53 protein-coding genes and 1 riboswitch (2 of these 54 only partly in view) are annotated in these 57,671 nt (G+C 29.5%); of the genes, 27 read left to right on the forward strand and 26 right to left on the reverse strand.

From position 1 onward, the window contains the following. The 3 genes in view from MED152_RS07075 to MED152_RS07085 are tightly spaced (at most 51 nt apart) and all read left to right on the forward strand, a layout consistent with a single transcriptional unit that may run on beyond the window. Positions 1-231, forward strand: the final stretch of a protein-coding gene (locus MED152_RS07075; protein WP_015481176.1) for a hypothetical protein. 1,137 nt of this gene lie to the left of the window's left edge; the window shows 231 of its 1,368 coding nt (coding positions 1,138-1,368); the start codon falls outside the window, past its left edge; it ends in the stop codon at positions 229-231. A gap of 51 nt (positions 232-282) precedes the next feature. Beyond that, entirely contained in the window at positions 283-1,299 is a 1,017-nt protein-coding gene (locus MED152_RS07080) for a LacI family DNA-binding transcriptional regulator (RefSeq protein WP_015481177.1), read from the forward strand. Next, positions 1,299-2,108 (forward strand): Cof-type HAD-IIB family hydrolase, encoded by an 810-nt coding sequence (locus MED152_RS07085; RefSeq protein ID WP_015481178.1) that lies wholly within the window; start codon positions 1,299-1,301, stop codon positions 2,106-2,108. The genes MED152_RS07080 and MED152_RS07085 overlap by 1 nt, the downstream gene beginning before the upstream one ends. Here MED152_RS07085 and MED152_RS07090 read toward each other — a convergent pair. Together MED152_RS07090 and MED152_RS07095 are read right to left on the reverse strand one after the other, a co-directional pair. Then, complete coding sequence (locus tag MED152_RS07090) at positions 2,105-3,058, reverse strand: carbon-nitrogen hydrolase family protein (RefSeq protein WP_015481179.1); 954 nt, start codon at positions 3,056-3,058, stop codon at positions 2,105-2,107. The genes MED152_RS07085 and MED152_RS07090 overlap by 4 nt on opposite strands. 3 nt (positions 3,059-3,061) lie before the next feature. Next, positions 3,062-3,853: a DUF2797 domain-containing protein gene (locus tag MED152_RS07095; RefSeq protein WP_015481180.1), complete on the reverse strand. Its 792-nt coding sequence runs from the start codon at positions 3,851-3,853 to the stop codon at positions 3,062-3,064. A 59-nt stretch (positions 3,854-3,912) separates the two neighbouring features. On the opposite strand from MED152_RS07095, the gene MED152_RS07100 reads away from it, so the two are divergent. Next, entirely contained in the window at positions 3,913-5,421 is a 1,509-nt protein-coding gene (locus MED152_RS07100) for a GH3 auxin-responsive promoter family protein (protein ID WP_015481181.1), read from the forward strand. Between the two features lies 1 nt (position 5,422). Here the strand turns inward: MED152_RS07100 and MED152_RS07105 are convergent, their stop codons facing one another. From MED152_RS07105 to MED152_RS07120, 4 genes are all read right to left on the reverse strand, one after another. Beyond that, a complete protein-coding gene (locus MED152_RS07105; RefSeq protein WP_015481182.1) occupies positions 5,423-6,400 on the reverse strand; it encodes a polyprenyl synthetase family protein in 978 nt (325 codons plus the stop codon). A gap of 93 nt (positions 6,401-6,493) precedes the next feature. After that, positions 6,494-7,531, reverse strand: coding sequence for a 23S rRNA (adenine(2503)-C(2))-methyltransferase RlmN (rlmN, locus tag MED152_RS07110; RefSeq protein ID WP_015481183.1), 1,038 nt, complete (start codon positions 7,529-7,531; stop codon positions 6,494-6,496). A gap of 266 nt (positions 7,532-7,797) precedes the next feature. Then, positions 7,798-8,847, reverse strand: coding sequence for a tRNA preQ1(34) S-adenosylmethionine ribosyltransferase-isomerase QueA (queA, locus tag MED152_RS07115; RefSeq protein WP_015481184.1), 1,050 nt, complete (start codon positions 8,845-8,847; stop codon positions 7,798-7,800). Between the two features lie 73 nt (positions 8,848-8,920). Further along, the gene (locus MED152_RS07120) at positions 8,921-10,150 is read right to left on the reverse strand and encodes a 3-phosphoshikimate 1-carboxyvinyltransferase (RefSeq protein WP_015481185.1); all 1,230 of its coding nucleotides are present in this window, start codon (positions 10,148-10,150) and stop codon (positions 8,921-8,923) included. A gap of 55 nt (positions 10,151-10,205) precedes the next feature. On the opposite strand from MED152_RS07120, the gene MED152_RS07125 reads away from it, so the two are divergent. Next, the gene (locus MED152_RS07125) at positions 10,206-13,313 is read left to right on the forward strand and encodes a glycosyl hydrolase (RefSeq protein WP_015481186.1); all 3,108 of its coding nucleotides are present in this window, start codon (positions 10,206-10,208) and stop codon (positions 13,311-13,313) included. Between the two features lie 49 nt (positions 13,314-13,362). Here MED152_RS07125 and MED152_RS07130 read toward each other — a convergent pair whose 3' ends face one another. Beyond that, positions 13,363-13,611 (reverse strand): hypothetical protein, encoded by a 249-nt coding sequence (locus MED152_RS07130; RefSeq protein WP_015481187.1) that lies wholly within the window; start codon positions 13,609-13,611, stop codon positions 13,363-13,365. Positions 13,612-13,816: 205 nt separating this feature from the next. On the opposite strand from MED152_RS07130, the gene MED152_RS07135 reads away from it, so the two are divergent. Then, positions 13,817-14,287, forward strand: a complete 471-nt coding sequence (locus MED152_RS07135) for a hypothetical protein (RefSeq protein ID WP_015481188.1) — start codon at positions 13,817-13,819, stop codon at positions 14,285-14,287. Positions 14,288-14,439: 152 nt separating this feature from the next. Then, entirely contained in the window at positions 14,440-15,063 is a 624-nt protein-coding gene (locus MED152_RS07140; RefSeq protein ID WP_015481189.1) for a type IV pili methyl-accepting chemotaxis transducer N-terminal domain-containing protein, read from the forward strand. Between the two features lie 24 nt (positions 15,064-15,087). Here MED152_RS07140 and MED152_RS07145 read toward each other — a convergent pair whose 3' ends face one another. From MED152_RS07145 to MED152_RS07155, 3 genes are read right to left on the reverse strand one after another with little or no spacing between them, the layout of a single operon-like run. After that, positions 15,088-15,414 carry a nucleotide pyrophosphohydrolase gene (locus tag MED152_RS07145; protein WP_015481190.1) on the reverse strand — a complete coding sequence of 109 codons (327 nt, stop codon included), beginning with the start codon at positions 15,412-15,414 and terminating at the stop codon, positions 15,088-15,090. A gap of 26 nt (positions 15,415-15,440) precedes the next feature. After that, positions 15,441-16,205, reverse strand: a complete 765-nt coding sequence (locus MED152_RS07150; RefSeq protein ID WP_015481191.1) for an alpha/beta fold hydrolase — start codon at positions 16,203-16,205, stop codon at positions 15,441-15,443. After that, complete coding sequence (locus tag MED152_RS07155) at positions 16,205-16,918, reverse strand: pyridoxine 5'-phosphate synthase (RefSeq protein ID WP_015481192.1); 714 nt, start codon at positions 16,916-16,918, stop codon at positions 16,205-16,207. Before MED152_RS07155 ends, MED152_RS07150 begins: the two co-directional genes overlap by 1 nt. A 60-nt stretch (positions 16,919-16,978) precedes the next feature. Here MED152_RS07155 and MED152_RS07160 point away from each other — a divergent pair, with 60 nt between their 5' ends. From MED152_RS07160 to murI, 8 genes are all read left to right on the forward strand, one after another. Beyond that, positions 16,979-17,638, forward strand: a complete 660-nt coding sequence (locus MED152_RS07160; RefSeq protein ID WP_015481193.1) for a CBS domain-containing protein — start codon at positions 16,979-16,981, stop codon at positions 17,636-17,638. Between the two features lie 32 nt (positions 17,639-17,670). Then, positions 17,671-18,570: an NAD kinase gene (locus MED152_RS07165; protein WP_015481194.1), complete on the forward strand. Its 900-nt coding sequence runs from the start codon at positions 17,671-17,673 to the stop codon at positions 18,568-18,570. A 106-nt stretch (positions 18,571-18,676) separates the two neighbouring features. Then, positions 18,677-19,354, forward strand: a complete 678-nt coding sequence (locus MED152_RS07170) for a DUF6089 family protein (protein ID WP_015481195.1) — start codon at positions 18,677-18,679, stop codon at positions 19,352-19,354. Positions 19,355-19,357: 3 nt separating this feature from the next. After that, positions 19,358-20,101 carry an isoprenyl transferase gene (locus MED152_RS07175; RefSeq protein WP_015481196.1) on the forward strand — a complete coding sequence of 248 codons (744 nt, stop codon included), beginning with the start codon at positions 19,358-19,360 and terminating at the stop codon, positions 20,099-20,101. After that, positions 20,070-22,640 carry an outer membrane protein assembly factor BamA gene (bamA, locus tag MED152_RS07180; RefSeq protein ID WP_015481197.1) on the forward strand — a complete coding sequence of 857 codons (2,571 nt, stop codon included), beginning with the start codon at positions 20,070-20,072 and terminating at the stop codon, positions 22,638-22,640. Before MED152_RS07175 ends, bamA begins: the two co-directional genes overlap by 32 nt. Positions 22,641-22,705: 65 nt before the next feature. Next, positions 22,706-23,530: an OmpH family outer membrane protein gene (locus MED152_RS07185; protein WP_015481198.1), complete on the forward strand. Its 825-nt coding sequence runs from the start codon at positions 22,706-22,708 to the stop codon at positions 23,528-23,530. 38 nt (positions 23,531-23,568) lie between these two features. After that, positions 23,569-24,075, forward strand: a complete 507-nt coding sequence (locus MED152_RS07190; protein WP_015481199.1) for an OmpH family outer membrane protein — start codon at positions 23,569-23,571, stop codon at positions 24,073-24,075. A gap of 66 nt (positions 24,076-24,141) precedes the next feature. Further along, complete coding sequence (gene murI, locus MED152_RS07195; protein ID WP_015481200.1) at positions 24,142-24,933, forward strand: glutamate racemase; 792 nt, start codon at positions 24,142-24,144, stop codon at positions 24,931-24,933. On the opposite strand, the gene MED152_RS07200 is transcribed toward murI, so the two are convergent. Continuing rightward, positions 24,930-25,913: a type IX secretion system membrane protein PorP/SprF gene (locus tag MED152_RS07200; protein ID WP_015481201.1), complete on the reverse strand. Its 984-nt coding sequence runs from the start codon at positions 25,911-25,913 to the stop codon at positions 24,930-24,932. The genes murI and MED152_RS07200 overlap by 4 nt on opposite strands. A 176-nt stretch (positions 25,914-26,089) precedes the next feature. Beyond that, entirely contained in the window at positions 26,090-26,866 is a 777-nt protein-coding gene (locus MED152_RS07205; protein ID WP_015481202.1) for an XRE family transcriptional regulator, read from the reverse strand. Positions 26,867-26,918: 52 nt separating this feature from the next. On the opposite strand from MED152_RS07205, the gene dinB reads away from it, so the two are divergent. From dinB to MED152_RS07245, 8 genes are all read left to right on the forward strand, one after another. Further along, the gene (gene dinB / locus MED152_RS07210) at positions 26,919-28,133 is read left to right on the forward strand and encodes a DNA polymerase IV (RefSeq protein ID WP_015481203.1); all 1,215 of its coding nucleotides are present in this window, start codon (positions 26,919-26,921) and stop codon (positions 28,131-28,133) included. 3 nt (positions 28,134-28,136) lie between these two features. Continuing rightward, positions 28,137-31,160, forward strand: a complete 3,024-nt coding sequence (locus MED152_RS07215; RefSeq protein ID WP_015481204.1) for a DNA polymerase III subunit alpha — start codon at positions 28,137-28,139, stop codon at positions 31,158-31,160. Positions 31,161-31,238: 78 nt separating this feature from the next. Next, a complete protein-coding gene (locus MED152_RS07220) occupies positions 31,239-31,703 on the forward strand; it encodes a hypothetical protein (protein ID WP_015481205.1) in 465 nt (154 codons plus the stop codon). Positions 31,704-31,847: 144 nt separating this feature from the next. Beyond that, complete coding sequence (locus tag MED152_RS07225; protein WP_015481206.1) at positions 31,848-32,462, forward strand: YiiX/YebB-like N1pC/P60 family cysteine hydrolase; 615 nt, start codon at positions 31,848-31,850, stop codon at positions 32,460-32,462. Further along, positions 32,449-33,552 carry a serine hydrolase gene (locus tag MED152_RS07230; protein ID WP_187288756.1) on the forward strand — a complete coding sequence of 368 codons (1,104 nt, stop codon included), beginning with the start codon at positions 32,449-32,451 and terminating at the stop codon, positions 33,550-33,552. Before MED152_RS07225 ends, MED152_RS07230 begins: the two co-directional genes overlap by 14 nt. A 354-nt stretch (positions 33,553-33,906) precedes the next feature. Continuing rightward, on the forward strand, positions 33,907-34,341 hold the full coding sequence (locus tag MED152_RS07235) for a cupin domain-containing protein (protein ID WP_015481208.1): 435 nt from the start codon (positions 33,907-33,909) through the stop codon (positions 34,339-34,341). A gap of 413 nt (positions 34,342-34,754) precedes the next feature. Next, positions 34,755-35,786, forward strand: a complete 1,032-nt coding sequence (locus tag MED152_RS07240) for an HNH endonuclease domain-containing protein (RefSeq protein WP_015481209.1) — start codon at positions 34,755-34,757, stop codon at positions 35,784-35,786. Continuing rightward, entirely contained in the window at positions 35,783-36,148 is a 366-nt protein-coding gene (locus MED152_RS07245; RefSeq protein WP_015481210.1) for an HIT family protein, read from the forward strand. Before MED152_RS07240 ends, MED152_RS07245 begins: the two co-directional genes overlap by 4 nt. A 369-nt stretch (positions 36,149-36,517) precedes the next feature. On the opposite strand, the gene MED152_RS07250 is transcribed toward MED152_RS07245, so the two are convergent. The 7 genes from MED152_RS07250 to MED152_RS07280 all read right to left on the reverse strand — a co-directional run bounded on the left by MED152_RS07250 (position 36,518) and on the right by MED152_RS07280 (position 43,826). Next, positions 36,518-38,296, reverse strand: a complete 1,779-nt coding sequence (locus MED152_RS07250) for a hypothetical protein (protein WP_015481211.1) — start codon at positions 38,294-38,296, stop codon at positions 36,518-36,520. Positions 38,297-38,308: 12 nt separating this feature from the next. Next, positions 38,309-39,439, reverse strand: a complete 1,131-nt coding sequence (locus tag MED152_RS07255) for an AAA family ATPase (RefSeq protein WP_015481212.1) — start codon at positions 39,437-39,439, stop codon at positions 38,309-38,311. Between the two features lie 4 nt (positions 39,440-39,443). Beyond that, on the reverse strand, positions 39,444-41,801 hold the full coding sequence (locus tag MED152_RS07260) for an Hsp70 family protein (protein WP_015481213.1): 2,358 nt from the start codon (positions 41,799-41,801) through the stop codon (positions 39,444-39,446). Between the two features lie 25 nt (positions 41,802-41,826). Further along, positions 41,827-42,084, reverse strand: coding sequence for a hypothetical protein (locus tag MED152_RS07265; RefSeq protein WP_015481214.1), 258 nt, complete (start codon positions 42,082-42,084; stop codon positions 41,827-41,829). 93 nt (positions 42,085-42,177) lie between these two features. Continuing rightward, on the reverse strand, positions 42,178-43,002 hold the full coding sequence (locus MED152_RS07270; protein ID WP_015481215.1) for a hypothetical protein: 825 nt from the start codon (positions 43,000-43,002) through the stop codon (positions 42,178-42,180). After that, complete coding sequence (locus MED152_RS07275; protein WP_015481216.1) at positions 43,002-43,544, reverse strand: YcjF family protein; 543 nt, start codon at positions 43,542-43,544, stop codon at positions 43,002-43,004. Before MED152_RS07275 ends, MED152_RS07270 begins: the two co-directional genes overlap by 1 nt. Positions 43,545-43,595: 51 nt before the next feature. Further along, positions 43,596-43,826 carry a WYL domain-containing protein gene (locus tag MED152_RS07280; protein WP_015481217.1) on the reverse strand — a complete coding sequence of 77 codons (231 nt, stop codon included), beginning with the start codon at positions 43,824-43,826 and terminating at the stop codon, positions 43,596-43,598. Between the two features lie 938 nt (positions 43,827-44,764). Further along, a riboswitch (SAM-I-IV-variant riboswitch) is annotated at positions 44,765-44,859 on the forward strand. 48 nt (positions 44,860-44,907) lie between these two features. On the opposite strand from MED152_RS07280, the gene MED152_RS07285 reads away from it, so the two are divergent. The 4 genes from MED152_RS07285 (at position 44,908) to MED152_RS07305 (ending at position 47,243) form a co-directional block, all read left to right on the forward strand. Then, positions 44,908-45,561 (forward strand): hypothetical protein, encoded by a 654-nt coding sequence (locus MED152_RS07285; RefSeq protein WP_148284804.1) that lies wholly within the window; start codon positions 44,908-44,910, stop codon positions 45,559-45,561. Between the two features lie 220 nt (positions 45,562-45,781). After that, positions 45,782-46,135: a hypothetical protein gene (locus MED152_RS07295; protein WP_015481219.1), complete on the forward strand. Its 354-nt coding sequence runs from the start codon at positions 45,782-45,784 to the stop codon at positions 46,133-46,135. A gap of 120 nt (positions 46,136-46,255) precedes the next feature. After that, complete coding sequence (locus MED152_RS07300; protein WP_015481220.1) at positions 46,256-46,648, forward strand: hypothetical protein; 393 nt, start codon at positions 46,256-46,258, stop codon at positions 46,646-46,648. 4 nt (positions 46,649-46,652) lie between these two features. Further along, positions 46,653-47,243 carry a hypothetical protein gene (locus tag MED152_RS07305; RefSeq protein ID WP_015481221.1) on the forward strand — a complete coding sequence of 197 codons (591 nt, stop codon included), beginning with the start codon at positions 46,653-46,655 and terminating at the stop codon, positions 47,241-47,243. A gap of 271 nt (positions 47,244-47,514) precedes the next feature. Here MED152_RS07305 and MED152_RS07310 read toward each other — a convergent pair whose 3' ends face one another. The 7 genes from MED152_RS07310 to MED152_RS07335 form a co-directional block, all read right to left on the reverse strand. After that, complete coding sequence (locus tag MED152_RS07310) at positions 47,515-48,735, reverse strand: hypothetical protein (RefSeq protein WP_015481222.1); 1,221 nt, start codon at positions 48,733-48,735, stop codon at positions 47,515-47,517. Positions 48,736-48,843: 108 nt separating this feature from the next. Continuing rightward, the gene (locus tag MED152_RS07315; RefSeq protein ID WP_015481223.1) at positions 48,844-49,695 is read right to left on the reverse strand and encodes a hypothetical protein; all 852 of its coding nucleotides are present in this window, start codon (positions 49,693-49,695) and stop codon (positions 48,844-48,846) included. 3 nt (positions 49,696-49,698) lie between these two features. After that, entirely contained in the window at positions 49,699-51,912 is a 2,214-nt protein-coding gene (locus tag MED152_RS07320) for a hypothetical protein (protein ID WP_015481224.1), read from the reverse strand. After that, positions 51,912-52,079: a hypothetical protein gene (locus tag MED152_RS13730; RefSeq protein ID WP_015481225.1), complete on the reverse strand. Its 168-nt coding sequence runs from the start codon at positions 52,077-52,079 to the stop codon at positions 51,912-51,914. The genes MED152_RS07320 and MED152_RS13730 overlap by 1 nt, the downstream gene beginning before the upstream one ends. Before the next feature lie 11 nt (positions 52,080-52,090). Next, positions 52,091-53,122, reverse strand: a complete 1,032-nt coding sequence (locus MED152_RS07325; RefSeq protein WP_015481226.1) for a hypothetical protein — start codon at positions 53,120-53,122, stop codon at positions 52,091-52,093. Between the two features lie 11 nt (positions 53,123-53,133). Next, the gene (drmB, locus tag MED152_RS07330; protein WP_015481227.1) at positions 53,134-55,212 is read right to left on the reverse strand and encodes a DrmB family protein; all 2,079 of its coding nucleotides are present in this window, start codon (positions 55,210-55,212) and stop codon (positions 53,134-53,136) included. A gap of 6 nt (positions 55,213-55,218) precedes the next feature. Further along, on the reverse strand, positions 55,219-57,671 hold the 3' portion of the coding sequence (locus MED152_RS07335; protein ID WP_015481228.1) for a helicase-related protein. It continues 1,840 nt past the right edge of the window; the window shows 2,453 of its 4,293 coding nt (coding positions 1,841-4,293); its start codon lies beyond the right edge, outside the window — the gene reads right to left on this strand; it ends in the stop codon at positions 55,219-55,221.

Raw genomic sequence — 57,671 nt, forward strand, 5'->3', positions numbered from 1 at the left:
ACCACCATACATCCTTGGTATTTGGCAACCCCATTGTTAATTAGCGTATTTACCAAATATCGTTTTCCAGTTTTTTGGACCTTAGTCATTATTTTAAGTTATCAAGCCTATGCCAATACTCCTTGGCAAGAGAATTTATGGTTTGTTGCTGCAGAATATGTATTGCTATTTGCATTTATGATTATCGAATTTAAATCTCATAGGAGAAAAGACTCGATAATTTCTGCTTAATTTTTACACCATCGTTTATATTTTTATATCTTCGTAACTAAACGTTTTTAGATGAAAAAGCTAACCATAAAAGATATTGCCAAAGAATTTAAAGTTTCTATTTCTACAGTATCAAAAGCTTTGAATGATAGTTACGAAATTAGCCAAAGCACCAAAGAAAAAATTCAGAAATACGCAAAAGAAAACAACTACAAGCCTAACTTTAATGCGTTAAGTTTAAAAAATAGAAGTACAAAAACCATAGGGGTAATTATACCAACTATGTTAAACTATTTCTTTGCTCAGGTATTTAAAGGTATCGAAAAAACAGCCTTAGAAAAAGGGTATAAAGTAATTACCTGTATCTCTAATCAATCTTATGACAAAGAAGTAGAAATTATAGAAATGCTTTCTAATGGAAGTATAGATGGCTTTTTACTTTCTATGGCTAAAGAAACTGAACTAAGTAATAAATTTGATCATTTTAAAGAATCTATAGAAAACGGAACTCCGATTGTTATGTTTGATAGAGTTGCGCAATCGATTTCTTGTGATAAAGTGATTACAGATGATTTAGAAGGAGCCACAAAAACAGTGGAGTTTTTATACAAAAAAGGACATAAAAATATTGCTTTTGTTTCTACCATGAGTGATTTGCATATTGGTAAGCAACGTTTTGAAGGCTATAAGCAAGGTCTAAAAAATGTAGGTTTATCTTTAGATGAAAACCTAGTACTTAATATTGTTGAAAGAGATTATAAGAAATACAAAAACATTGTTAGGCCATTTATTAAGGCCAATAAAATAGATGCAGTAATTACTACAGGCGAATCTGTTGCTGTTTCTGTGATGAAAGCTGTAAAAAAGAACGATCAAAAAATACCAAAAGACGTTGCTGTAATTGCATTTTCTAACGGAATTTTATCAAGACACTCTAGCCCAAAAATGACAACAATTAGTCAGCATGGTGAAAAAATGGGTTCTGCTGCTGCAGCCATTTTAATTGATAAGTTAGAAAACAAAACCAAAGAAATTACTACAAAAGTGATTCAAACAGACCTTGTAATTAGAGATTCTACTCGTAAATAATGAAAGACTTTGCTCAAGTAAAACTGGTAGTTTCTGATATGGATGGTACACTCTTAAACTCTAAAGGAGCAGTGAGTGATGAGTTCTTTACCCTATTTGAACAACTAAAAAAAAAGAATATTACTTTTTGTGCAGCAAGTGGCAGACAGCACAATAGTATTGTATCTAAGCTCGATGCTATAAAAGATGAAATTTATGTTATTGCAGAAAATGGTGGCGTTGCAAAAAAGGGCACAGAAGTTTTACTCTCTAACTTTTTAGCTACTGATAAAATTTTGCAGCTAATACCAATTCTAAGAACTATTGCAGGTGCAAATATGGTATTATGTTGTGATGGTGAAGCGTTTATAGAAAGCAAAGATCCACGTTTTATTAAGCATTTTCAAGAATACTATCATAGCTTTCAGCAAGTAGAAGACCTAATAGCTATAGCAAAAAACAAACCTGCTTACAAAATAGCTGTGTACCATTTTGATTCTTCTGAAGAATTTATTTACCCAGTAATTGAACATTTAAAAGAAGAAGTACTACTTAAGGTTTCAGGAAAAAACTGGCTAGATATTTCTGACGAGAAAGCCAATAAAGGGCGTGCTTTAAAGCATTTACAAAAAGTACTTGATGTAAGTAAAGAAGAAACTCTTGTTTTTGGTGATTATCATAATGACATAGAAATGATGCAAGAAGCCAAGTATAGTTTTGCAATGGCAAATGCGCATGAAGATATTAAAGAGCTTGCTAAATATGGTACAGCAAGTAATGATAATAATGGTGTGGAAAAAGTAATTAAAGAGTTACTAGAAGTACTTTAATTTTTAAACTCAACAGTACTTTGTCTCTCTCTGTTTACCTGTAACTTGGTAACATCTGGTCTTGAATAATGCCCAACTACATCAAAGTTTTGACGCTCTTCTAAAACACGATTAAAATCTAAAGTTTCTATAATTAAACCTTCTTTTTCCAAGACTGGTTCTATAATCCATTCACCATCAGGCCCTGCAATACAAGAACCACCATTTGCCAATATTTCTGGGGCGTCCTTTACTATTTTATCATAATGAGGCACATCTTTAGGAAAATCTGTTTTTGCCATTAAACTAGAAACAGAAATTACAAAAGAGCGTGATTCTCTTGCTATAAAACGTGTAATATCTTTGGTATTATGATCAGAACCAGGCCAAACTGCTATGTGTAAATTTTCGCCCAAACCATACAAGGCTGTTCTAGGTAAAGGCATCCAGTTTTCCCAACAATTTAAACCACCTACTGTAAAGTCTTTTAAAGGATGTACCTGTAAACCATTACCATCTCCAGGTGCCCAAGTTAAGCGCTCATCGAAAGTAGGTTGTAATTTACGATGTACAGATTTAATTTCTCCAGTTTCATTTATATACACCAAACTTGCATAAATGCTATGTCCTCCTCTATTTGCTGCACGTTCCATAATACCTAAATAGATTGCTATTTTATGCTTTTTGGCTAAAGCACAAACTGCATTTAATTCGCCTTTTTCAATGGTAATAGAATTGCGAATGTAATGAGCGTGAATTTCTTTTTGTGTAGTTGAGTTCCAAGCAGCACCATTGGTTAAGGCAATCCAAAAAGGGTAGCCAGGTAATAACGCCTCACCAAAAACAATCAGCTCACAATTTTCTTGAGCTGCGTTTACAATTGATTGTTCTATTTTCTCCAGCGTCTTTTCTTTGTTTAACCAAACAGGCGCTATTTGAGCTAAGGCAACTTTTAATAGATTGTCGTTCATCATTTAAATTTCGATATTCACTACTAAACCTTCATTAGATCTTACATTAAAAACAGTTTCGTCTTCAAAAATTAAATACTGACCTTTTATACCCACTAATTTACCTGTATAAGTGGGTGTTTTAATTAGGTTTAAACTTTTAGGTTTTGCAGGGTATTGCGTAACTGGAAAGTTAATATTGGTTTCTGTATTGCTTTCAATAAAATAAGCACTGGCTTCCTCTGGAATGTATTGTTTTAACTTTTCTCTCCATTCTACTAAGTCTACATCTTCAATATCATTTTTTAGCATTTTACGCCAATTGGTTTTATCTGCTACATGTTCTTTTAAAGCTACCTCTGTAATTCCTGCTAAATATCTGTTGGGTACTTCTACAATTTCTATGGCTTCATGTGCACCTTGATCAATCCATCTTGTAGGCACTTGCTGCTTTCTTGTAACCCCTACTTTTACATTGCTAGAATTTGCTAAATAAACAATATGTGGTTGTAATTGCACACGCTTTTCATAGGCTAAATCTCTGTCCTCTTCATCTAAATGTGCCTTACTAAGTTCGGGCCTCATAATCCAATCTGCAGCTTGTGGAATATCAAAAAAACAAGATTGGCAATACCCTTGCCTGTATATTTTTTTTTCTAGATGACAGTTTAAACATTCGTAGGTAACAAAAGAAAGTTTTATTTCTTTAGATATCAGCTGATTCATGTTTAGAAAATCGGTTTTCATATCTAAATAATATTGAACCTCATCTCCAATTTCGGTCATCATTTTTCTTAATACTCCTTGATACTGCATAAATAAATTTTGTTATTTTTAGCTTATCAACAAACTTACAAAAAAAACGAATTTCATTTATGCCTTATCCTATTGTTAATTCAATTATTTCTTGGTTTTTAAAGAAAAGAATTCATCAAATAGAATTGTTTTTAAAATACCCAACAGATGTGCAAAATGAACTTTTATTGAAGTTAACAAGTGCTTCAAAACGCACAGAATTTGGTAAAAAACACAATTTTTCATCCATAAAAAGTTATACCGATTTTGCAATGCAAGTGCCTATTCAGAAATATGAAAGTATAGAGCCACTGATAGAGCGTTGTAGAAAGGGCGAACAAAATTTATTTTGGCATACACCTATTAAGTGGTTTGCGAAAAGTAGTGGTACTACCAATGCAAAAAGTAAGTTTATACCTGTTAGTGATGAGGCTTTAGAATATTGCCACATGAAAGCTGGTAAAGATATGTTGTGCTTGTACATACACAATAATGAAGAGACTAAATTATTTACAGGTAAGGGTTTAAAATTAGGTGGAAGCTCAGATATTTACGAAGACAATAACTCGTATTTTGGAGATTTATCTGCAATTATTACAGAGAATTTACCTTTTTGGGCAGATTACAGTTCTGCACCAAGTCAAGAAGTTTCGATGATGTCTGAATGGGAAACCAAGATGGAAGCCATTATTGATGAAACCATAAATGAAAATATTACGAGTTTGGTGGGTGTACCTAGTTGGATGCTGGTTTTATTGAATCGTGTTTTAGAACGTACAGGAAAAAATCATATTCTAGAAGTTTGGCCTAATTTGGAAGTATACTTTCATGGAGGAGTAAACTTTAATCCCTACAGAGAGCAATACAAAAAGCTTATTCCTAAGCAAGATTTTCAATATTATGAAACTTACAATGCCTCTGAGGGCTTTTTTGCAATTCAGGATGAAAATGGTTCTAAGGAATTGTTACTCATGCTAGACTATGGAATTTTTTATGAGTTTATAGACATGAAAAATTACAAAGGTGAAAGCTCAGAAACCATTCCGCTTTCTGAAGTAGAAAAGAATGTTGATTATGCTTTAGTTATTACAACCAATAGTGGTTTATGGCGTTATTTAATTGGAGATACCATTCGTTTTACTTCTTTGCAACCTTATCGCATTAAAATTACAGGAAGAACTAAACATTACATCAATGTGTTTGGAGAAGAGTTAAATATAGAGAATGTAGAAGATGCTCTAAAACTAACCTGCGAAAAAACAGATGCTTTAATTAAAGAATACACTGCTGGCCCAATTTTTATGAAAGATAAAAAAAGTGGTGGTCATGAATGGGTCATTGAGTTTACCAAAAAGCCAGAAAGTATGGATTATTTTACAGAAATATTAGACAATTCATTAAAAGCAATTAACTCTGATTACGAAGCAAAACGTTACAACTCTATGACGTTAGCCATGCCAAAAATTCATGTAGCTAAAGAAGGTTTATTTTATGAATGGCTAAAAAAGAAAGACAAATTAGGAGGGCAACATAAAGTACCAAGGTTGTCTAACTCAAGAGATTTTGTAGAGGAGTTGTTAGAATTGTAGCCTAAATTTTACGCTCTACAACATAATCAATCATTTGAAGTAAAGAGGCTTTGTAGGGCGATTCTGAATAGTTATTTAATATAGCGATGGCTTTGCTTTTATAGGCATTCATTTGTGAAATGGTATAATCTATACCACCATTCTCTTTTACAAAAGCAATCAATTCTTTTACACGAACTTTGTTTTTATTATGCTTTTTAACGGTATTAATAATCCAAGCTTTTTCTTTTGCAGAGCAATTATTTAGCGTGTGTATTAAAGGCAAAGTCATTTTTTGTTCTTTAATATCTATGCCTGTTGGTTTCCCTATTTTTTCATCTGAATAATCAAACAAGTCATCTTTTATTTGAAAAGCGATACCAATATATTCTCCAAACTTTCGCATTTGTTGCACAGTATCTTGGTTTGCACCAACAGAGGCAGCTCCAATACCACAACAAGCAGCAATTAATGTGGCTGTTTTTTGACGAATAATATCAAAATAAATGTCTTCTGTAATGTCTAACTTTCTAGCTTTTTCAATTTGCAACAATTCGCCTTCACTCATTTCACGAACAGCAATCGAAATCAATTTCAGTAAATCAAAATCTTCATTATCTATAGAAAGTAACAATCCTTTAGAAAGTAGAAAATCGCCTACTAAAACTGCAATCTTATTTTTCCAAAGGGCATTTATAGAGAAAAAACCACGTCTTCTGTTGGAATCGTCTACAACATCATCATGCACCAAAGTTGCAGTATGAATTAACTCGACTACGGATGCTCCTCTATACGTACGTTCATCAAAACCACCATTAGAAACCATTTTTGCAACTAGAAAAACAAACATTGGTCTCATTTGTTTACCTTTTCTACGTACAATATAATAGGTAATTCTGTTTAATAAAGGCACTTTAGAAAGCATGGAATCTTTGAACTTTTTTTCGAAAAGTTCCATTTCTTTCTTAATAGGCAATTTTATAAGTTCTACTGGTTTCATGTAACGTGAACTAAATACAGAATTTGACTGCAAAAATACGAAATATAAACAAGAAGAAGGGTTGTTGGTAAAGCAAGAGTTCTTACTAAAATATTAAGCTTTATTTGCTAATTGGCCACAAGCTGCATCTATATCTTTACCTCTACTTCTTCTTACATTTACAGTAATATCATGCATTTCTAAATTAGAGATGTAATTGTTTAAGGCTGCATTACTAGCTTGTTGAAATTGACCATCGTCTATTGGATTGTATTCAATTAAGTTTACTTTGCAGGGCACATATTTACAGAATTGTACCAAAGCTGCAATGTCTTCTTTTTTATCATTAATACCTTCCCAAACCACATACTCATACGTAATTGCTCTTTTGGTTTTTTCATACCAATATTCTAAAGATTCTTTTAAATCTTTTAAAGGAAAAGTAGTGTTAAAAGGCATTATTGATGTTCTAACCTCATCTATTGCAGAATGTAGAGAAACCGCTAAATTAAATTTTACTTCTTCATCTGCCATTTTTTTAATCATTTTTGGCACACCAGAAGTAGACACTGTAATTCTTTTTGATGACATTCCTAATCCTTCTGGAGAGGTAATCATCTCTATAGATTTTAATACGTTTTTATAGTTCATTAAGGGCTCACCCATTCCCATAAAAACAATATTGGTTAATTTATGATTGTGATATAACCTGCTTTGTTTATCGATTACAACAACTTGATCGTAAATTTCATCTGGATTTAAATTACGCATTCTTTTTAAACGAGCAGTTGCACAGAACTTGCAATCTAGACTACAACCAACTTGACTAGAAACACATGCTGTTGTTCTTTTTGGTGTAGGAATCAATACAGACTCTACTACTAAGCCATCATGTAATTTAATTCCGTTTTTTATAGTACCATCTGCACTTTTTTGCATAGAATCTACTTTGATATGGTTGATAACAAAGTGCTCTTCTAACATCTCTCTTGTTTTTTTAGAGATATTTGTCATGTCTTCGAAAGTGTGCAAAGACTTGCTCCATAACCATTCATATACCTGATTTCCACGAAAAGCCTTGTCGCCATTTTCTACGAAAAAATCACGCAATTGTTCTTTGGTTAAAGCTCTTATGTCTTTCTTTTTAATCAATGGTTCTTATTTTTTAAATGCTATTATTCTGATTGCAAAAATACACTAATATTTTAAGGTAAACTTTAAGTTTTGTCTTTGGTTGTTTTTGTGATTAGGCTTACTAATTTTTTCTATTGACTTCTATGTTATCCAACCTTTTCTGTCATGCTAATTCTTGAGTTAAAAAAGATAAACAATTGAGCACCGTCAATAATAAATATCTAAAAGAAAAAACTGATAATTCTATGCAGAATTATCAGTTTTAAAAATGATTTATTTCTTTATTAGATGATGATCATCGCATCTCCATAAGTAGAGAATTTATAACCTTCTTTTACTGCTGTTTTATACGCTTCCATTAAAAAATCATAACCCGCGAATGCTGCAGCTTGCATCATTAACGTAGATTTTGGAGGATGAAAGTTTGTAATCATTGAATTTGCAATGCTAAATTCGTAAGGAGGAAAAATGAATTTGTTCGTCCAACCTTCAAAAGGATTTAATTGTGCATTAGAAGAAACCGAAGATTCTACAGTTCTCATAACTGTTGTACCTACTGCACAAACTCTTCTTTTTTCTGCTTTTGCTTTGTTAATTTTATCTGCTGCATTTGCAGGAATCACAATTTGCTCAGAATCCATTTTATGCTTAGATAAATCTTCTACCTCAACAGGACTAAAAGTTCCTAAACCAACATGTAATGTCATTTCTGCAAAATCTACTCCTTTAATTTCCAAACGCTTCAATAAGTGTTTAGAAAAGTGCAAACCTGCAGTTGGTGCAGCCACAGCCCCTTCGTTTTTAGCAAAAATAGTTTGGTAACGTTCTTCATCTAACTCTTCAACTTCTCTGTTTACAGATCTTGGTAAAGGTGTTTCACCTAGTTCTAATAATTTCTCTCTAAAAGCTTCGTAACTACCATCAAATAAGAAACGTAAAGTTCTACCTCTAGATGTAGTATTGTCTATTACTTCTGCAACTAAACTATCATCTTCTCCAAAAAATAATTTGTTTCCAATTCTTATTTTTCTTGCAGGATCTACTAAAACATCCCACAATCTATTTTCTGCATTTAGTTCTCTTAATAAGAAAACCTCAATTCTTGCTCCTGTTTTTTCTTTATTTCCATACATTCTTGCAGGAAATACTTTGGTATTGTTTAGCATTAAAACATCGCCTTCATCGAAATAATTAATTACATCTTTAAAGGTTTTGTGCTCTATGGTTTGCTCTTTTCTGTTTAATACCATTAAACGAGACTCATCTCTATGTTCTGCAGGATATTTTGCCAACAATTCTTCTGGCAATTCAAAATCGAAGTTTGATAATTTCATAAGTGTATTTTACTATAAAGATGCAAATATACGATATGAGAATAGGCGTTGTCAAGTGTTTGACACTTTATCTTTACAAACGAGTAATATTAATACCAATCTGCTCAATATCATTCCAGAATTTTTGGTAAGATTTTGTAACTACTTCAGCATCATTTATTTTAATAGAAACCTTTAAAGCCAAAGGCGCAAAAGCCATTGCCATTCTATGATCATTATAGGTATCAATAGCTACATTGCTGTTGATTGAAGTAGCAGTTTCTACTTGTAACGTTTCGTTTGTAATAATTACTTTTGCTCCAAGCTTCGTTAACTCATCATGCAAGGCAACTAATCTATCAGTCTCTTTAATTTTTAAGGTATGTAAACCAGACAAGTTACAAGCAATACCTTCTGCAAAACAAGTAACAGCAATAGTCTGTGCAATATCTGGAGCGTCTTTTAAGTTTCTAACTAAAGTTTCTCTTTTGGTGTTTTTCTCTTTAGTGAGCGTAATACAATCTTCGCCAAAAGTAGTTGCAACTCCGAAATGTTTGTAAATTTCTGCCAAGCAAGAATCACCTTGAAGGCTTTCTTTTTTATAAGCAGACAATTTTACAGATGAACCCAATTCAGATAAAGCTACAATTGAGTAAAAATAACTTGCTGATGACCAATCTGACTCTACAACAACAGTTTGCGTTTCTATAGATTCTTTAGGAAATACTTTAATGATATTATCTTCAAAACTACTTTCTATGCCAATTTGAGAAAGCAAGCTTAATGTCATATTGATATAAGGAACCGAAGTTATTTTACCTGTCAATTCTATTTCTAAACCATTATCTAGTTTAGAAGCAATTAATAATAATGATGAAATATATTGGCTACTTACATTACCATTAATTTGTACTTTATCTTTAGTTAGTTCTTTACCTTTAATTTTTAATGGAGGATAACCTTCTTTTACAGCATAGGTAATATCTGCACCTAAATCTCTAAGTGCATTTACCAAAATTTCAATAGGTCTGTTTTGCATGCGCTCAGAACCTGTTAAAAAAACCTCTCTACCTCTGTTTACTGCAAAGTAAGAAGTTAAAAAACGCATTGCAGTACCTGCATGACCAATGTCTACCAATAAATCTTCTGTGGTTAAGGCATGATGCATGTGTACAGAATCATCTGAATCTGATAAATTATCAATAGTAATTTCAGGAAAAAGCTTTTGTAGAATTAGTAATCTATTCGACTCGCTTTTAGAACCAGAGATTGTTATTTCTTCTTGTATTCTTCTATCCTCTAAAACATTTAACAATATGTCCATTCTAAAAACTGATTTAATTTCTTACTTTTAAATTCTAAATTTACAACTAACCAACATGAAAAAAATACTTTTTCTGGCTGTTTGCATCTTCTTTTCTGCAAATGCCAAAGTTAATGCACAAAAAAAAGTTACCCAAGTTTCTAACGATAATTTTAGCGCTGTAAAATGGAGAAATATTGGTCCCTTTAGAGGTGGTAGAAGTGCTGCTGTAACAGGAGTTGCTGATAAAGCCAATCTTTTTTATATGGGTTCTACAGGAGGTGGAGTTTGGAAAACAACAGATGCTGGAGGTACTTGGCAAAATATTTCAGACGGATTTTTTGGAGGTTCTGTAGGTGCTGTAGCTGTTTCTGAATCAGACAATAACGTAATGTATGTTGGAATGGGAGAAAAAACCGTTCGTGGAAACGTATCTTCTGGAGATGGTGTTTGGAAATCTGAAAATGCTGGTAAAACATGGAGACATGTGGGATTAAGCAACTCAAGACATATACCTAGAATGCGCATTCATCCTAAAAATTCTGATATTGTTTTTGCAGGAGTTATGGGTGATTTATACAAACCAACACAAGACAGAGGAGTTTACAAAACAACAGATGGAGGTGAAACTTGGCGCAAAGTTTTGTTCTCTAATGAAAATGCTGGTGTAGTAGATTTAATAATCGATCCAAACAACCCAAGAGTTTTGTATGCCACAACTTGGAATGTAAGAAGAACACCTTATAGTTTATCTTCTGGGGGAGATGGTTCTGCTCTTTGGAAAAGTACAGACGAAGGTGAAACTTGGACAAACATTTCTACCAACAAAGGTTTACCTGGTGGTATTTGGGGTATTGCAGGCGTAACAGTTTCACCTGTAAATTCTGATATTGTTTATGCTTTAATTGAAAACAAAAAAGGAGGCGTTTACAAATCTACAGATGCAGGAGAAACATGGAGATTAATTAACGCTGAAAGAAAATTAAGACAAAGAGCTTGGTATTACACACGTTTGTATGCAGATACGCAAGATGAAGATATTTTATACGTTTTAAATGTTCGTTATCATAAATCTACAGATGGTGGTAGAACTTACAAAACCTATAATGCACCTCATGGAGATCATCATGATTTATGGATAGCACCAGAAGACAACCAAAGAATGATTATTGGTGATGATGGTGGAGCACAAATTTCTTTTGATGCTGGTGAGAATTGGAGTACTTATATGAATCAGCCAACCTCTCAGTTTTACAGAGTAACTACAGACAATCATTTTCCTTACCGAATTTTAGCTGCACAGCAAGACAATTCTACTGTTCGAATTTCTCATAGAACAGATGGTCGTTTTATAACTGAATCTGATTGGTCTTCTACAGCTGGTGGAGAAAGTGCGCATATTGCTGTAGATCCTTTAAATGATGACATTGTTTATGGAGGTAGTTATGGTGGATTTTTAACAAGAGTAAATCATAAAACTGGAGATACTAGAGCTATTAATGTTTGGCCAGATGACCCAATGGGTCATGGTGCTGAAGATTTTAAATATCGTTTTCAATGGAATTTCCCAATCTTCTTTTCACCTAATAATAAAAAGCGTTTATATGCAGCTTCTAATCATTTACATGCTACTGATAATGAAGGACAAAGTTGGAAATTAATTAGTCCTGATTTAACTAGAAATGATCCTAAAACACTAGGTCCTTCAGGTGGGCCAATTACCAAAGATAATACTGGAGTAGAATATTATGGAACTATTTTCGCTGCTACAGAATCTGCTTACGAACCTGGTTTAATTTACACTGGTTCTGATGATGGTTTAGTGCATGTTACCAAAAATAATGGCGAAACTTGGGAGAATATTACTCCTAAAAAAATGCCTGAATGGATGATGATTAACTGCATAGAAGTTGATCCTTTTACCAAAGGAGGTGCCTATATTGTTGGTACAAAATACAAATCTGGAGATTACAAACCTTACATCTACAAAACAGAAAATTATGGTAAATCTTGGGAGTTAATTGTAAACGGAATTGGCAATGAAGATTTTACACGTGCACTAAGAGCAGACCCAAAACGTAAAGGTTTATTATATGCAGGTACAGAAAGAGGTATGTACATGTCTTTTGACGATGGTAAAAACTGGCAAAGCATGCAATTGAATTTACCTATTGTACCTATTACAGATTTAGCCATTAAAGAAGATAATTTAATTGCGGCTACTCAAGGACGTTCTCTTTGGATTATTGATGATTTAACTGTATTTCATCAATTAGATAAATATGTAGCCAAAAAAGAGATGTTCTTATACAAGCCAAAAGATGCCTATAATTTATCTGGTGGTAGAGGAAGAACTTCTAGAACTGCAGGTACAAACCATTCTGGAGGTGTAAACATGTATTATTACCTAAAAGATTTAGAGGATAAAGATGTGGTTTCAATTACCATTTCTGATGCTAATGACAATGTAATTAAAACCTTTTCTACCAAACCAAATAAAGATTTAAAAGAAGGCAAATTAAACGCTAAAGAAGGCAATAATATATTTAATTGGAACATGATGTACGATGGTGCTGAATCTGTGAAAGGCATGATTTTATGGTGGGCTTCTTTATCTGGGCCAATGGCATTGCCTGGCACTTACAAAGCCACTTTAAAATTAAACGATGCACAACAATCTCAGCAATTTACTATTTTGAAAAATCCGGTTTCTGAAGCCACTGAAAGTGATATGAAAGCACAGTTTGACTTTATTAATGACATTAATACTAAAATGACTGAAATTCATAAAGCATTAAAAAATGTAAAGAAAGTAAGAAGTCAGGTTGGTCTGCTAAAAAAATCTATTGCTGATAAAGAAGCTAACAAAGATTTGATAGATTTTGCAGATAAATTAGTAAAAGATATGACCACCATTGAAGAAACTTTGTATCAAACAAAATCGAAAAGTGGTCAAGATCCGTTAAACTTTCCCATACGTTTAAACAACAAATTGGCACATTTAAACTCATTGACAAGGGTGGGTAATTATGCACCAACAGATCAAGCAATAGCCTTTAAAAATGAAATTACAGCTACTATAGATGTAGAATTGGCAAAACTATATCAATTGTTTGATAATGAAGTAAAAACCTTAAATCAAAAAGTAAAAGAAAGTAACATCAATTTAATTCAAATCGATTAAACTTATATTTTACAGCATAAAAAAAGCGACTTTAAAAAGTCGCTTTTTTTTATTTCATATTCTTATTGGTTATCCACAAACCGTAAATAATACTTATTACAATTTTCATACCCCAAAACGCAGCCCATTTTCCGTTTGTAAAATTTTGTTCTGCAATTGCCATAAAATCACCAGAAATTATTGCACTCCAACTATTAATGAATAGAGAAATAATAGTTACGAAAAAGAAAAAAGGAATGGCAACTTTTAAAAAGTTAGACCAAAATAAAGGGTTATTAATATTTTTTTTGAATGACATATTACTAGTTTTTAATACTTTACAAAATAAATTAAGAGATTTTAACTATATTTAAACATACTTTCTTTAGCCCTCAAATCTATGAAAAGAAAAATTAGTTTATTCTTTTATTACCTTATTTATATTATTATACATTAATAAATACCTTTTATTTACAGATGTAAAACATCAAGACAATAATGTAAAAGTTGTAAATATTGCTGGTATGCAAAGAATGTACGTGCAAAAAATTACAAAGCTGGCTTTGTACTATGAGTTGCATAGTACTCCAGAATTGGTAAACATTAGTGGTTTACAAGAAACGTATGATTTATTTGAAGATAACCACAATAATTTAAAAACAAACTACATTACAAATTACAATGATTTTGTTTTAGAAGAATTATTTAATGAGTTAGAGCCTTATCAAACCAAAATAGAAAATAGCTCTAAAGGATTAATTGCTAATTTTAAAAACTACAACACTGCTAAAGAATTTGTTACCATTATAAAAAATAACGAATCTAAATTCTTAAAAATAATGAATGCTATTGTATTAAGATATGAGGAATTAGCACAGCAAAGAATTGACGAAGTAAAAACTAGAGAAATTACTTTCAACACCTCTTATGCTCTGATATTCATATACATACTACTCTTCATTTTTATCCCTTTTCAAAAAGTTCGTGTTAAATAAAAATGTTAAAAAAATAGTTTTGCCGCTTTTTTTTACTAAATTGAAGCAGTTTTCCCCAACATAATTTCTATCATTTTACTATAACAACTAAAGTAGATTATATTTTTAGTTTTTATAGTAAACCATTAATTGTATCACTAATACAGAATGATATGAAAGTAAGGTTAATATATGGCTTGGTTATCTTTATTATCGTTTATTCTATTGAACGCTATATAGATCATCAAAACCGAGAAAAACTGTTTACAAATATTGAGCTGGTAAATATTGCTGGTAAACAACGTATGTACAGTCAGAAAATTACCAAATTAGCACTCTATGCTAATGAAAGTCCGTTTAAATTACTGGTAATTAACAAGGAGTTAGAAGACGCTTATCATCAATTTTCGACAACTCATAATAAGCTTAGTGAACAAAGGAAAAAGGGCAAAAGCGATGTTTACTTAGATGAATTGTTCACGAATCTGGAATCTTATTATCAAGAAATAATGATTAATACCATTGTTTTAATAGAAAACACTAGAAATGGCGTTAGTTCCAATAATGAGAGAACAGAAGAAGCAATTGAAACCATTAAAAAGAACGAAAATCAGTTTTTACATTTAATGGATAAAATTGTAAATCAATATGAGAAAGAAGGTAAAGCAATCATTGAGGTAAGTGCTGCAAGAGAATCTACTTTTAATATTATTTTTATTGCACTTTTAGCTTACATTGTGTTTTTTGTATTATTACCCGATCACAGTAAAAAAGGGGGTAATGTATTTAATTTTTAGAGTAAACAATAAAAGTAAAACTTATTATTTCAGTTTTTGATTGTTGTGATGACGATCATGATCTCTTTTTGTTTTGATGTCTAACTTTTTTTCAAAAGCATTTTGCAAATCTATTCCTGTTTGATTCGCCAAACACAAAACCACAAATAATACATCTGCTAGCTCTTCACCTAAGTCTTTGTTTTTATCGGATTCTTTTTCACTTTGCTCTCCATATCTTCTTGCAATAATTCTTGCAACCTCACCAACCTCTTCTGTTAATTGCGCCATATTTGTTAGTTCATTAAAATAACGAACTCCATGATTTTTAATCCAATCATCAACCTGTTTCTGTGCGTTTTCTATGTTCATAGTTCTTGTTTTATGGCTCCTCAATGTTATTGTAAAAATTCACAAACTTCTTTGTAAAAATCTTTCGGATTTTCAGCATGTAACCAATGCCCAGCATTTTTTATGGTTACAACTTTATGATTTGGAAAATGATTGTTGATAATCATTTGTTCTTCAGGAATAATATAACCCGATTTTTCTCCTCTTAAAAACAACGTCGGTTTAGAAAAAGTAGCGTTTGCAGGCAAAGCTTTACCTACTTCTGGGTTATTTTCTGTTAACGATTGTAAATTAAATCTAAAGTCTAACACTCCTTTTTCTTTCCAATAAACATTCTTTAGTAAAAATTGTCTAACTCCGAATTCTGGAATGTATTCAGACAATTGTTTATCTACTTTACCTCTTGTATTTTGCAGAGTAAAATCAATAGAATTTAAACCCGCTAAAATTGCATTATGATGAGGATCGTAAGCTTTTGGTGAAATATCTACAATAATTAATTTGGCTACCAATTCTGGATATTTAGAGGCGAATAACATCGCTGTTTTTCCGCCCATAGAATGCCCAATTAAATACACATCATCTAACTGATGAAAATCTATGTAATTGTAAATATCTTCTGCCAACAAATCATAATTAAAAGCAGCTGTATGAAAGCTTCTACCATGATTTCTTTGATCTATTAAATGCACTTGAAAGTCCTCAGAAAATTGATTACCCAAAGTTTTCCAGTTATCAGACATTCCGAAATAACCATGTAAAACCAGTAATGGTTTCCCTTCTCCTAGAATCTGTGAGTGTAAAATATCCATTATTGCAACCTATGTAAATACATATTTACCACATTTTCTAGGCCCAAGTATAAACTTTCTGCTATTAAGGCATGCCCTATTGAAACCTCTGCTAAATTAGGAATGTTTTGCTTAAAAAACTGAATGTTGTCTAAACTTAAATCGTGCCCAGCATTAATTCCTAAACCTAAATCATGAGCTAAAATAGCTGCTTCAGTATAAGGTTTTACAGCATCTTTATTACCTTTATCAAATTGGCTTGCAAACTCTTCTGTGTACAATTCAATTCTGTCTGTTCCTGTTTTTGCAGCAGCTTCAATAAGCTTTGCATCAGTATCAATAAAAATAGAAGTTCTTATTCCATTTTGTTGAAACTCGGCTATCACTTCCTTTAAAAAAGATTGATGTGTAATGGTATCCCAACCAGCATTAGACGTAATTGCATCTACAGCATCTGGCACTAAAGTAACTTGCGTTGGCTTTGTTTCTAAAACCAAATCCATAAAAGATTGTATAGGATTGCCCTCTATATTGAATTCTGTAGTTACAACACCCTTTAAATCTCTTGCATCTTGATAACGAATATGTCTTTCATCTGGTCTTGGATGAATGGTAATACCCTGTGCACCAAAACCTTCAATATCTGTGGCTACTTTTAATAAATTTGGCACATTACCACCTCTAGAATTACGTAAAGTTGCTATTTTGTTAATATTTACACTTAACTTTGTCATGGTCTAAAATTAGACTACAAAGATAATTTATTAAATCATTTTATCCTATATTCGTAAAGCATGAATATTAACGATTACATCTTAAAAGAAATAAAAGCGTTTCATTTAAAAGACACTGTAAAAAAGGCGCAAAGACTCTTTAAAAATTACCCTATAACACATTTTCCAGTGGTAGAAAATAATAAATTGTTGGGTTCTTTTTCAGAAGATGATATTCAAACTTTAGAAAACAAAGAAGAAGAATTAGTTGCACATTCTTATCTACTAAATTCGTTTTTTGCAGATGAAAAAGCCACAGTTTTAGAGTTATTAAAGATTTTTGCAGACAATAACACTACTATAATTCCTGTTTTGAATAAGGATAAAAATTACATGGGTTATTATGATTTGTGTGATGTGTTAGACGTGTTTTCTACAAGCCCTTTTATGATTGAAGAAAGCGAAACCTTAATTGTAGAAAAACTAGAGATGGATTATTCTATGGGTGAAGTTTCTCAAATTGTAGAAGCGAATGGTGGTAAGCTACTTGGTGTTTATATTTCAGAAAAATCGAACGATTTTGTGCAAGTTACCTTAAAATTTGTTTCAGATGAAATTAACGAAATCATACAAACGTTTAGAAGGTATGACTATAAAATAGTTTCGAATCATGAAAATGATATTTATTTAGAAGACCTGAAAAACAGATCTGATTATTTACAGAAATATCTAGAAATGTAAATTTTATATTTAAAATTTTAAAACAAACTAAAGTGAAAAAAGTTGCTATTTACGGTCAATCTTACTCCATTTCTGCAGAGAAAGAGATTCAGATTTTATTAAAAGTATTGCAACAACACAACATTGTATCTTTTATAGAAAAAAAGTTTTATGATTTACTAGTTCAAGGAAATATCTTAGATAAAAAATACCCAACATTTTCTCACTTTTCCGATTTAAACTCATCTTTTGATGTACTATTTACTTTAGGTGGAGATGGAACAATTTTAAGAGCAGTAACTTATATTAGAGATTTAGACATTCCTATTTTAGGAATTAATACAGGTAGATTGGGCTTTTTAGCAACCATAAATAAAACTGCCATTGAAGAAAGTGTCAACCTAATATTAAATGGAGATTATTCTATTCAAGAAAGAACTTTATTAAGCGTAAAAACGAGTCCAGAAACAACCACTTTTTCCGAATTAAATTTTGCCTTGAATGAAGTAACTATTGCTAGGAAAAACACGACTTCTATGATTGGTGTAAAAACCTGTTTAAATGAAGAATACCTTACCAATTATTGGGCAGATGGTTTAATAATAGCAACACCTACAGGCTCTACAGGCTATTCATTAAGTTGTAATGGCCCTGTAATTTCGCCAGATTCTAAAAACCTGGTAATTACACCTATTGCACCTCATAATTTAAATGCAAGGCCCATGGTTATTGCAGATGATACTCAAATTAAATTAACGATAGATTCAAGAGAAAAAGACTTTTTAATATCTTTAGATTCACGCATAACAACAGTAGCAAAAAACACTGTAGTTTATATAGAAAAAGCATCTTTTACCATAAAAAGTATCATCCCTAAAAATCAATCTTTTTTACAAACTTTGAGAACTAAATTACTTTGGGGAGAAGATACCAGGAACGAAACCAATCTTTAACCCTTTAGCAACAATAAATTACTTAATTTTTAGTTATTCAGAAAAGACTGAATATTAACTTTATTAAGCAAATTGAAATCCCTATATTTGCTCGCTATTTTTACGGATGAAAAAAAGTATATTATTAATCATTTTTGTAAGCCTGTCTAATGTTTTAGTAAGTCAGGTATATGAAGCAGGAGTATTTATTGGTGGTTCCAACTATGTTGGAGACATTGGAAGAACCAACTACATTTACCCCAATAAAATTGCAGGAGCTGCATTTTTTAAGTACAATTGGAATCCTAAAATAGCACTAAGAGCAACCTATAGTTATTTGCCTATTGAAGCAGATGATTTAGATGCAGATACAGATTTTAAAAGAGATAGAGGGTTAAGTTTTTCTAATACCATACATGAGTTAGCCATTGGTTTAGAATACAATTTTTACGAGTATGATTTATCATCATCAGATAAAACTTGGACACCTTACATCTTGTTAGAATTAGCTGGTTTTAATTACCAATATGTAGTATCTGAACCAAGACCACAAGAATTTATTTTTGATTCTAAAAACGGTTTTGCAGTTCCTTTTGGAGTTGGTTTTAAATCTAAATTAGTTGGTGATTTAGCATTTGCTGTAGAAGCAAAATTTAGATATACTTTTGATGATGATATCGATTATACTTCATCAAACGTACCTAGATTAGATATTGGAGATAATAATAGTGATTGGTATATGTTTACAGGAATTTCTTTAACCTATACCTTTGGAAGACCAGCTTGTTATAAAAACGGACTGTAAAATATGGATAAAAAACTACACATTGATTTACTGAAAACACCAAAGCATGTTGCCATAATTATGGATGGTAATGGACGTTGGGCAAAAGGTAAAGGAATGAATAGAATTTTTGGTCATAGAAATGCATTAACTGCTGTAAGAGAATCTGTAAAAGCAGCCTCACAAGTTAATGTAGAAGCCATTACTTTATACGCATTTTCTACAGAAAACTGGAACAGACCCAAACTAGAAGTAGATGCTTTAATGAGTTTATTAATAAACTCATTAAAAAAAGAACTACCCGAATTTATGAAACAAGGAGTTAAAGTTAACTCAATTGGTTCTATAGATAATTTACCCAGTAAGGCACAAAAAGTTTTAAAAGATGTTATTTTTGAAACCAGAAATAACACAGATATTGTATTAACCTTTGCACTAAGCTATGGCTCTAGAGAAGAAATTGTTAATGCAATCAAAAACATATCTAAAAAAGTTGTTAATAAAGAACTTAATTTAGAAAAAATAGATGAAAATACTATAAATAATCATTTATATACATTTAATTTGCCCGATGTTGATTTAATGATAAGAACTAGTGGAGAACAACGCATTAGTAACTTTTTATTATGGCAAATGGCATATGCTGAACTATATTTTACAAATGTACTTTGGCCAGATTTTAGACAAGAACATTTCTATGATGCCATCATAGAATATCAGAACAGAGAAAGACGATTTGGAAAAACAAGCGAACAAATTACAGAGTAAATTTTACACAAAATTATTTTCTGTTGCACTAGTGCTATTTGCACTATTTTTTGGTTTTAGTGCTAATGCACAAACACAAAATGATTCTATAGCTAAGAATAATACTGCCTTTGAAAAAGGTAAAGAATATATTTTAGGAGGCATTTCTGTAACTGGCCTAGTTAAATTTAGCGAAGAAACTGTAAAAGTATTTACAGGTTTAAGAAATGGCCAAACCATTAAGTTACCAGGAGACAAACTTACAAGTGCCATTAAAAAACTTTACGAAAGTAAACAGTTTAGCAATGTAGATGTTTACTTGGCAAAATTAGATGGCAATACAGTTTATTTACAGTTTGATGTACAAGAACTACCAATGCTTAAAGATGTTTCTATTGTTGGTGTAAAAAAATCTAAAGCCAAAGAATTATTAAAAGAAGCTGAATTAAAAGAAGGTGCCATGGTTACAGACAACCTTGTGGTAACCACAAAAAACTACTTCACTAAAAAATATACAGATAAAGGATTTTTAAAAACCAAAGTAACTTTAGATACCAGAAAAGACTCTTCAGACATTAATGTGGTAAACATGAATGTTTTTATTGATAAAGGCTCTAAAATCAAAATTAAAGACATCAACTTTACTGGAAACGAAGCTTTATCAGATAAAAAATTAAAAAAGGCCATGAGCAATACCAAAGAGAAATTTTTGGGTCGTTTTTGGAAAGGATCTAAGTATATAGAAGATGAATATCAAGAAGACTTAGAAAGCATTTTAGACAGATACAGCAGATTAGGATATAGAGATGCCAGAATTTTAAGTGAAGGTATTTCTTGGAACGATGACAACACTATAGATATTAATATTGAGTTAGAAGAAGGTAAACAATACAGATTCTCAGAAATTGTTTTTGTTGGTAACAAAGAATATACTGATGATGAATTGATGAAAGTGCTAAGAATTGACAAAGGTGATGTTTACAATGGTGCTGTTTTAAAAGAAAGAGTAAAAGGTGATGGTTCACCAACATCAGAAGATCTATCTACACTTTACCAAGATAGTGGTTTTCTTTTCTCTCAAGTAAATGCTGTTGAAACCAAAGTAGAAAACGATTCTATTACAGTAGAAATTAGAATTCGTGAAGATGAAAAAGCACGTATTCGAAAGGTTACAGTTTCTGGAAATGACAAAACAAACGATCATGTTATCTTTAGAGAGCTAAGAGTAAAACCAGGCGATTTATTTAGTAGAAGTAACATTATACGTTCTATTCGTGAAATTGGTCAGTTAGGTTTCTTTGACCAAAATGTAACTCCAGATGTTGTTCCAGATTACACTAATAAAACTGCAGATATTAACTTTAACGTAGTAGAAAAAGGTGGTAGCCAAATTGAATTGCAAGGTGGTTATGGTGGTGGTTCCTTTATAGGTACTTTAGGGTTATCATTCAACAATTTCTCCATTAAAAATATCTTTAAAAAAGAAGCATACACTCCTTTACCAATGGGAGATGGTCAAAGCTTATCTTTACGTTTACAATCAAGTAGAACGTTTAATACTTATAGTTTCTCATTTACAGAACCTTGGTTAGGTGGTAGAAAACCAAAATCATTATCATTCTCTGTTTATTCATCAAATCAATTTCAATTAGATCCTCAAACTTTTCAAGTTGATAGAGATCGTAGTTTAGGGATTATTGGTGCATCTATTGGTTTAGGACAACGTTTAAAATGGCCAGATGATTATTTTCAACTTTCACAAACCATCAGTTACCAAAGTTTTAACTTAGATAACTACGGCTTTAGAGTTGGTGCTAATGTACTAGATAATGGTACTTTAAATAACTTATCTTATAGTGCAACCATATCTAGAAACTCTGCAGGACCAAGTTTAATTTTCCCAACTTATGGATCTGAATTCTCTTTTGGTGTAAAAGCAACTTTTCCTTACTCATTAGTAAATAATAAAGATTATTCTATTGATAGTGGGTTGAGCCAAGAAGAAACAAATGCACAAATTGCAGAAAAATACAAGTGGTTAGAATACTATAAATTAAGTGCTAAAGGTAAATGGTACACTTCATTTACAGACAAATTAGTGTTAATGACAAATGCAGAAATGGGCTTCCTAGGTTACTATAATTCTGATGTAGGTTTATCACCATTTGAAAGATACTTTGTGGGTGGAGATGGTATTGCCGTTTTTCAATTAGATGGTAGAGAAGTTGTAGGTTTAAGAGGTTATGAAAACAACCAATTATCTCCATTAGAAGGTGGTTCTATTTATAACAAATTTCAATTAGAATTAAGATATTCTATAACAGATGCACCTTCTGCCTCTATTTATACTTTAGGATTTGTAGAAGCTGGTAATTCTTACGACAATTTTCAGTCATTTAATCCGTTTGAATTAAAACGTTCAGCAGGAGTTGGTATAAGAATCTTTATGCCTGCCTTTGGTCTATTAGGTATAGACTTTGCGCATGGATTTGATCCTTTACCAGGTTTTACAGAAAAATCGGGCTGGCAAACGCATTTTATCATTGGAAGACAATTCTAAGAAAACAGTACATTTGTAATGTCGAAAGTTTTTTTGGCACGGTTTTTTCTAAATACATTATACAAATGAAAAAAATATTTTTATTAGTCGTTCTTTTATTTAGTGTCTCTTCAATCTGGTCACAAAGAAATCAAATTATTGCTTATATGGATATGGAATACATTCTAGAAAATGTTCCAGAATACATTCAAGCGCAAAATACTTTAGATGCCAAAGTTGCCAAATGGAGAAAAAAATTAGATGATCAGGCAAGACATATAGAAGTATTAAAATCTGATTTGGCAAATGAAAAAGCCATTTTAACCAAAGAGTTAATTGAAGAAAAGGAAGAAGAAATTTCAATTAAGCAAGTAGAATTAAGAAGGTTAGAATCGCTTTATTTCGGTCCAAATGGAGATTTATTTCTTGTAAGAAAACAATTGGTTAAGCCAATACAAGACCAAGTTTACAATGCTGTACAGAGTATTGCTAAGAGAAAAAACTACGATTTTGTTTTTGAAAAATCTAGTGATTTAGTAATGCTATATTCGAATAAAAAATACGATATTAGCGAACTTGTTTTATCTACCATAGACAGAACAAGATTACAGGAGCAGAAAAAAGAAGAAAGAAACAAGAAAAAAGCTGCGCCTAAGAAAGAAGTAACCAAAGTTCAACAAGAAAAAATAGAACAAAAAGAAGCGTTACAAAACAAAAAAATTGAAGCTGTAGCTAAGAAAATAGCAGAACAAGAAGCTAAGAAAAAAGAAATAGCAGACAAGAGAAAAGCTTTAATGAAACAAAGAGAAGAAAAAAGAAAACTCTTAAGACAGAAAAAAGAAGAAGCTAGAAAAAAGAAAGAAGAGGAAAAAAAGGAAAAAGAGAAAGAGAAGAACAAAGAAGATAATTAATAACAAGAGACAAGAATAATAATTAAATTAAAACAAGAATGAAAAATTTTAAATCGTTACTATTAATTGCTGTATTTACATTAGGGTTTGGTGGTGTTGCAAATGCACAAAAGATGGGTCATATAGACTTTGAAAAATTAGTAGCTGAAATGCCTGCAACAAAAAAATTAAAATCAGATATTGAAAAGTTAGGTAAAACTTATCAAGACGAAGTTGAAGGTATGGCTAAGAAATTGGATGCTAAAATGAAAAAATACACCCAAGAGCAAAATACACAGACTAAAGAAATAAACGAAATTAGAGCAAAAGAAGTTCAGCAAGAAAACCAAAGATATGAGCAGTTAAGACAAACTGCATATCAAGACATGCAACAAAAGCAAGCTGATGGTTTAAAACCAATTATTGAGAAAGCTCAAAAAGCAATTGAACTTGTAGCTTCTGAAAAAGGTATTTCTTATGTATTTGATGCATCTATGGGTAAAGGACTTTTAGTAAAGAAAGGTGAAGACTTATATGCTGCTGTAAAAGCAAAATTAGGTTTCTAAACATATACCTTATTAAATTATTAAAAAACCTACTTTTAAAGTAGGTTTTTTTATTTTTACAGTAGTATGAAAGCAAATCAAAATCCTATTGGTTTTTTTGACTCTGGTATTGGTGGCACCTCTATTTGGAAAGAAGTCACAGCACTCTTACCTAATGAAAGTACCATTTATTTATCAGACAGTAAAAACGCACCTTATGGCACTAAAAATAAAGATTCCATTCTTGATTTAGCTATCAAAAACACCGAATTTTTGCTTAATAAAAATTGCAAACTAATTGTGGTTGCTTGTAACACTGCAACTACAAATGCTATTGATTATCTAAGAGCAAATTATAAGATACCATTTATTGGTATAGAGCCAGCCATAAAACCTGCTGCTCTTAAAACAAAAACTAAGAGAATTGGTATACTTGCTACAAAAGGCACTTTAAATAGTGCTTTATTTGAGAAAACAGCAAGCACAATAGATCAACAGATTATTGTTAAGGAAACTATTGGTACTGGATTGGTAGAACTCATAGAAGAAGGGAAAATAGCTTCTAAAGAAATGGAGCAACTTTTAGCAAGTTACATAAATCCTTTAGTAAAGGAAAATATAGATTGTTTGGTTTTAGGTTGCACACACTACCCCTATTTAATTCCTGCTATTCAAAAAATTACAGGCAATCAATTAGAAATTATAGATTCTGGCCAAGCAGTAGCCAAGCAAACCAAGGCCATTTTACAACAACATGATTTAATGCATAATGGTTCAGCTTCTGCAAAGCATGAGTTTTACATCAATAAAGATAAAAGTGTTTTAGAAAGAATACTTAGCTCAGTGACTTCAAAAACTATCACAGAAACAGATTTTTAAAATCCGCCAAAAGCAGCATTAATGTTCGGACATGCTGCAGCTCTAGGCTCTCTCGTCCATAAATTTACACCTACAGAAATTTGATGAAAACCAGTGTTTGTTAAAACAGTTTCGTTCATTTGATTCGTGTATGTATATGAGAATAAAAAGTTCTGATAATTGATACCTACGATTGGCGATAAAAACTGAGCATTTTCTATAGCATTTGCATCAAAACCTCTTCTGTAAGAAAGTGCTGCCCAAAATTGAGTTTTTGAAAAGTTCTTGTAAGCTTTTAAATTAAAATCTGCAATTCGTTGACCTGTACCTTCTCTAAATTGTAACATGACAGATGGTTCAAACTGTACAAATAAATCTTGGCCAAAATAATATCCTGCAGAAAATATGTAGTTTCTTAAATCTAAAGGTTCTTGAACATTTAGATTGTTCTTAGCTGTAAGTAATAAATTTTTTACGGTAAAATACGATGAAAAACCTCCATAATGATAAGCAACACCAAAATCTGCATTGTAGTAACTAGTGCTTTCTACAATAGCAGCAACTGCAGCATCTCCAGTAAAAGTAGTTTGATCTGATTGATTTTGAACAAACGTAAAAGACAATCCAAATGAAAGCTGATTAAAAAGCCTATCATTACTCATTGGCAAATGGTAGGCATAAGTTGCCTGCACTCCTTTTTGAGAGTGAAAACCATTCTTATCATTAAACAGAACCAAACCATAGCCAGCATTAGAATACTCGCCAAATTTAGTGTGAAAACTTAACGTTTGTAATGAAGGTGCATTAGGTATACCTGCCCATTGTTGTCTTGCAGTTAATCTTAATTTACTTGAATTACCAATTCCTGCAGCAGATGGATGAACCAAATACACATTATCAGATAAATAGTCTTGATAAATTGGTAAAGTTTCTTGAGCATTCCCTTTTAATGAGAAAATAAATGCTACCAAAAAGAGAATCCTAAAAGAGAGTAACTTCATTAAAAGCTAAATTATTTTTTTTGAATTTCAAATATATTCAATTTAATAAGAATATTTTCTTTATCTACAAAAGTTTAACACAATATAAAACTCTTAAGAAAGGCTTTTATTATAATTTGCTATAAAATGATTTTTCTTACAACCTATTTGTATAAATGATAAATAAAACTAACCTTCTATTTTAAGTATTGCTTTTTTAAAGACGATAACTCTACTCCTAAGTCTTGAAACATATTTATAATACTGCTAATTTTTAATTCGTGCTCTTCATATTCTTGTGTATTAATGCTACAAGTAAACTTCCATAACTCTAAAACCTCAGAAATTGGTACTTGATATGATTGGTAAGAAGGATTGTCTGGCTTTAACAAAAAACACCCCTTTTCTTCAATAAGGTTTTCTATTCTTTTATAAGTCATACCATCATTTTTAGTTACAATGATATACGAATACCCGCTTTTTGCATTTTTAATATCTTCTACAAATTCAGCTACTACATAAGAACCATCTTTCATGGGTAACATAGAATCACCCTTAATAGGAAAAGCCCTATGTTTTCCTGTAGGTAAAAAAGGCAATTTAATTTTTTCTAACTGCTCAATGTATTCAGGATCATCATAACCTAACAAATACCCAGCAGAAGCTTTTGCTGGTATTACTTCTATAAGATTTTCATTTTCACTATCTACAGTTATTGGAAACAAAACACGCTTATTACCAACCTCTATAAAAGACACATCATTGGCTTTTGTTAAATCGTTTTTTATGATAATGTCAATAGGAATTTTAAAATATTTAGAAAAATCTATCAAAAATTCTATGGTTGGAGATGACCTATTTTCTTCATAAGAGCTTATTCTAGATCTTGTTACAGATAATTCTTCTGCCAAAGCTTCTTGTGTTAACTTTTTAAGATTTCTTAAATGCTTAATGTTTTTTGATAAAATATTCATAATGCTACAATATTGAGCAACAAATGTATGAATTTGTAGCTAATTTTGTAGTGTGAATAAACATATTTTACATCTTGATTTAGATACTTTTTTCGTTTCCTGTGAACGATTGATAGATAGTAGGCTTAAAAAAAAACCGCTTTTAGTTGGTGGTACAGGAGACAGAGGTGTTGTAGCTGCTTGCAGTTATGAAACTAGAGCTTTTGGCATACATTCTGGCATGTCTATGAAAATTGCCAGAAAACTTTGTCCTGAAGCAGCTGTTATTAGAGGTAATACAGGTATTTATTCTAAATACTCAAACCTTGTTACAGAAATTATTAGTGATAAAGTTCCTGTGTTTGAAAAAGCAAGTATTGATGAGTTTTATGCAGATTTATCTGGAATGGATGCCTTTTTTGGGAGCTACAAATATGCATCAGAATTACGCCAGAAAATTATAAAAGAAAGTGGTTTACCTATTTCTTTTGGCTTATCTCAAAATAAAATTGTTTCTAAGGTTGCTACTGGAGAAGCAAAACCCAACAACCAACTTTTAATAAATAAGGGTTTTGAAAAAGACTTTTTGGCTCCTTTATCTATTAAAAAAATTCCTTCTGTTGGTCAAAAAACTTATGAAGTTTTAAGAAATCTAGGGGTAGATAAAGTAAAAGTAATACAAGAAATGCCTTTAGAAATGATGATAAGCGTTTTAGGCAAAAATGGTAAAACCATTTGGAAACGTGCTAATGGTTTAGACAATCCACCAATTGTAACTTATCATGAACGTAAATCATTATCTACTGAAAGAACTTATAATAAAGACACTATAGATGTAAAAAAGCTAAAAGAAACCATTTTTGCAATGGCAGAAAACTTAGCCTATCAACTTAGAAAAGGTAATAAACTAGCCTCTGTTTTTAGTGTAAAAATCAGATATTCAGACTTTAACACATACAGCAAACAAATAAAAATACCTTATACAAGTGCAGATCATATTATAATACCAACCGTTTTAGATTTGTTTCAAAAACTGTATCAAAGACGTTTATTAATACGTTTAGTAGGCGTAAAAGTATCAGATATTGTAAACGGAAATTATCAAATTAATTTATTTGATGATACTCAGCAAATGCTAAACCTATACAATGCTATGGATACTGTTCGTGACAAATATGGTGAGTTAAGTATTATGAGAGCTTCTGCAATGGGTGCAAAAACAATAGGCAGATTTAGCAACCCTTTTAATGGAGAACCTCCATTAGTTTTAGCCCACAGAAAACAATAATGTATGTATTTAAACTGCCATACATATTACTCCTTACGTTTTGGAACCTTTTCTGAAACAGAACTTTTACAACTTGCTGTAAAAAATAATATCAACTGTATTGCACTTACAGATATTAACAACACCTCTGCTTGCATGAACTTTGTACAACAGGCAAGAAAAACAACTATTAAGCCTGTAATTGGTGTAGATTTTAGAAATGGAAATTCGCAACAATTTGTGGCTATTGCTAAAAACAACAAAGGTTTTCAGCAAATTAACGCTTACCTATCTTCTTTTTTAGAGTCGAAAACCAATTTTCCAAACAAGCCAAAATATTTAGCTGATGTTTTTATTGTGTATCCTTTTGAGAAAGCTCTAGAACTTAATTTAACCTCGTTTAAAAAGAATGAATTTGTAGGTGTTTCTGTAGCCGAAATTAACAAGCTTCGTTTTTCTTATTTAAACAATTACAAAGATAAAATTGTAATTCAGCAACAAGTTACTGTTCGTAATAAAAAGGATTTTAATGCACATCGTTTACTAAGAGCCATCGATAAAAATATTCTACTAAGTAAATTACCCAAAACCGAAGAATGTTTAGAAACTGATATTATGTTTGCGTATCAAGACTTAAAAAATCATTTTAAAGATTTTGAGAACGTAATACAAAATACAGAAAACCTACTAAACCAGTGTACCATTAACTTTGGCTTTAATGAAAATAGAACCAATCAAAACCTAGAAGTATACACCAATTCTTTTGATGAAGATTGCCAACTATTAAAAAAACTATGTGCAGAAAATTTAAAAAAGAGGTATGCAAATCCTACAGAAAAAGTATATAATCGTCTTGAAAAAGAACTTAAGGTAATTATAGACTTAAAGTTTGTATCCTTCTTTTTAATTAATTATGATATTATTTCTTTTGCCAAAAGAAACAACTTTTTTCATGTTGGTAGAGGAAGTGGAGCCAATAGTATTGTTGCCTATATTATTGGCATAACAGATGTAGATCCTATAGAATTAGATTTGTATTTTGAACGTTTTATAAATCCTTTTAGAGCATCTCCTCCAGATTTTGATATCGATTTTTCGTGGAAAGATAGAGACATAGTTACCAATTATATTTTTAATCGTTTTAAAAATGTAGCACTTTTGGCCACCTATGTTACTTTTAAATATAGAGCTGTTGTAAGAGAACTTGGTAAGGTGTTTGGTTTGCCAAAAGAAGAAATAGATAAATTAAGCAAAGGGGTTTCTACGCTTGGTAATTATTCTAGATCTCAAAAACTAGCAAATACTACAAATAACTTAAATAAAGAAAATAAGAGTCAGTTTGATTCTATGGCTCATCTCGTTTTAAAATACGGAAAGTTAATAGAAGGTTTTCCAAATTACGTGAGTGTACATTCTGCAGGAATTTTAATTTTAGACAAACCCATTCATTATTTTTCTGCAACAAGTTTGCCACCAAAAAATTTTCCAACAGTGCAGTTTGATATGAATATTGCAGACGATGTTGGTATTTTTAAATTCGATATTCTTGGTCAGCGTGGTTTGGCAAAAATAAAGGATGCCTTAATTTTAATTAAAGAAAATAACCCTAATGATCCTGAAATAGATATTACAGATATTGAACGTTTTAAGAATGATAATAACATAAATAACCTCTTAAAAACAGGAGGTGCAATTGGAGCTTATTATGTAGAGTCGCCTGCAATGCGTGGTTTAATGCAAAAACTACAAACAGAAGATTATTTAGGTTTGGTTGCTGCAAGCTCTATCATAAGGCCAGGTGTTTCTAGTTCTGGAATGAAAGATGAGTTTATTAAAAGACACAGATACCCTGAACATCGAAAAAATGCAAACCCTATTCTACTTAAAATAATGCCAGAAACATATGGAGTGATGGTTTATCAAGAAGATGTAATGAAGGTTGCCAATCAGTTTGCAGATTTAACGTTGGGTGAAGCAGATGTTTTACGAAGAGGCATGAGTGGTAAGTACAGATCTGTATCAGAATTTAAAGCCGTAGAAAATAAATTTATAGAAAATTGCAGAAAAAAAGGATTTAAAGACGAACTGATTTTTGAGGTTTGGAACCAAATTAAAAGTTTTGCTGGTTATGCTTTTGCTAAAGGGCATTCTGCATCTTATGCTGTAGAAAGTTATCAAAGTTTATTTTTAAAATGCTACTACCCTATTGAGTTTATGACTGCAGTTTTAAATAATGGTGGTGGATTTTACTCTACAGAACATTACATTCACGAAGCAAAAATGCGTGGAGCCACAATTGAATTGCCTTGTATAAATACTAGCGATCATCCAAACATTGTAAAAGGTAAAACAATCTATTTGGGTTTTGGTTATCTTAAAAATTTAGAACATCTTCTAATAGAGCGTATTTTAAGTAATCGTCAAACTGAAGGTTTATTTAATTCTTTAGATGATTTTTTAGACAGGGTATCTATATCTATAGAACAACTAACCATTTTAATAAGAATAAATGCTTTTAGGTTTACAAAAAAACCAAAAACAACTTTGTTATGGGAAGCCACCTTTAGAATTAATGGTACTAAAAAAAACGAGCTGTTGAGTCAAGTAAAACTATTTGCAGTTCAACATCAAAAATTTAAAATACCAAAATTAGAAAATCATTGGTTAGAAGATGTTTACGACCAATTAGAATTGTTAGATTTTACAACATATAATTATTTTTCTTTGGTTGTAGAAGCATATCATAAACATATAAAGGCAAAAGAAATGCATAAATACGCAGATAAGAATGTACTTCTTTATGGCAAACTTGTAACTACAAGATATAATAAAACGAGTAAGGGTAAATTAATGAGATTAAGTACCTTTATAGATGCAGATGGTAACTATTTTGATGCTGTTCATTTTACAAATGTGGTACACTTATACCCAATAAATGGTATGGGTATTTATGCTTGTTATGGTAAAATTACCAACAGATTTGGCTTTTGTAGTATGAATATTATTAAGTCTAAAAAAATGAGTATTGCTCTAAATCCTCGTTCTTAATATCAATTTTATCATCTCAAATTTTATTCATAAAATTTTTTAACCTATTATGAGTTTACAGTATAGTAAATCAATAAAATGAACAGAAACCTTAATACAAATAAAGCCTTATACTTTGGTCTATTTTTTATGGTAGCCACTTTTTTTAGCTGTAGTATTCCAACCAATTTTTACATTCAAAACTTAACGAATAAAACTCAGAAAATTAAAATTTATCACGGCTTAAAAAGCGGGTCAAATTTAGATGATGTACTATTAAATTCGTTCACACTTTACTACAGGAATGAAATTGTAAATCCTAAAAAATTCAAAGAAATTCAAAATGATTTAACCTTAAATTTTACACAACCTACAGATTCTACATTGGTTGTTTATTTAAAACCAAAGTCTACCACACAAATTGTAAAAACTAATAATTATAGATGGGTAAATTGGTTTATTAAAAGTGTAACTATAGCAGATAAAAACATAAACGTTTCGCAACTAAGAGCAGCTTCTAAGAAAATGAAACATGATTATGTTTATATAATTGAAGAACCTTAAGCCAATCATAAAATACTTTAATTTTAGACCAATTCATTAAGGTATTATTTCATAAATTCGATGTTCAAATAACTCATTTAAACCAAAAAAGTGACTAAATTTTCTTTACCCAAACTCCTTTTAATTACTATTAGTGTCCTGTTTATGCATTGTACAAATAACAAGCAATTTCAATTAAATGAAGGAGATTTACTTTTTCAAAATACTGGTACAGACGAAATAGATAATGCCATTAAAGATGTTACAGCTACTGCAATTGCTAAAAACTATTCTCATGTTGGCATTGCAATGCAAGAAAACAACCAATGGTTTGTGGTAGAAGCCATACCTAAAAAAGGCGTTCGTAAAACTCCATTGAATGAATTTTTAGCAAGGAATAAAAATAAAGACAATAGATCTCAAACCACAGTAGCTAGATTAACCAATTACTATGCACCTTATATTTCTAGAGCAATTCAGTATGGTTTAGAAAGGGTAAACACACCTTATGATGAAATTTTTCTTTGGGATGATAATTCTTACTACTGCTCTGAATTGGTGTATAAAATGTTCTCATCACAAAACCTCCCTAAAGATTCAGTTCCATTTCTTACACACCCAATGACCTTTAATGATAAATCTGGCAAACCTATGTCTAGTTGGGTTAAATACTATAAAGAACGTAACCATGTAATTCCTGAAGGAATTGAGGGTACAAACCCCAACTTAATGGCCAGTAGTCCTCACCTAACGTTTGTTCATGACTATGAAAAAGAATAGAAAAACAATACTATTTTTCATCCTAAGTTGTGTCTATTTAGCAAGTTACGCTCAACAAAAATATACATATAAACAGCCAATAGAACTGAATGATGGTTGGAAAACTAACAGCATCATTTCTCAAAAAACAGATACTACTTTAATACACAAAGCATTTACACAGTTATTAAATCGTGAAAATGATATTCATAGTATTTTAGTTATTAAAAACAATGAGCTAATTATCGAAGAATATTACAAAGGTTTTTCGATTAATAAACCTCATGATTTAAGGTCTGTTACTAAAAGTATTGTATCAATTTTACTAGGTATTGCCATTGACAAAAAAATTATTGATTCAGTTGATGATCCAATATCAAAGTACCTCAAAAAACCAATTCCTCAAAAAAATATTGACAGCAGAAAAGATGAAATTAGCATAAAACATTTAATAACGATGTCTAGTGGTTTAGATTGCAATGATTGGGACAAAATCTCTAAAGGACAAGAAGATAAAGTCTATAAAAAAAGAGATTGGCTACAATACACTTTAGATTTACCTATAATTAATGACCCAGGTACAACAGCAACCTACTGCACAATGGGTGTAATTTTAACAGCAGAATTAATTAGTCAGGCCTCTGGCTTAACCATTGATGAATTTGCAAAACAATATTTATTTAACCCGTTAAAAATTGATGATTTTTACTGGAGTCATACTTCTAAAAAGCAAGTTATTTCGTCAGCAAAAAGGGTTCATTTAACCTCTAGAGATTTAGCTAAAATTGGTCAATTGGTATTAAATAAAGGGGCTTGGAATGGCAAGCAAATCGTATCTAAAGATTGGATTGAAGCATCAACCACACCAAAAACCAAAATAACAAGTTTAGATTATGGTTATTTATGGTGGAACATTCCATTTAAAATTAATAACGAAGTTTTACATGCAAAAATAGCCACAGGAAATGGTGGTCAGTACATTATGGCTTTGCCCTCACTAAATATCGTTGCAATTTTTACTGGTGGAGCTTACAATTCTCAAAACGATAAATTACCATTTGCTATTTTGAATGATATCATTATACCTACTTTTTATCAAGCAAAAGAATAAATTTTAAGTTGGTAAGCGCTATAAAGTTTTCAGAATTACCTATAATCTTATTATCTTTTTAAGTAAATTTGACTGTAAATCAAGCATTTATTCTATATTTTTATTAAAACAAAACAATAAAAAAGTTCAATTTGTTCTGCTTACCAATATTTTGAAGAAGATGCAAAAGCAATTTCAGAAGAAAGTAAATTGATAGATTTTGTAATTTTAGATAAAAAATCCGCTTAAAGTTAATCGAGAAAATATTAAAGATATCATTGATTTAGAAACCAACAAAGAAAGTAAAAGCTAAAAATTAAATATTATTTAAACCTTAAGGCTTAACTATAAAACATGGATTTAAAGAAAATATAAATGAAAGAACAAGAAATAATTAGAAAAGGTGAAGGAAACAGCTACGATTATTCTCAAGATCATTGTTTTGTTAAACTAGCTTCAACCGAAACAAATGGTGAGCTATGCATAGTTGAAGATACATTAAAACCAGGTTTTTACCTTCCTAGACATCATCATAAAATAATGACGGAAGTCTTTTACTTTTTAGTAGGTGAGGTAAAATTGATATTCGATGATGAGACAATAACATGTAAACCAGGAGATACTATTACTGTTCCTCCAAATATTTGGCATGCAGCAAGCTGCGAAAAAGGAGGTAAAATGTTAACTATTTTCAAAAATGGTCAATTTGATTTATATCTAGAAAAACTATCAAAAATGACAGCGAAAGAATTCGCAGATGCTGAATTAATGAAAGCTATTTCTGCAGAATTTGATATTTATGAAGAATAAAAAGGAATTACAAACTAAATCTTAAAAACCAAAAAACGGATTGTACGTAAACAATCCGTTCTATTATTGACTTTAAAAGTAGTAGCGGGAACTGGACTCGAACCAGTGACCTTCGGGTTATGAGTTTAACGAAAACCCTTATTTTATAGGCGTTTCAGCGATATTTTGATTAAATCGTGTACGAAATCGTGTACTCTAATTTTTAATAAATTTCTCCTCAAATATAAGTAAAAAAGTTGCAGTAATTTTCAAATTTATTGAGCGTTATTTTATATGTTTCATCTCAGAGATAAAATAAGTTGAATCTAAAATTCATCGTTAAAAAAAATAAGAAACCTATATTATACGAATTAACGATTTAATTTATATTGATAATTTTTAATAATAAGTCTGTACTTTCGATATTTGAAACTATGAACCTCCCTTTTGACAAAAACATCTCAGTATCTAAGCTAGTTTCTATCTTTAGAAGTACGAGTGCTACTTATAAGTTTTACTGGTTTTGGGCTATTCTTGAAGCTATAGAATCAGGTAAAAAAAGAATTACAAAAAGAGAAATATTTGCTAGAATGATTTCTTTGTCTTGGTATACAGTCAATTATTTTAAAGTTTCATTTGGTAAACAAGATGTAATACAAAGTGCTGTAGAGCAAATTAAAGAATTAGAAAGTTTAAGTATTGATTCTTCTCAGGAACATATACTTTCTACTTTATTAATTACTAAAAATAAAGAAACAGTATCACTACTAAATCATTTTGATAATAATGTACCCCATAAGTTTTTAAGTCCTTGGTTAGGCTCAGGTAGTAAGTCTGAAATTTATGATAAATCAAATGATAAATTTGAATCTGTTCCATATAGATTAGAAAAAGAATACATTAAAATTTCTGATAAATGGTTGCCTTATTTTAAGGTTCACATTGCACTCTTAAAAACTTATTGTTATTGGAATCTAACCCTTTTTCTACAATCAAGAAACCCAAATGTACCAGACATACCTAACAAAATCAATAGACCTATTCAAAGAGGTAGTTTGAGCACCCATAAAACAAGATTTTGGGATTTAGTAATCACTGAAATTGGAGCGGTTAATTGTATTTATACTAATAAAACTTTAAAAAAGGGAGGATATGCTGTAGAGCACTTTATACCCTATCAATTTGTTGCTCATGATTTAATGTGGAATTTAATTCCTGCTGATAGTAGTTTTAACTCAAAAAAAAGTGATAAGCTTCCTAAATTTGATGATTATTTTGATTCCTTTTATGAAATACAAAAAATGGGGTTTGAGATTGTAAAAACAATAAGACCAAAAAATAAATTTTTAGAACACTACCTTCCTTTATTTCCTAATCAAATATTTGACAAAAATAAATTTGAAGATCACATAAAACCTATGTTAAGTATAGCTCATAATAATGGGTTTCAATATTTAGAAATATGATTGATTTTAACCAAATTCCTAAGGAGAGAATTATTTTTAATAATGAATTATTCTTTATTATTAAAGATAAATTCCCAGTTTCTCCAGGTCATCTTTTGATAATTTCTAAGGGAATCAAAAAGGATTTCTTTGAATTATCTTTAGAAGAAAAAGAGAAACTTCCTAAAATGATAGATAAAGCAAAACAGCTAATAAAACAAGAATATAATCCTGACGGCTATAATATTGGTATGAATTGTGGAGATTCTGCAGGGCAAACTGTATTTCATTTTCATTGCCATATTATTCCAAGGTATAAAGGTGATATGGATAATCCACGTGGAGGTGTAAGAGGTGTAATACCTTCAAAAAGGAAGTATTAGCCAAATAATTTAAAAAGTATAGTTCTAGCCAACATTCTTAAACAATAACTTTAAAAAAATTATAAAATTAACGGCCTTTCAGCAATTTTTTCATTAAAATGCGTACAAAACATATATTCTAATTTTTAACAAAGCTCTTTCATAAAATAAGTTAAAAAGTTATGGTAATTTGGAAATTATAAGAATGAAATTTAACCGAATAGTCCCCGTATTTTAAATAATATAAGGTAAATAATCAAATCCAAAACTAAATAAAGCCGAATGTTTTTGTTTGAAACTTTTTTAAGGATATGAAATTTCTCTTTATACTCATTATTTTATTTAATTTAATTCTTTATTAAAAAAACAAGTTTAATATCATAAAATCTGTTAATTTAAAACATAATGATAATTACTATTTTTATTTTCAATTAAATATTCAGTATTACTTTCCAATAACCAACTAGCCTTTTCATTGTCAAAGTTTTCATCAATTACCTCCATTTGATTTATTTTATAACTTTCTAAAATATTCTTCAAATTTCTTTTAATTTCGGCATCGTTAATTGTTTGGTCATTTTTTATGATTAAGTCAACTTCAATATTAAACAATCTAGCCAAATCATTTTTTTGAGTCTTAATAAAGGTAGCAAACTTCATTGATTGAATTTCTTCAACATCTAAATCTACCAGAAGTATAAAAACTACCCTATCACACTTCTCTTTTATTTCATCCTTTAGAAATGATGAATAAAGATTGCACAAGTTAGGAACCTCATCCAACCTAATAAACCCAATTAATATTTTTTTAGAGGTATTTAAAAGTTTTTTTACTGGCTTTGTCTTTATTTTTAATTGTTTTAATTTATTGGTAGCTAAAGAGTTTTCATTAATATAAAAGACAAGGTCATTTGCATCTATGTTTGCATTAAGGTGAAGATGAAATTGTTTTTTAGAAAACCAACAAGAATTTTGGATTCTAATATTTTTATCATATTGAGAATTTAAATCAAAACCAATTTTAGTAAGTTCTTCTTTAAAAAAGTTATTCTTAAAAACGTTTCTCGCCTGAGTAATTTTAATTAAAGTAGGTTTTTGATTATTAACTCCATGTTTTAGTTCTAGGAATTCTGAAAGTAAACAACTTTCTTCTAAATTTATGATGTTAAAATCATAAACACTATCCATTGAAATTTCTAAATTATTAGTAGATAGCTCAAAAGCAAGTTTCTCAATTTTAAAAGATTCCTCTTTCAGAGCTTTTACAAAATATATAGCTTGCTCATTTTCTTTAAATATTGATGTAAAAAAGGATACCCAAGATAATACCTCATCTTTATTCTCGTAATGTATTAAGTTATACAAATCATCAAAAAAATTGTTTTCTGAATTAAACGATTCTTTGTAAAATGCTGCTAAATAATACCCTAATAAAAAATCAATTTCTGCTTTTAGCTCTTCAGGAATAGTATTTATATTTTTATTTAAATTATCAAAATCATTAAATTCTAAGAAACCTCTTAACCACTTTCTAATAGAGATAACATCCTTTTCATCTTTAATATTAAGTTTTGGTATGTAATTCTCAACTATGAACTTCCCCCACCAAGTTACCCTAAAAAAATTATCAGTAACAAACTTATCTACTTTTACAGTTAATATTGGAAACTTTGACTCTTTTATTAATTCATGTAATAATTTCTTCTTTAATTCAGATAAAAAATTAAACTCTTTGAAAGTATTCATTAAGGATTGTCTAAGCTGATTGTTAGAAATATTCTCATAGACCTTATGCATCATAGAAAATAACCCATTTCTTAATTGAACATACCCATCAAAATTATATACATAATCATCTATAGCCATTTCGTTTTTAGAAACATCTCTAACTTTTCTTCCACTTGTTTTAAGCAACCCTAAAGGAATTCGGTAATGATTTATAAAAAGATTCTTATCGTTTTCTGGAACCTCAAAATAGTTTATTGCTGAGAATAAAATCAATTTATTAACTCCATGGTTAGACAACATATTGCCATTTAAATATAAACTTATACCAAGTAATCCCTGAGCTCTTTTTACATCAAATCTATCTTCTCTTACTATTAGACAACTATTAAATATTAATTCTTCTGCTTCTTTTAACGATATGTAAACCTTTATTTCATTCATAATTTATTAACTTTAAAAAATGTCATCTAAAGATATTTCTGAAGTTTTCATTTCATTTTCTATTTTTAAATCTTTTAATTCTTTAACTGTATTGTTGGTTCTTAAAATATAAAGGTATGAATTCGTTCTTGTTATACTCACATAAATTACATCACTTAATTTATTTTCTGCTTTTAACCTAGAAACAATTCCACTTGAATTATCAAAACCAAATAAAATTACATGTTCAAACTCTAAACCTTTTGAGCTAAAACTTGATACAAGTAATGGGGTTGTAGAGGTAAAATCGTGGGTTCTTAAATCTCTATTTGATATATAATGTTGATGGTCAATATTATTTGATTGCAAATAATTTGAAAGTTCTTGCAACCTATTATTATCTGGGCAAATTATACCAATTCTTTTTTTGTAAACTTTTATCTCTTTTAAAATTTCAATTATTTTTCGAAATTCTTCATTTACATTTACATCTATAAGTTTTGGTTGTGTTTGTGAATCGTTATTTACTTTTCTTACTAAATCGTCTTTTTTTCTAGAAAATATTTTAGCAAGTTTTGCTATGTTTTTATGAAACCTAAAAATTACCGACAATGCCTCAAAAATTCCATAATTTTTAACACTTGCTCTAGTTAGTTTTGTTTTGTACAATCCTTGGTCAAAATCACCAAGAGTTAGAACTCTACTTGACATTTTCCTGATTAAATCCCATTCTTCAGGAATCAAATCTTGCACCTCATCTACGATAGTTATTCCGTATTCTTTGTGTATAGTTCTTTTATTAAGCTCCCTTAATAAAAAATCGTATTTTTCTTGATATGGTGCATTATAGTCTAAAGGTCTAATGTCATATTGCTTTGCTAAATCCCAAAAAAACTTATCTTTTGTAACTATTGTTAAATTATCGCTAATTCCTAATTCATTTAAAGCGGAAGATAGATAACCATAAAGACTATGATTATACATCATTAAAAGAGGTTTAACATTTGTTGATTCGACTATATCTCTTAATGTATATAGACTTATTAGAGTTTTCCCTGATCCAGGAGGGCCTTCAACAAATAAATTTCCTCTTTCTCGAGAAATTCTTCTAATTACCCCTTTTTGTTCGGGAGACAATCGATTATATGGAATTAATATTGACATAATTTTAGAAAGGTAAGTTGTTGGTATCTAAATAATTTTTTTGGTCAGAAATCTTCTTTTGAACTTTAGGGTCGACATATGCATAAGGTTCTTCTACAATCTCAAATATGCTTGATAGAAGATGTCTTTTGCTAAATTTTGTAAAGTCGCCTGGTTTATTCTTATAGTGATGTACTAAATCTTTTGCCTCTGAATTTACATCTTGACCTAAATCATTTTTCAATTTAACTATTCTGCAAGTTATCTCAATATCACTCTTAACATGTTCATTTAAGCCCTCTAAATAGTTTAGAGCTTCTTGTTTATCGTTTTCTCCAATGAGTAATGATTTATTGTAATGTAAATAAGGTGCGTTTGGGTTTAATAATAAAGCTTTTTCTAATGCTTTTTTTGCCGCTTTTAATCGACCTAAATTTTTATTACCTATGTAAAGCATATTCAAAACAGACTCGTCTTGGTCATCAAATCGTTTTAAATATGCCTCGGCAGTTTCCACAACACCTCTATAGTTGTTTACATCAGAGAATTTCCAGATTAATCTTCTCAGGAGATATTTTTCACTTTTTAAATCTTTTGATAATTTAGCGGTATTAATTTCTTTTTTTAAATTGAAAACTTCTAATTCCTCTTCTGATAATTTACCAATTCCATAAGGGTTTTCAAACTCTACATTTCCGATTAAATCATCATCAGCAAAAACTTTCATCTTAAAAACCTTATCAATAGTTACTTCCGCTTCAATCTTAACAATTGTATCTTGATTATAAAAGTTTCCCAATGTTGTCCTTATTTCGCCAATAGGAAAATCAACGCCATTAATACATACTGGTATAATTACGTGTTGATTTAAGTTACTCTGTAATTTGAAGTTAGGAATAGAAACTTTTTTTGGTAAAGACTCACCTCTTTCTAAAATTGGGTAAAACCTTTTATTCTTTAACACTACTCCAATTGTTTCACTAGTGATAGGACTTATTAATGAAACATTATGAACATTTAAAAAATAAGAATAAACAGCAGCTCCCTCTGCTACTAGTTTATCTGGCTCATGAGAAGTTAACGAAACTGAATTCAAGAGCTTTTCTTTACAAAATGAATGTAATAACGGATTAAAACTACTTCCTCCAACAAAAAGAACATAATCTATTTCATCTAATCCTAGAACTGCTTTTTCTATTATATCAGAAATTGAAGAACTAATGGTTGAAATTGTTTTATCTATGTGTTTGAAGGAATAACTTTTACCTGTAAATAATTTGGCAAATAAATCTTTAAACTCATTTGCTGTGATGGTCATATCTCCTATGTGGTAGTCTTTGTTATTGTATTGAATTTTACAATCAACTTCTGTATAATTAATGTTTTCTATATTTACATTACTAATATCTTGGTTTGTGATTTTTAAGTTTAATTTATTACAAATGCCAATTTTTAACTGTTCTCCTATTAGTGAAAGTTGAGGTAAAATAATTTCTTTTACATCAACACTATCGATAACATCAAAATCATCAAAAACACTCTTAAGTTTTTCAACTAATAACTCTTCTGCAATAATTGTATCTATATCTTGACCTCCTAAATCATTATATCTAGAAATAGCTCGGTTGCTTATAGTTATCCCTTTATCTTTTTTAAAATCAATATTTAAAATAGATAAATCTGTTGTACCCCCACCAAAATCAACTACTAAAACATTTTTATTTTTAATATTTTTAGACCATTCAATTTTTTCTTCATTTGAGAGTCTGTTAAAATATCCTAAAAAAGCGGCATTAGGCTCATCAATTAGCATATTATTAGCGGTCTCAATTTTAGCCATTTTAGCAGCTTTTAAAACATCTTTTCTTTGATTGGCTTGGAATGATGCTGGTACTGTAATAATGGTGTTAGCTAAGGGAGAATCATTAAAACGAGACTTTCTAATGTAATTTAAAATACCCCCAGCTATTTTATAAGGCATATTTAATTTATCACTCACTGCGTTAGGATACATAGGATGATGATCAATTCCTAATTCTAATTTCCAATGATAAAACATATTACTTTTATATTGGAATAAAGGATGCCCCTTTAAATGATGTAAATTACTACCTACAAACGGCTTACCCTTATAAACACCTACAATTGAAGCTACTTTTTCGTTTTCAATTGTTGGATTGTATTCAAAAGGACTTTCTTGACGTACATTAATGAACTGTATAGGAACAGTTAAATTCTCTTTTAAATTTACATATTCAGAATCTACAGAACACATTAAAGTTGTTGTTGTCCCTAAATCTATTCCAAAACATTTCTTTTCAGTAGTTAAATTTTGATTCTTTTCTATTGAGTCACTTATAGGATAAATAACAATATCTCTCATAACATTTTTTTATATAATATTTAATCTAACCTTTATACCAATCTTTTTCGTTAATACTTAATACAAACGTTTTTATTTTATTCTCTGATTTTAAATCTATTAAATTTAAATGTTCCATAAAACGGTTCTTTTTCTCCCTATCAGTAGTAAAATTCCAACCGGCTAAAATTAGTGGTTTAGGTATGTTTTTTTCTCTTAATTCTTGACACATCAATTTATAGATCTCATTCCAAATCATTGGTTTTGGACAAATTCTATTTTCAATTAAAATTTCATCAATCATCCTTTTTCTATTACATCAATCAATTTACTAATTCCTTGTTAACAATTTTATTACTAACTATGCCTATTTACTTATATTCTTTCACAACATCACTCACCCTAATTTTTTACTCACATAATTCCCTGTATTAAATAATAAACTAGAAAGTAATCCTGCTCCAACAACCACATTAACTACTGGAACCATCATTAAGCCAGCAATAAGCGTAAACTTAGCTACTTTGACTCCGGTTAATCGTATAAATTTAGTTTTAAACGTTGCAAACGAAATACTCCCTTTTTTATACTCTAAAAACAAATAATAACCAGCTATAGCAATTGAAATGGCTGGAAGACTTGGAAAATAATCCCATAGTGAATCGTTATCGTCTAATTTAATCATTTTTGCAATAAATTCAGATACATCTGCTGTAAGTTCATCATTTGACAGTTCAGTTGATTCTAAATCCATTTTATCTGCAATTTCTTCTGTAACTAAAATTTCGCCGTCCTCATTGTTTTCTATCCAGTCATTTACGTAGGATTCACTATCCGTTGCTTTTAGCTGAACTGCAATTGTTTCTCCTGTTTCTTCATTGGTTAAAAGTACATCTGTATCTGGGTGATTGGTATCTGTAAATAAGGCTGCTGAAATTGCGTCACCATCTTCATTTTCTATCTCTACAAATTGTATTTCGTGTAAAACACCCTTCACATTATTGGCCAAACCTACTAACTGGTCTTCATCAAATTCTTGCAAATAGTCTTGAACTTCCTCGAGACTCATAGCCTGTGTATCAGGTACGGCTCGTCTTAGAGCCTGTAACACTAGTTCCTCATCTGCATTTAGATTTCCTAAATCGCCAAAAGTTAACTTTGCGAGAGCCCCTAAAACTAAGGTTTTATCAATATTCTTTTTTATGTACTTTACCTTAGACACTAGAGCTCTTTTTTTCGTTTGTTTATTTCGTCTTTATTTTCTTTGGCAGATTTTTTACCTTCTGCTTTTGCTTTTTTAAAGATGTCCTTTAAAGTTTCTTTGTCTATTTTTTCTCCTTTTATTTTTTTAAGAAAATAGTAGTCCATTACTCTACCTATACCAAAAGTTAGACCATAAACTAATGGAATTGTGGTGATGGCTCCTAAAAAAGGTAATACTGTTTTATAGGCACCAATAGCCAATTGCTGTGCTAAAAAACCTAACCCTACCAAGCCAGCTATTTCTTTGAATACTTCTGTAGCTCCAGCTTCTGAAATGTCATACCCTCTAATGTCTGCCAACTTTTTACCCATATAACCTTGAATCGGGGTAAGCACAAAAATATCTGCAAATGGAATAGGTTGTACAGCAATGGCTGCACAAAACACACTAAATACTTTTATGATTTGAGAAACTTTTTCTTCATCTGTTAAATCGGTTCTGTTTTCGATATCAGAAACCTCTGCCTTTATTTTGGCTTTTGCTTTTGTTAATAATTCCATAGCTATTTTTTTATCAATATTTACTGTCTTTTAATTATTTCATAGAAAAAATTATAATAAAGTAATTGATGTTATTCTGCTGACTCTAAATGTTCTTTCTTCACCTCTTAAATGACAAAACCCTTTAATGTGGTCGTTATAGAAACCATCATCAGTATATGAATTATTGTAATCTAAATCACTCACCAACCTTTCACTTATATCACCATCAAATTTTCTATATTTTATAAAAATATTTCTTTTATCTATTATCGCTTTTTTAACTTGTGCTTTAACATACATAGCATTTTATTTAAAAATTAATTTACTTTACTTCTATAAAACCTTTAAAAAATTCTTTTTATTTGTATAACTTAAATTTGTTTATATTTTTTGAATAGTTCCAAATTTCATTTGATCTATCAAAGCTGCTAATTCAAATTTGCACCAGTATATTTTATCTCTGAAGCGAACTTACTCTTAGCTTATATATTCTTTTAACTCTAAAATTGTAAAATTAAGATGATTTTATTCTATTAGTTTAGCAATCTAAATTTTTATAAAGATCTAAGACTTCCCAAACATCATTTGCTTAATAAAAACTTTGAATGTGCACTTAGCACCCTTCAATATATGTTAGATTATCTTTAAAGCTTCGGCAACTGACTCTGCTTTGTGGTGCTGACTAAATTTTAAAACAATATCAAAGGTGTAAAATTTAGTATTCACAGAAAACCTTTTTTGTTAACCTTTTAGATTAATTTTTCATGTTATTTCTGTATTGTGTTATTTCCCTTTTTCAAAAATCTACTTAATTGATTTAATTTCCCAGTTATTACATCTATTTTACTATTCGTTAACAAACATTTAGAAGCCCTTTCGTTAATTGATAAATCTAAATTATACCTAAGTATTCAAGTTTCAAAAAGTGATTATAAAAATATTTAAAACACTCATTGGATTAATTAAATAATTAATTTAGAAAAAATATTCTAAAATAAGCATGCCTATTGAAAGGAATAATAAATTAATTAAAACACAGATTTCAAACAAATTTTAAGAAAACTGAAATACTAGCGAATAATATTAATAGCAATTTATATTTAGCGAAGTACTGAGTTAAAGATATAAATTTTGTTCAAATAAGCAATGGTTAGAAAATAAAATATCCATTTCAAATTATTTAATTGATGGGATAATCAACTTTTAAATTGCTAAAATCATATATTTTAATATCTTTGTGGCAGTATCAGGAACGCAAGAATTGCGTACCAACCGAGCAAAAAAGCTACGGTGGTTTAGTATACGGACAGTTCTGTCAAAATAAATGAACATCCAACATATCTATTATTTACCTGATGCATAACCTTTAAAACTATGCATTTTGAAAAACTTAATGTCAAGATTTGGCGGACATGCCGTCAACTTTGGAACTGGTAAAGCCAGTGAAAAACTATTACCAGAAGATCAATCTTTGGATAATTTATTAGTGAATTATGCTCAAGAAATTATCCCTAACCATTTCATTATTTCATCTTACGATGCCATTCCTGAATATATGGGAAAATATCAATGGAAAACGATTAAAAAAGATGTCTTTAAATTAGGTGATCTAGAGCATGATTTTACTGATTTATTACTACAATATCAAGCTTCCGTAACCACCAGTATTTACTTAGGAAAGCATCATTACAACAATGTCTATGCTGTTTTTATTAAAACACATAAAGAAGGACTTGAAGACCATGTCCCTGATTACTACGAAAGTTTCGATTATGTGTTACAAATGCTCATTCAATCCGTAGACGAAAAGCCTGAACTAGACACAATAAAATTAGAGAGAATTCTACTTATCCTTTTTTATAAGATGGGATTGATTTATGAAGATTCCATAACTTTATTTAAGAGGTCGAAAACTCATTTAGGTCAAATGATATCAGAAGAATTTGAAACAACTACGATTAACGCATTAGTCGACTTAGATTCGGATGATAAGCTTGCTGAATTGTTAAAGAAAAGAGGAAATGAACAAGCATAAAAACAAATTAAAGAAAAGTGATTTTCAATATTTCTTAACCACTATTGATACTGATTGGGATGCTAAATTCTATTATTACTATCGGGTCACAAATGATGATTTTATACAGCTCGCTAGCTTCTTAGATGATTATGAAATATCCTTACGTAGTAAAACGAGGATAACATACAAAAGTCTAAAGCAAAACCTTTTGTTAACTTTAGAAAACTAGCTAGAAGGAATGTACTTATATCAAGAATACCCTGGCTTTATTTCTAGTAAAATGATTACAGGTTATGAATTTAATAGAGTCATTCAAAAAATAGTTCATGAGAAGAAGGCTATTAAACAAAAAGCTAAAAAGACTATTACACCACTAATACAATATTTAGAAAAGTTTCACCTCTACCCAAATCCTTTAGGTAACAATGAACGAAGTTGGATTGCAAAATGTCCTTCTGGAGGCAATCACTTTTTGATGGTGGTTACTACTACAGATGAATGGGGATGTGGGTATTACAAGAGAAAAGGAAAGTTAGAGGAACTTAAAAAATGGTTGTCTGAAATCAAAAGTAAAAAAGACCAGAAGATGTAGACACAAATGCTAAAGGAAATCAAAACAGAAAATCTACAAACCAAGGAAACCTTAAAGTGTTGGATTAATATAAATTAAAGAGACAAAAACACCTATTACAAATAAATTAGAACATAAGCTATGGAGTACCATAAAACAACTGTAAAACCTTTTTCAGCTCAAATAACTTTAGGATTAGAGAAAGGCTATACACAAGAAGTCATACAAAAAAAGCAAATACTACAGTTTATACAAACCTATCAAAAGGAATTATTCATAAATAAAAATATTGCTATTAGTGCATCAGTTAGTCACTGTGATATTGTTTTTAGTGGACAAATAGAGCCACATTTAAAACTCAATTTTATCAATTACCCAAAATTTCCATTAGAAGAAAAACATCTTAAGGAAACTATTAATAACCTTACGAAAGCATTGATGCAAGAGTTTTTACAAAACAGAGTAGTTGTCGAGTATTTAGATGAAACCGTCATGTTTGAAATTACTAATGAAATTGACCCAAGAATAAACTAAAACTATGAAAAAAGACATTTATATTGGATTACTAACACCTTGGGGTGTACCTCTTATTGAAAAGACATTAGAAAATTGGAGTGATGTGGAAATTAATAAATTTATGGAATTACATAGGTTACATGTATACAGCTCCAAACAAGAATCTAAAGGGGTCTATAATTTTAATATTATTAGAAATAGCACCTACCTTGCGTTAGAAAATGAAATTGAACAAATGAATATGAAAGTTGAAAAGCTAAGAACTATAAGTTTATTAGGGCAGTTTATTCATGAAAGCCAAGAAGTTCCTATAGATTATGCTGTAATTTTAAAAAACTCATTCATAGACATGCAAAAATACCTTACAGATGATGAGGAAGCTGTTTTACTAATTAATGAAAGTGAATCTCCTAACAAAATCATTAACTTAACAGGTGTTTGTCCTTATGTTATTTTATTTTTTGATGAAGAGTTAAATTTTAGAGGTGTTTCATATAGTAAAGAAAGTGGTAAAGGTGAGTTTAGAATTACTACTCAATACAAAACACTACTTTTTTTAAGACTACCTCATCAAGTAAAATACGACCAAATAAATAATTTAAAAATCAACTAACTATATGTTAAAAGGCAATGTGATATAAACCTAAATTTTAACTAATAAAATTATTTAATTAAAACTATAAAGCCTTAGAAAACCGATTATAAGAAAATTCTATTATAACAAAATATTTATTAAGATTTCAGACAAAACCTTTACACTTGGGGTGTGTAAGAAAATTAAAGTTTGATTACCTTCCATACTCAATTAGGTGTTCAAGAATAAGGTAAAAGAATAACCTTAACATTACACAAATTAATCTATTAAGATTCAAAACATGAAAAAATTAATATTCAAAAAGGTAAAATCTTTCAAAAATGAAATTTTTCATAACTTCAAATTCTTTATTATTTGAAGCTTTAGTTTTAATTTTTAGTATATCATTTGTAGATATAAAGTTGCAAAGCTTAACCTTTTCTTGAACGCATAAATTAAATAAGTCAATTTTAGAAATATTATCCATATTACCCAAATTTTGTTGAATTGAACTATGCTTGTGCCTAATTTCGATTAAATCATTAAAAAGAATTTTAATCTTCCAAAAATTCTGTTCTTTTTTAAGCAACTCACTTTTTAAGTTAAACGATTTTTTTAAGCTATTTAAAGTAATATTGGAAGTTTGGGTTTTGATACTTTTAAACGTTTTTAATATCTGGTTTTTATTTAATTTCAAAATAAATTCAATTAATTCAAAATATGATGAATATAATATAATATCAGTAATATGATTTTTTGCTCTAGAATCTTTACCTGAATAGACAGGTTTATAATATTTAAGGTTTATTTTTAGATCTAAAAATAAACTTTCTGAAATTTTTTTATTGCTAAATATTTGATTTTTATGATTTGAGTGTTTAGAAATAAATAAATCTAAGTTTGAGCAGTAATTAGTTGTAAAGTAATCTAGAATAAATGCTTTTTTTCTTAATTCACCTTTCTTGAAAAAAGGTAATATATTCCATAACTTAAAAAATAAGGCATAAATAAAAATAATTTGTTCCCAATTTATTGGAGAAATAGATAATTTATCTATAATTTTTTTTGAAAAAAGAAATCCAATACCTCTGTTATTTTTAAAATCTTTTTGAGACCAAGTTTGTTCATGTTGTGGTATATAATTATGCAAATAATTCACCAGTAAACTGCATTCAAAACTTTTTTTAATAACTTTTTGACTTGCTAAATAAAGAAAGAAAAGAATTATCGAATGAAATTTTAAATCTTTTTTTTTACGTAGATTTAAAAATCTATTAAAGTTATTTTTATTTAAATGTTGAATTATCTCAAACATTCTATCTTCATAAAAAAGATTATACAAAATAAATTCAACTTCGTATTCGCCCAAACAATTTATTAAATCGTCGTAAAAAAAGCTTTTTTCTATTATTACACCTCGTGTAGTCTTAGGTGTTAATGTAATGCTATAACTTTTTAATACTCTTTCATGCACTTCTTCTCTAATGGAGGCATACCTTCTTTTCCTTTCGAGGGTGTTTAACTCTCTCATATTTATAAAGAGATCCTGTGTTATAAATTTTTTATTTGATTCAAAAAAACCCAAATACTTTAATCTAAAATTATTATTTTACTTTTTTATTAACTAAAAAGATAAATTTTAATGTAATATTTTACTTCTCAATTTATCATTAAAATCAAAAATATCTTCTAGTATAGACTTCATAAAAAGTTCACGACCTAATTTTTCTAGTAATTCAACATAAGCTAATTTTTCACTATATCCAAAACCATCAAATAATAAAGAGACTAAAAAGTCATAATCTGCATCAGCAATTAATTCCAAATAATATCTTCCATTATTTGGTATAAATAAACCTGTTCTAGACAAAAGACTAGGCTGACCAGAAAGAAAGTTTTTACCTGAAGCATATTTTGTGCTTTTTGCATCAATCTTATCTTGAAAGGATTTACAAATACCAATTTCAACCAATCCTTCACTTAAGTCCTCCTTCATGAACTCCCATATTTTAGTTTCGTTCTTCGTTGTAATTTCAAAAGCTTTTTCCTCATTAAATGCATTAAAAACTATTAATAAACTAACAATTAACTTTTCTTCATCTTTTAAAACCCATCTCACTTCCTGATAAAAATTATCCTGTAATTTTTTAACTACTAAGTTCTTCAAATTTTTATTTTTTTTTGATTCTAAATAATATAAACCACTTAAATTTATAAAGTAAAAATTCTTCTTAGAGGGTTTAAGACATTCTGAAATATATTCTGATTCTATACATTTTTTAAAAACTTCACTTTCAAAATCATCTACATTTATAGAACTTACTTCAAATAAACTTTCAATTTTCTTTTTTTGCCACTTTAAACCACACTCAGTAATTGATAAAAAAAGAGATTCATCATTATTTTTTAATGCATTCACGCTGTCTTTATTTCCAATTTCAATAAAATTAGATTGTAGTATTTTTTTTAAATCACTTAATTCTTTATCCATTTTTTAATATGCTCTAATGTTAAATGTATTGGGTTCTTTTGCGGGTTCTACTAATATTGCTAAAAGTAATTTATTGTTTTCGTCTAACTCCTTTAATCTTTCTATCACCATATCAAGTGATTTATTATCCATGTTAGCAATTTCATCAATTAATACAATAAATTTTCTTTCTTCATTAATATTTAGTTTTGCTTTCAAATAATTGCTAGAACCTTGACCTCCACTAAAATCTGAAAAAGCTATTTTTTTATCTTCTGGAGTTACAAAATATGGAGTCTTACTTGAATAATCTATATAGGCTATCTCAACATTACTATCCTGATAAATAATTTTATTACCCATAAGTGATGCTACATATTCTCCAATAATTTTCATATACGATTTATATTCTAATGAATCATCAGAATTTAGTTCACCATTATCACTAATGAGATTATTTCTTTGAACCATATATCTTGTAAAAAAACTTAACTTATTACTGAATATTTGGATTTCTCTATGGTTTAAAGCATACTTAGATGATTTCTTAGAGTCTTCTACTTTAAACTTTACATTATCATCTAACAACGCTTTATCTAAATCAACTAAGAACAACTCACTTTTTTTTATTTCTTTTTTATAATCTTCTATTTGCTCTTTTTCTCCCCCCTTACAATAACTATTTTTAAAATATAAATTTTCACGCAAGTTCTCTCTACCACTTTCATCATTCAGAGTAGATAATTTAACACCTTTATTTTCAAGAGTATTTCGTAATTTATCAATTTCTAACTTATCTCGATTAATTGATTCTTTAATGTTGTTAGCTCTTTCTAATTTTTTATTATAATTATTATTACCATTCTTATTTTTAGTAATTTCTTTTGACAGTTTTTTTGAAAAAGCAAGACCATTTTTTATTTTTCTTTCAATTCGACTTAAAGTATTATTTAAATCTTTCTGTAACTTATTTAAATCATCAACAACACTCAATTTATTTTCATAAACATCTAATTGTTCAATAATTAAACCAGGGTTCTTATCGAATAATTCCACAATAATTTGATCTCCTACACTGTTTTCTTGGTATTTAAAAAATGCATTTTTTAAGTCTTTTATGAACCTGTAATCAACTTCATTATATTCAGATTTAATATCTTTGAATACTTTATCTAATGATATGTTCTTAAAACTTTCTATACCTTTTAGAAATTTGGAAATTTTTTCAATATCATAAACTAATAAATCATTTACTATCGCCTCTGAATTATCAAATAAATAATTAAACAAATTGATATCTGTTTTTGAGAAACAAAAAGTAAACTTCTCATAATATTTATTATCAACTATTTCCTCTTTACAATAGTTTAATAAGCCAGAAATATTAAGGTTTCTTATTTCTTTTTTAAGAGTTGAAATCTTTTTTTTATTATCTGTATTTGTTTTTAAACTAGAACTTGGTTTTAATAATCTTAACTCTTTTTCGATATTTGAAAATTCAATTTCTTTACGAGATTTAGAGCTTATACTTTTTTTAAGATTAATTAAATTATCATAGTTTTCTAAGTCTTTAAGCTTTTCTTTTACCTTATTTAATTTATCCTCATGAGTTTTTTTTAATTCAAGATTACTATTAATTCTATCTTGAATTTTTTTAATGATTACCTCATCTCTTTCATCTTTAATTGACTTTAGGATATCTCTAATTTTTATATCTAAAGGGTTAAGGCTATCTAAAATATCTCCATTAAATTCTTTAATTGATTTTAGTAATTTATATATTCTATCCAAAGGATTTTCTGGTATATCGTATAATAATTTATATCTATTTGAAAACTCATCAGAATCTATTTTCTCAGAAACCCCTTCTTTATCAGTTATTCTTATTTCATTTTCATCTAAATGATTGAACTTGCTGTTGATTTTAAAACCATCAGGATCATCTATATCAATTTCAAAATTAATTTTTTGATGGTCTTTGTCTATTAAATAATTTAATGACCTTCTTAAAGTCGGGGAAAGTTCATCATCAGGTAATTCTAATGCTTTGAATGCATAAGCAATGCTGTTTAAAAGAAAACTTTTACCAGAGCTATTTGATGCTTTTATGACTAATATCCGTGAATTCCCACCCTCTCTAGCACTAACGAACTCATTAAGGTTATTGTTTGGTATAAAAATTTCTTCAGATATTGTGTCTGGCTGCTTCGTTAATTTATAGTCTATGAATTTTATCATTATTGCTTAATTATAATTTCAATAATTTCTTCAAAAGAACCCTCCATGTCGTTTATAGCCATTAATTTTTTGAGCATAGTAGAGAATTGATTTTTCTCTTCACTTGAATAGCCATTTATTTCTCCAAAATCTTCAACTAACTTTTCTAAATATTCTTCTTCATTCATGCTTTTAATTTTTAATACATATATAACCTTCTTAAGAATTCCTTTTTTATTAGCTCTTGTTTCCCCTCAAAATCTAATTTAATAATAGCGTCTAAATCTTGTTTAATTGGGAGTATTAATTGATCTAATTTATCATTAATCTCTTTTTTAAACATATCGCAATAAACATCGTCTTTCCCAATCATCATTTTAAAAATATTACTGTATGATTCTTTTTTGTAAGACTTGCAAAGAAACTTTGATAGCTTTATATTTTCATTTAACTTATTTCGCTGTATATTATAGCCGCTATTAGATTTTGTCTGATTATCTATAATCGGATAGTAATTTAAATCTTTAAGAAGTAAACCTTTTACAGCCATTTGTAATTTAGAAACTATTTTATTTAAATTTACATAAACTTCATTATTTACTAATTCAATAAAACTTTTATTTATTGCATTGTAAAAAACAATTGCCTTTTCATCAAAGTGTATGCTATAGTAATCATAATGATTCCAAATTTTACACAATAACAGGTAGTAATAATTATTTTCTTTTGTATTAACTGAATCTTTATTTGAAAAAACTAACCAAGCAGCGAATTTCTTTACTATTGAATTTCGATTTGTATTTAAAGAATCCCAATCATCTGGATTTAGTGACAGTAACTCAGTTAATTCAAATTTTAAAAAGTCCGTAACCTCATCTTCTGAAGAACATTTATTCATATAATTAATGAACTTATATGAAAATAAAAACTGTTTATTTATTTTTAATTCTGATAATTTTCCAAATTTTAAATAGTTAAAAATTTTGTTACATTCCTTTTCAAAAAATAAGTTTATAATCAAAAACTCTATTTCATAAAAAATTAAATATTCAAAAGCCTTATCGTAAAATTCATAAATATCCTCAGATAATTTATATGCTTTCGTAAGTCTTTTTCTTGTTTCAGCTTTAATATTTTCATATTTATCCAACTTTTCTTTATCCGACAATCCCCTCATTTCTGAATGAAGCTTGATATGAATAAAATTTTTATTTGCTGAATAAAAGCTCATTAATAATAAATTTAATTAATAATATCTTTAAAAAAACCATTATCTGAATCTACCAAAATCTTTCTATCTAAATATAAATTTCTGTGTTCACAAGATGTTTCACTTACTAAACTACAAGAAAAACACGATGCAAAATTTAAATCAAATAAACCTTGGCCTTCGGATCCCCAGCATAAAGGATCACTATTACAAATGGTAGCTCTTTTAATCGCACTTTTTATTAGATTATTTAAATTTTGTGGTCTAGTTTGAGCTATTAGACCCCCCATGCTACCTTCTGCACCTTCAGCTGTGTAAATTAAACAACCATACATTTTATAATCATCCTCATTCGACACATAAATTCTTTCAGATAAAGAAGCTGTGGGATACCCGCATCTAAACTCTAATTCTCGCATTATTAAATGAGAAAATGTATGTACTAAATATAATTGCCAATTCATAACATTGGCAAAATCAATTGCACCTTTATTAAAATTATTTGAGTTATTTTGTAATTGAGATAATTGTGATTGTATATTACCAATGACATTACTGTTATTAATGAAATCTTCAATCAATTCATCATTAAACGAAAAGAAAATTCCTTCTCCAAAATTCTCAACTACAGGATACACCAATACGTTTTCATTTTTACTTCTAAAAATATTTTTTGGATGTGCATTTTCAGCATCTGCATCTATTGGTAATACTCTTGAAAAATCGAGTTGAGCAGAGGTAATCTTCATATTATCTATCCTAAGAACACGATTAAAGTAGTCTCTTGTTTCTTCATCTAAATGGGTAGTAACATCTTTTACTTTTAAGTCTTTAGGATATTTTCTTAATAACTCTTCATCTTTATGAAATGCTTTAAATTCATTATATCTGAAAATCATCTCTTTCATCGAATCTGGAATTTCTTCTTCAATTTTATTTGGTAATTCAGCCTCTAGCTTTTTAATTTTTTGTTTCAACTCAATTGCTTTGTCTAAATTATCAGCTAAGATTGACCGTTTTTTTTCAGCCTCTAATTTCATTATCTCTAAGGTAACATCACTCTCAAACAACTCACTATGTAAATATATACTCGACATTATTCTTGAATAATAGATATTATTACCAGTGGTTAATGTCACTTTCATAGGTTTCGGAGAGTTACATGTTTCAGTGGGTGGGTTTTGATTTCTAACATTTTTATCACCTGCATAAGGAAATCTTTCATCATTTTCTGTGGATGACTCCCAAGGCTTATGACCTGAGCATTTAATCTTAACATTCATTAAACCTTTTAGTGATACACCTTTATTACCAATACAACCAGAATTAACACAACGAATAAATTTACCATCATAACCTGAAGCATTACCTCTATTAGATGTTATTATAATATTAGGATTATTGCAACAGTTTTGATTTACAAATAAGTTGACAGGGTCATCTTTATGAATTGCTAAAGGCTCTTCTTTACGCCATCTTAAAAATTTAGACCAAGGAAAATCACTAATGTGGCCATGTTCGCAAAGTAAAATGATATTGTCTTGTTTTAAATCATTTGTCCAGCCTTTTTCTTCGTTAAAAACATGTTTTGGTGGATGAAATTTTTTACCATGCTTATCATCATTTTCTTTTCTATTAACCCATTTTTTATACCAGTTACCATAATGATTATAATTATTGGAATTATCAGCAAATATTTTAGGCATATAAGTACTAGGTATTGCTATTTTTTCACCACTATCCTTAATCTTATTACTATGAGTTATAATATCAATATCTGGAACTAATACTAGGTATTTCAAATTTGGTAGTTCCTTTCTATCCATTTTAAGAGATTCTAAAAGTCTATGATCATTAGAGATACTAATGTTTCCATTTCTTTCTAATCTAGATTGTTTAATAACATAGTCTTTTAAGTTTTCTTCATTTTCTCCTTCCTTATGAATATCTAAAACTCTTTTTAAAAATCCCCATTCTTCTATACAAGAAATAATTACACTACCATATTGAGTATGAACGATAGATCCAGGACCTCCATAAGCTGACAACAATTTATATTTACTTACAGATTCATTTGCTTGATTATTTTGATTATAAACTTTTTTAGCCATATTTTTTTATTGTTGAACAGTTTTTATAATCGCAGAAGCTCCAATTTCTCTTAATGAATAAGAGACTTTCCAATGTTCTGGATAATTTTCATCTAATGCATTGACAAAAAGCGCATCGTTAATAGATTGGTTTTGCTTATTACGATACACAATAACCTTTTTAGAATCAGTACCATCTAATTTATTAATCCAATTATTCAGTAATTCATTTAATTTATTATTAATATCATCAACTTCATCTTTAGATATTATACCATCGATAGTAGATTTTACACCAGCTTTCCTATGTTGCAGATGCTTATCTAGTGCTTCTGCATTATGATATACTTCTTGAATTTCAGATTTTATTAAGTTCTTTATTCTTACAATCTTATCATTATTAATATTTGATGCAGAATCATTATTCATCAATTCTAATTCTTGATTATGACGAATGATAACAATTGCATACATCGCTAAATAACGATTGAGTGCTTTACTCGCAAAAGGGGTAACCGATATTGGTTCTACATAACTGTAAAATTTCTCATGAAATTCCTTGAATTTTTGATAGTGTGAAATATCCCTTGACCTGAAAGGGTGATGTACTGTAAAAACAATACCATCTTCATCTCTGGCTACCCTACTAGATGCCTGTATGTATTCTGCAATGTTTCTAGGCATGGAGTTAATCACAATTGTATTGAAGCGTGAGACATCAATACCTACTGATATCATATTAGTGGAAATAATAAATTCTGGTGGGTTATTTTTTTTCAGAATTAATTCTTCTGGACCTTCCTGTGACTCTAAAAGCGTCCATTTTTTCTCTATATCAGCTAAATTTGTTTTAACCTCTTCTCCAGACAATCTACCTGTAAGTTCAGAATACTTAATTTCATTTTCCTTTCTTATTAATCTGTCAAAGAAACTCCAAGGAATTGTGTTTTTAATAACATAATTAATATCTCCAGGTAAATAATGGTCTAGCTGGGATTGTGCCTTACCCACATCTTTTAAACTATTGTAATATGCCAATATAGAATGATAATAATCAAAAACCTTTTTGAGTTCATACAAAGTTTCTGGGTTTTCAAAAACTTCATCAACAGAATATTTTTCTTTAAAATATTTTAGCCTATGACTTAAACATATAGATATAATACGCAATTGCATCCATACTTGAGTTTTACCAATTGGTAAAACTCCTATATACTTTCTTTTAGATTGATATTTTGTGATATCATCATCTCTTCTTTTGTAAAAAGCAAAAAATGAATCGTCGCAAGTAATCCCTTGCTTTGGAAAGATTTCAGATCTTCTATTAAATAAAGCAAATATTTGTTTATCCGTGTTTCTTGTAGTAGCAGTAGATGTAACTATTTTAGGTTTTATTTTGTTTCCACTCTCGTCCTTATATGTACATAAATAATCAATACTTTTTTCAAATAAACCAACTGATGATCCTAATGGGCCTAATAATAGGTGTAATTCATCTTGAATTATTAACTCAGGGGGTAGAACATTTCTTTGGTAACCTTTCCCTATTAATCTTCTTGAGTCTTTATTTCTAATAACAGGTATCGTTGAAACATTATTAGCAAGTGCTGCAAATTTATCTACTGTACCAAATAATAAGGTCGGTGGATATTTATAAATATCTTCATCAAATAATCTTAAAGGTAAACTTTTTGTCTTAGATGACCGTCTACTGTGAAAAGTACAACCACTTGTATTACAAGCAATATGTAATTGATCATTAATTCCATAATTACCAATATGGTTAGGTTTGATATTTGGTAAATCTTTATCTATAAATAAATCCCCACCACACCAAGGGCAGTCTGTAAAAGGCAAATTAGTAGAGATTGGTTGCTTATTTTTTATAGACTCAGAGACCTTTTCTAATTCATTAATCATTGATTTATCGCCCTGACTCCAATAATTTGGTAATGAATCTCCTCCAACAAATAAACCAATTGTAATACGCTCTTCACCTAATGAAAAATTATTTGGTAGCGAAAATTCATCTTTTCTAATTACCTCTAACGAACAAATTAATATTGTAGCCCTTTGAAATTGCTGCAAGGTTAACATCCTTAACGTATAGCGCATTAATACGGTTGTACCAAAGCCACGTTCTCCTTTTGTAAATCGTCTCAAAGCTATTGCAAAAGCAATAATACCAAGATATGCCTCTGTTTTACCACCACCAGTAGGAAACCAAACTAAATCTGCAATTTCATTTCTTTCAGGCCATCCAGTACCAAATACATCTTCTACAGTATTCTCATTCTCGTCTGGTTTTACAAAAGCATCTACATTTAGTAAAATAAATGCCAACTGAAAAGAACGCCATTTATATTCTGTTTCTTTACCATCCTTATCATAAATCTTTTCGTTAGAATAATATTCTTCGCTATTTTCTTGATTTGGAACAAAAGGTTTGTTCTTTTTTGACTCAATACTATGATGCAATT

Origin of the sequence: Polaribacter sp. MED152, from assembly GCF_000152945.2 — a bacterium.
GTDB lineage: Bacteria > Bacteroidota > Bacteroidia > Flavobacteriales > Flavobacteriaceae > Polaribacter.

What these genes read in the sequence shown, in the direction of transcription:
- MED152_RS07080 (WP_015481177.1), top strand. Translation starts at nt 283, where the DNA reads ATGAAAAAGCTAACCATAAAAGATATTGCCAAAGAATTTAAAGTTTCT.
- MED152_RS07085 (WP_015481178.1), top strand. Translation starts at nt 1,299, where the DNA reads ATGAAAGACTTTGCTCAAGTAAAACTGGTAGTTTCTGATATGGATGGT.
- MED152_RS07090 (WP_015481179.1), bottom strand. Translation starts at nt 3,058, where the DNA reads ATGAACGACAATCTATTAAAAGTTGCCTTAGCTCAAATAGCGCCTGTT.
- MED152_RS07095 (WP_015481180.1), bottom strand. Translation starts at nt 3,853, where the DNA reads ATGCAGTATCAAGGAGTATTAAGAAAAATGATGACCGAAATTGGAGAT.
- MED152_RS07100 (WP_015481181.1), top strand. Translation starts at nt 3,913, where the DNA reads ATGCCTTATCCTATTGTTAATTCAATTATTTCTTGGTTTTTAAAGAAA.
- MED152_RS07105 (WP_015481182.1), bottom strand. Translation starts at nt 6,400, where the DNA reads ATGAAACCAGTAGAACTTATAAAATTGCCTATTAAGAAAGAAATGGAA.
- queA (WP_015481184.1), bottom strand. Translation starts at nt 8,847, where the DNA reads ATGAAATTATCAAACTTCGATTTTGAATTGCCAGAAGAATTGTTGGCA.
- MED152_RS07120 (WP_015481185.1), bottom strand. Translation starts at nt 10,150, where the DNA reads ATGGACATATTGTTAAATGTTTTAGAGGATAGAAGAATACAAGAAGAA.
- MED152_RS07125 (WP_015481186.1), top strand. Translation starts at nt 10,206, where the DNA reads ATGAAAAAAATACTTTTTCTGGCTGTTTGCATCTTCTTTTCTGCAAAT.
- MED152_RS07130 (WP_015481187.1), bottom strand. Translation starts at nt 13,611, where the DNA reads ATGTCATTCAAAAAAAATATTAATAACCCTTTATTTTGGTCTAACTTT.
- MED152_RS07135 (WP_015481188.1), top strand. Translation starts at nt 13,817, where the DNA reads ATGCAAAGAATGTACGTGCAAAAAATTACAAAGCTGGCTTTGTACTAT.
- MED152_RS07140 (WP_015481189.1), top strand. Translation starts at nt 14,440, where the DNA reads ATGAAAGTAAGGTTAATATATGGCTTGGTTATCTTTATTATCGTTTAT.
- MED152_RS07145 (WP_015481190.1), bottom strand. Translation starts at nt 15,414, where the DNA reads ATGAACATAGAAAACGCACAGAAACAGGTTGATGATTGGATTAAAAAT.
- MED152_RS07150 (WP_015481191.1), bottom strand. Translation starts at nt 16,205, where the DNA reads ATGGATATTTTACACTCACAGATTCTAGGAGAAGGGAAACCATTACTG.
- MED152_RS07155 (WP_015481192.1), bottom strand. Translation starts at nt 16,918, where the DNA reads ATGACAAAGTTAAGTGTAAATATTAACAAAATAGCAACTTTACGTAAT.
- MED152_RS07160 (WP_015481193.1), top strand. Translation starts at nt 16,979, where the DNA reads ATGAATATTAACGATTACATCTTAAAAGAAATAAAAGCGTTTCATTTA.
- MED152_RS07170 (WP_015481195.1), top strand. Translation starts at nt 18,677, where the DNA reads ATGAAAAAAAGTATATTATTAATCATTTTTGTAAGCCTGTCTAATGTT.
- MED152_RS07175 (WP_015481196.1), top strand. Translation starts at nt 19,358, where the DNA reads ATGGATAAAAAACTACACATTGATTTACTGAAAACACCAAAGCATGTT.
- MED152_RS07185 (WP_015481198.1), top strand. Translation starts at nt 22,706, where the DNA reads ATGAAAAAAATATTTTTATTAGTCGTTCTTTTATTTAGTGTCTCTTCA.
- MED152_RS07190 (WP_015481199.1), top strand. Translation starts at nt 23,569, where the DNA reads ATGAAAAATTTTAAATCGTTACTATTAATTGCTGTATTTACATTAGGG.
- murI (WP_015481200.1), top strand. Translation starts at nt 24,142, where the DNA reads ATGAAAGCAAATCAAAATCCTATTGGTTTTTTTGACTCTGGTATTGGT.
- MED152_RS07200 (WP_015481201.1), bottom strand. Translation starts at nt 25,913, where the DNA reads ATGAAGTTACTCTCTTTTAGGATTCTCTTTTTGGTAGCATTTATTTTC.
- MED152_RS07205 (WP_015481202.1), bottom strand. Translation starts at nt 26,866, where the DNA reads ATGAATATTTTATCAAAAAACATTAAGCATTTAAGAAATCTTAAAAAG.
- MED152_RS07215 (WP_015481204.1), top strand. Translation starts at nt 28,137, where the DNA reads ATGTATTTAAACTGCCATACATATTACTCCTTACGTTTTGGAACCTTT.
- MED152_RS07220 (WP_015481205.1), top strand. Translation starts at nt 31,239, where the DNA reads ATGAACAGAAACCTTAATACAAATAAAGCCTTATACTTTGGTCTATTT.
- MED152_RS07225 (WP_015481206.1), top strand. Translation starts at nt 31,848, where the DNA reads ATGCATTGTACAAATAACAAGCAATTTCAATTAAATGAAGGAGATTTA.
- MED152_RS07230 (WP_187288756.1), top strand. Translation starts at nt 32,449, where the DNA reads ATGAAAAAGAATAGAAAAACAATACTATTTTTCATCCTAAGTTGTGTC.
- MED152_RS07235 (WP_015481208.1), top strand. Translation starts at nt 33,907, where the DNA reads ATGAAAGAACAAGAAATAATTAGAAAAGGTGAAGGAAACAGCTACGAT.
- MED152_RS07240 (WP_015481209.1), top strand. Translation starts at nt 34,755, where the DNA reads ATGAACCTCCCTTTTGACAAAAACATCTCAGTATCTAAGCTAGTTTCT.
- MED152_RS07245 (WP_015481210.1), top strand. Translation starts at nt 35,783, where the DNA reads ATGATTGATTTTAACCAAATTCCTAAGGAGAGAATTATTTTTAATAAT.
- MED152_RS07250 (WP_015481211.1), bottom strand. Translation starts at nt 38,296, where the DNA reads ATGAATGAAATAAAGGTTTACATATCGTTAAAAGAAGCAGAAGAATTA.
- MED152_RS07255 (WP_015481212.1), bottom strand. Translation starts at nt 39,439, where the DNA reads ATGTCAATATTAATTCCATATAATCGATTGTCTCCCGAACAAAAAGGG.
- MED152_RS07260 (WP_015481213.1), bottom strand. Translation starts at nt 41,801, where the DNA reads ATGAGAGATATTGTTATTTATCCTATAAGTGACTCAATAGAAAAGAAT.
- MED152_RS07265 (WP_015481214.1), bottom strand. Translation starts at nt 42,084, where the DNA reads ATGATTGATGAAATTTTAATTGAAAATAGAATTTGTCCAAAACCAATG.
- MED152_RS07275 (WP_015481216.1), bottom strand. Translation starts at nt 43,544, where the DNA reads ATGGAATTATTAACAAAAGCAAAAGCCAAAATAAAGGCAGAGGTTTCT.
- MED152_RS07280 (WP_015481217.1), bottom strand. Translation starts at nt 43,826, where the DNA reads ATGTATGTTAAAGCACAAGTTAAAAAAGCGATAATAGATAAAAGAAAT.
- MED152_RS07295 (WP_015481219.1), top strand. Translation starts at nt 45,782, where the DNA reads ATGTACTTATATCAAGAATACCCTGGCTTTATTTCTAGTAAAATGATT.
- MED152_RS07300 (WP_015481220.1), top strand. Translation starts at nt 46,256, where the DNA reads ATGGAGTACCATAAAACAACTGTAAAACCTTTTTCAGCTCAAATAACT.
- MED152_RS07305 (WP_015481221.1), top strand. Translation starts at nt 46,653, where the DNA reads ATGAAAAAAGACATTTATATTGGATTACTAACACCTTGGGGTGTACCT.
- MED152_RS07310 (WP_015481222.1), bottom strand. Translation starts at nt 48,735, where the DNA reads ATGAGAGAGTTAAACACCCTCGAAAGGAAAAGAAGGTATGCCTCCATT.
- MED152_RS07315 (WP_015481223.1), bottom strand. Translation starts at nt 49,695, where the DNA reads ATGGATAAAGAATTAAGTGATTTAAAAAAAATACTACAATCTAATTTT.
- MED152_RS07320 (WP_015481224.1), bottom strand. Translation starts at nt 51,912, where the DNA reads ATGATAAAATTCATAGACTATAAATTAACGAAGCAGCCAGACACAATA.
- MED152_RS13730 (WP_015481225.1), bottom strand. Translation starts at nt 52,079, where the DNA reads ATGAATGAAGAAGAATATTTAGAAAAGTTAGTTGAAGATTTTGGAGAA.
- MED152_RS07325 (WP_015481226.1), bottom strand. Translation starts at nt 53,122, where the DNA reads ATGAGCTTTTATTCAGCAAATAAAAATTTTATTCATATCAAGCTTCAT.
- drmB (WP_015481227.1), bottom strand. Translation starts at nt 55,212, where the DNA reads ATGGCTAAAAAAGTTTATAATCAAAATAATCAAGCAAATGAATCTGTA.